The organism is Kribbella sp. NPDC051718 (genome assembly GCF_040681515.1).
GTDB lineage: Bacteria > Actinomycetota > Actinomycetes > Propionibacteriales > Kribbellaceae > Kribbella.
Genome location: NZ_JBFAYZ010000001.1, coordinates 1,241,918 through 1,298,248, shown reverse-complemented (window position 1 = coordinate 1,298,248; position 56,331 = coordinate 1,241,918). Strand labels below are relative to the sequence as shown.

The 56,331-nt window shown below is 67.6% G+C and carries 52 protein-coding genes (2 of these 52 only partly in view); 27 read left to right on the top strand and 25 right to left on the bottom strand.

Annotation, left to right across the window (positions count from 1 at the left end; genetic code table 11):
- A protein-coding gene (locus AB0M15_RS06375) for a glycosyltransferase 87 family protein (RefSeq protein ID WP_363814487.1) crosses the window boundary here: on the bottom strand, window positions 1-634 show its 5' portion. It extends 335 nt beyond the left edge of the window; 634 of the gene's 969 nt are visible here — the first part of the coding sequence; it begins with the start codon at window positions 632-634; its stop codon lies beyond the left edge, outside the window.
- A complete protein-coding gene (locus AB0M15_RS06370) occupies window positions 631-1,821 on the bottom strand; it encodes a glycosyltransferase 87 family protein (protein WP_363814485.1) in 1,191 nt (396 codons plus the stop codon). Before AB0M15_RS06370 ends, AB0M15_RS06375 begins: the two co-directional genes overlap by 4 nt.
- Before the next feature lie 143 nt (window positions 1,822-1,964).
- Here AB0M15_RS06370 and AB0M15_RS06365 point away from each other — a divergent pair, with 143 nt between their 5' ends.
- The 8 genes from AB0M15_RS06365 (at window position 1,965) to AB0M15_RS06330 (ending at window position 11,972) form a co-directional block, all read left to right on the top strand.
- Window positions 1,965-3,239 (top strand): sensor histidine kinase, encoded by a 1,275-nt coding sequence (locus AB0M15_RS06365; RefSeq protein ID WP_363814483.1) that lies wholly within the window; start codon window positions 1,965-1,967, stop codon window positions 3,237-3,239.
- Window positions 3,236-5,173, top strand: a complete 1,938-nt coding sequence (locus AB0M15_RS06360) for an ATP-binding protein (protein ID WP_363814481.1) — start codon at window positions 3,236-3,238, stop codon at window positions 5,171-5,173. Before AB0M15_RS06365 ends, AB0M15_RS06360 begins: the two co-directional genes overlap by 4 nt.
- On the top strand, window positions 5,170-5,871 hold the full coding sequence (locus AB0M15_RS06355; protein WP_363814479.1) for a response regulator transcription factor: 702 nt from the start codon (window positions 5,170-5,172) through the stop codon (window positions 5,869-5,871). The genes AB0M15_RS06360 and AB0M15_RS06355 overlap by 4 nt, the downstream gene beginning before the upstream one ends.
- Window positions 5,872-5,958: 87 nt before the next feature.
- The gene (locus tag AB0M15_RS06350; protein ID WP_363814477.1) at window positions 5,959-7,224 is read left to right on the top strand and encodes a hypothetical protein; all 1,266 of its coding nucleotides are present in this window, start codon (window positions 5,959-5,961) and stop codon (window positions 7,222-7,224) included.
- Between the two features lie 172 nt (window positions 7,225-7,396).
- On the top strand, window positions 7,397-9,976 hold the full coding sequence (clpB, locus tag AB0M15_RS06345; protein ID WP_363814475.1) for an ATP-dependent chaperone ClpB: 2,580 nt from the start codon (window positions 7,397-7,399) through the stop codon (window positions 9,974-9,976).
- Between the two features lie 256 nt (window positions 9,977-10,232).
- Window positions 10,233-10,781 (top strand): hypothetical protein, encoded by a 549-nt coding sequence (locus tag AB0M15_RS06340; protein ID WP_363814473.1) that lies wholly within the window; start codon window positions 10,233-10,235, stop codon window positions 10,779-10,781.
- Entirely contained in the window at window positions 10,781-11,134 is a 354-nt protein-coding gene (locus tag AB0M15_RS06335) for an ArsC/Spx/MgsR family protein (protein WP_363814471.1), read from the top strand. The genes AB0M15_RS06340 and AB0M15_RS06335 overlap by 1 nt, the downstream gene beginning before the upstream one ends.
- A 241-nt stretch (window positions 11,135-11,375) precedes the next feature.
- Entirely contained in the window at window positions 11,376-11,972 is a 597-nt protein-coding gene (locus AB0M15_RS06330) for a hypothetical protein (protein WP_363814469.1), read from the top strand.
- A 136-nt stretch (window positions 11,973-12,108) separates the two neighbouring features.
- On the opposite strand, the gene AB0M15_RS06325 is transcribed toward AB0M15_RS06330, so the two are convergent.
- Together AB0M15_RS06325 and AB0M15_RS06320 are read right to left on the bottom strand one after the other, a co-directional pair.
- Window positions 12,109-13,260 (bottom strand): pyridoxal phosphate-dependent aminotransferase, encoded by a 1,152-nt coding sequence (locus AB0M15_RS06325; protein WP_363814467.1) that lies wholly within the window; start codon window positions 13,258-13,260, stop codon window positions 12,109-12,111.
- Window positions 13,261-13,380: 120 nt separating this feature from the next.
- Window positions 13,381-13,824: a MarR family transcriptional regulator gene (locus tag AB0M15_RS06320; RefSeq protein WP_363814465.1), complete on the bottom strand. Its 444-nt coding sequence runs from the start codon at window positions 13,822-13,824 to the stop codon at window positions 13,381-13,383.
- Between the two features lie 172 nt (window positions 13,825-13,996).
- Here AB0M15_RS06320 and AB0M15_RS06315 point away from each other — a divergent pair, with 172 nt between their 5' ends.
- Complete coding sequence (locus AB0M15_RS06315) at window positions 13,997-15,535, top strand: DHA2 family efflux MFS transporter permease subunit (RefSeq protein ID WP_363814463.1); 1,539 nt, start codon at window positions 13,997-13,999, stop codon at window positions 15,533-15,535.
- Window positions 15,536-15,619: 84 nt separating this feature from the next.
- On the opposite strand, the gene AB0M15_RS06310 is transcribed toward AB0M15_RS06315, so the two are convergent.
- Window positions 15,620-17,632 (bottom strand): glycosyl hydrolase family 28-related protein, encoded by a 2,013-nt coding sequence (locus AB0M15_RS06310; RefSeq protein ID WP_363814589.1) that lies wholly within the window; start codon window positions 17,630-17,632, stop codon window positions 15,620-15,622.
- A gap of 155 nt (window positions 17,633-17,787) precedes the next feature.
- On the opposite strand from AB0M15_RS06310, the gene AB0M15_RS06305 reads away from it, so the two are divergent.
- Window positions 17,788-18,654 carry an EamA family transporter gene (locus AB0M15_RS06305; protein ID WP_363814461.1) on the top strand — a complete coding sequence of 289 codons (867 nt, stop codon included), beginning with the start codon at window positions 17,788-17,790 and terminating at the stop codon, window positions 18,652-18,654.
- Window positions 18,655-18,659: 5 nt separating this feature from the next.
- Here AB0M15_RS06305 and AB0M15_RS06300 read toward each other — a convergent pair whose 3' ends face one another.
- From AB0M15_RS06300 to AB0M15_RS06280, 5 genes are all read right to left on the bottom strand, one after another.
- Complete coding sequence (locus AB0M15_RS06300) at window positions 18,660-19,634, bottom strand: hypothetical protein (protein ID WP_363814459.1); 975 nt, start codon at window positions 19,632-19,634, stop codon at window positions 18,660-18,662.
- On the bottom strand, window positions 19,631-22,639 hold the full coding sequence (locus AB0M15_RS06295) for a caspase family protein (protein ID WP_363814457.1): 3,009 nt from the start codon (window positions 22,637-22,639) through the stop codon (window positions 19,631-19,633). The genes AB0M15_RS06300 and AB0M15_RS06295 overlap by 4 nt, the downstream gene beginning before the upstream one ends.
- Window positions 22,639-23,022 carry a hypothetical protein gene (locus tag AB0M15_RS06290; RefSeq protein WP_363814455.1) on the bottom strand — a complete coding sequence of 128 codons (384 nt, stop codon included), beginning with the start codon at window positions 23,020-23,022 and terminating at the stop codon, window positions 22,639-22,641. Before AB0M15_RS06290 ends, AB0M15_RS06295 begins: the two co-directional genes overlap by 1 nt.
- 156 nt (window positions 23,023-23,178) lie before the next feature.
- The gene (locus AB0M15_RS06285; RefSeq protein WP_363814453.1) at window positions 23,179-23,616 is read right to left on the bottom strand and encodes a VOC family protein; all 438 of its coding nucleotides are present in this window, start codon (window positions 23,614-23,616) and stop codon (window positions 23,179-23,181) included.
- A 97-nt stretch (window positions 23,617-23,713) separates the two neighbouring features.
- On the bottom strand, window positions 23,714-24,418 hold the full coding sequence (locus AB0M15_RS06280; RefSeq protein WP_363814451.1) for an FCD domain-containing protein: 705 nt from the start codon (window positions 24,416-24,418) through the stop codon (window positions 23,714-23,716).
- Window positions 24,419-24,600: 182 nt separating this feature from the next.
- Between AB0M15_RS06280 and AB0M15_RS06275 the strand changes: the two genes are divergently transcribed.
- Genes AB0M15_RS06275 through AB0M15_RS06265 form a run of 3 tightly spaced genes read left to right on the top strand, consistent with a single transcriptional unit; the run spans window position 24,601 to window position 27,705 of the window.
- The gene (locus AB0M15_RS06275; protein ID WP_363814449.1) at window positions 24,601-25,911 is read left to right on the top strand and encodes a sugar ABC transporter substrate-binding protein; all 1,311 of its coding nucleotides are present in this window, start codon (window positions 24,601-24,603) and stop codon (window positions 25,909-25,911) included.
- A 4-nt stretch (window positions 25,912-25,915) separates the two neighbouring features.
- The gene (locus AB0M15_RS06270) at window positions 25,916-26,872 is read left to right on the top strand and encodes a sugar ABC transporter permease (protein ID WP_363814447.1); all 957 of its coding nucleotides are present in this window, start codon (window positions 25,916-25,918) and stop codon (window positions 26,870-26,872) included.
- Window positions 26,869-27,705, top strand: coding sequence for a carbohydrate ABC transporter permease (locus tag AB0M15_RS06265; RefSeq protein ID WP_363814445.1), 837 nt, complete (start codon window positions 26,869-26,871; stop codon window positions 27,703-27,705). Before AB0M15_RS06270 ends, AB0M15_RS06265 begins: the two co-directional genes overlap by 4 nt.
- Here AB0M15_RS06265 and AB0M15_RS06260 read toward each other — a convergent pair.
- Entirely contained in the window at window positions 27,663-28,343 is a 681-nt protein-coding gene (locus AB0M15_RS06260) for a pyrimidine 5'-nucleotidase (protein WP_363814443.1), read from the bottom strand. The genes AB0M15_RS06265 and AB0M15_RS06260 overlap by 43 nt on opposite strands.
- 56 nt (window positions 28,344-28,399) lie before the next feature.
- Between AB0M15_RS06260 and AB0M15_RS06255 the strand changes: the two genes are divergently transcribed.
- Window positions 28,400-29,167 (top strand): SDR family oxidoreductase, encoded by a 768-nt coding sequence (locus AB0M15_RS06255; protein ID WP_363814441.1) that lies wholly within the window; start codon window positions 28,400-28,402, stop codon window positions 29,165-29,167.
- Between the two features lie 52 nt (window positions 29,168-29,219).
- Here the strand turns inward: AB0M15_RS06255 and AB0M15_RS06250 are convergent, their stop codons facing one another.
- The gene (locus tag AB0M15_RS06250; RefSeq protein WP_363814439.1) at window positions 29,220-30,080 is read right to left on the bottom strand and encodes an SDR family oxidoreductase; all 861 of its coding nucleotides are present in this window, start codon (window positions 30,078-30,080) and stop codon (window positions 29,220-29,222) included.
- An 85-nt stretch (window positions 30,081-30,165) separates the two neighbouring features.
- On the opposite strand from AB0M15_RS06250, the gene AB0M15_RS06245 reads away from it, so the two are divergent.
- Window positions 30,166-30,537 carry a helix-turn-helix domain-containing protein gene (locus tag AB0M15_RS06245; protein ID WP_363814437.1) on the top strand — a complete coding sequence of 124 codons (372 nt, stop codon included), beginning with the start codon at window positions 30,166-30,168 and terminating at the stop codon, window positions 30,535-30,537.
- Between the two features lie 59 nt (window positions 30,538-30,596).
- Complete coding sequence (locus tag AB0M15_RS06240) at window positions 30,597-32,981, top strand: helix-turn-helix domain-containing protein (protein WP_363814435.1); 2,385 nt, start codon at window positions 30,597-30,599, stop codon at window positions 32,979-32,981.
- On the opposite strand, the gene AB0M15_RS06235 is transcribed toward AB0M15_RS06240, so the two are convergent.
- A complete protein-coding gene (locus tag AB0M15_RS06235) occupies window positions 32,943-33,860 on the bottom strand; it encodes a LysR family transcriptional regulator (RefSeq protein ID WP_363814433.1) in 918 nt (305 codons plus the stop codon). The two genes, AB0M15_RS06240 and AB0M15_RS06235, sit on opposite strands and share 39 nt — an antisense overlap.
- 213 nt (window positions 33,861-34,073) lie before the next feature.
- On the opposite strand from AB0M15_RS06235, the gene AB0M15_RS06230 reads away from it, so the two are divergent.
- A complete protein-coding gene (locus AB0M15_RS06230; protein ID WP_363814431.1) occupies window positions 34,074-34,943 on the top strand; it encodes a LysR family transcriptional regulator in 870 nt (289 codons plus the stop codon).
- Here AB0M15_RS06230 and AB0M15_RS06225 read toward each other — a convergent pair.
- The 4 genes from AB0M15_RS06225 to tdh form a co-directional block, all read right to left on the bottom strand.
- On the bottom strand, window positions 34,940-35,764 hold the full coding sequence (locus AB0M15_RS06225; protein ID WP_363814429.1) for an aldo/keto reductase: 825 nt from the start codon (window positions 35,762-35,764) through the stop codon (window positions 34,940-34,942). The genes AB0M15_RS06230 and AB0M15_RS06225 overlap by 4 nt on opposite strands.
- 62 nt (window positions 35,765-35,826) lie before the next feature.
- Window positions 35,827-36,912, bottom strand: coding sequence for a winged helix DNA-binding domain-containing protein (locus AB0M15_RS06220; RefSeq protein WP_363814427.1), 1,086 nt, complete (start codon window positions 36,910-36,912; stop codon window positions 35,827-35,829).
- A gap of 4 nt (window positions 36,913-36,916) precedes the next feature.
- Window positions 36,917-38,098: a glycine C-acetyltransferase gene (locus AB0M15_RS06215; protein WP_363814425.1), complete on the bottom strand. Its 1,182-nt coding sequence runs from the start codon at window positions 38,096-38,098 to the stop codon at window positions 36,917-36,919.
- The gene (gene tdh, locus AB0M15_RS06210; protein ID WP_363814423.1) at window positions 38,098-39,141 is read right to left on the bottom strand and encodes an L-threonine 3-dehydrogenase; all 1,044 of its coding nucleotides are present in this window, start codon (window positions 39,139-39,141) and stop codon (window positions 38,098-38,100) included. The genes AB0M15_RS06215 and tdh overlap by 1 nt, the downstream gene beginning before the upstream one ends.
- Window positions 39,142-39,250: 109 nt before the next feature.
- On the opposite strand from tdh, the gene AB0M15_RS06205 reads away from it, so the two are divergent.
- The 6 genes from AB0M15_RS06205 (at window position 39,251) to AB0M15_RS06180 (ending at window position 45,791) form a co-directional block, all read left to right on the top strand.
- Window positions 39,251-39,883 (top strand): class E sortase, encoded by a 633-nt coding sequence (locus tag AB0M15_RS06205; protein WP_363814421.1) that lies wholly within the window; start codon window positions 39,251-39,253, stop codon window positions 39,881-39,883.
- Window positions 39,884-39,912: 29 nt separating this feature from the next.
- Window positions 39,913-40,461, top strand: a complete 549-nt coding sequence (gene pyrE, locus AB0M15_RS06200; protein ID WP_343974584.1) for an orotate phosphoribosyltransferase — start codon at window positions 39,913-39,915, stop codon at window positions 40,459-40,461.
- Window positions 40,462-40,466: 5 nt separating this feature from the next.
- Window positions 40,467-41,150: a hypothetical protein gene (locus tag AB0M15_RS06195; RefSeq protein ID WP_363814419.1), complete on the top strand. Its 684-nt coding sequence runs from the start codon at window positions 40,467-40,469 to the stop codon at window positions 41,148-41,150.
- A 65-nt stretch (window positions 41,151-41,215) separates the two neighbouring features.
- Complete coding sequence (locus AB0M15_RS06190) at window positions 41,216-41,998, top strand: LemA family protein (RefSeq protein ID WP_363814417.1); 783 nt, start codon at window positions 41,216-41,218, stop codon at window positions 41,996-41,998.
- Window positions 41,999-42,278: 280 nt separating this feature from the next.
- Window positions 42,279-45,260, top strand: coding sequence for a BTAD domain-containing putative transcriptional regulator (locus AB0M15_RS06185; protein WP_363814414.1), 2,982 nt, complete (start codon window positions 42,279-42,281; stop codon window positions 45,258-45,260).
- Between the two features lie 126 nt (window positions 45,261-45,386).
- Window positions 45,387-45,791 (top strand): hypothetical protein, encoded by a 405-nt coding sequence (locus AB0M15_RS06180; protein ID WP_363814412.1) that lies wholly within the window; start codon window positions 45,387-45,389, stop codon window positions 45,789-45,791.
- 4 nt (window positions 45,792-45,795) lie between these two features.
- Here AB0M15_RS06180 and AB0M15_RS06175 read toward each other — a convergent pair whose 3' ends face one another.
- Complete coding sequence (locus AB0M15_RS06175; protein WP_363814587.1) at window positions 45,796-46,485, bottom strand: DedA family protein; 690 nt, start codon at window positions 46,483-46,485, stop codon at window positions 45,796-45,798.
- A 33-nt stretch (window positions 46,486-46,518) separates the two neighbouring features.
- On the opposite strand from AB0M15_RS06175, the gene AB0M15_RS06170 reads away from it, so the two are divergent.
- The 3 genes from AB0M15_RS06170 (at window position 46,519) to AB0M15_RS06160 (ending at window position 48,949) form a co-directional block, all read left to right on the top strand.
- Window positions 46,519-47,199, top strand: a complete 681-nt coding sequence (locus tag AB0M15_RS06170) for a TrmH family RNA methyltransferase (protein WP_363814410.1) — start codon at window positions 46,519-46,521, stop codon at window positions 47,197-47,199.
- A gap of 154 nt (window positions 47,200-47,353) precedes the next feature.
- Entirely contained in the window at window positions 47,354-47,635 is a 282-nt protein-coding gene (locus AB0M15_RS06165; RefSeq protein ID WP_363814408.1) for a hypothetical protein, read from the top strand.
- Window positions 47,636-47,683: 48 nt separating this feature from the next.
- On the top strand, window positions 47,684-48,949 hold the full coding sequence (locus AB0M15_RS06160) for an alpha-amylase family glycosyl hydrolase (protein WP_363814406.1): 1,266 nt from the start codon (window positions 47,684-47,686) through the stop codon (window positions 48,947-48,949).
- Here the strand turns inward: AB0M15_RS06160 and AB0M15_RS06155 are convergent.
- From AB0M15_RS06155 to AB0M15_RS06130, 6 genes are read right to left on the bottom strand one after another with little or no spacing between them, the layout of a single operon-like run.
- Window positions 48,939-50,666, bottom strand: coding sequence for an FAD-dependent monooxygenase (locus AB0M15_RS06155; protein ID WP_363814404.1), 1,728 nt, complete (start codon window positions 50,664-50,666; stop codon window positions 48,939-48,941). The genes AB0M15_RS06160 and AB0M15_RS06155 overlap by 11 nt on opposite strands.
- Window positions 50,666-51,538, bottom strand: coding sequence for an intradiol ring-cleavage dioxygenase (locus AB0M15_RS06150; protein ID WP_363814402.1), 873 nt, complete (start codon window positions 51,536-51,538; stop codon window positions 50,666-50,668). Before AB0M15_RS06150 ends, AB0M15_RS06155 begins: the two co-directional genes overlap by 1 nt.
- A gap of 8 nt (window positions 51,539-51,546) precedes the next feature.
- On the bottom strand, window positions 51,547-52,752 hold the full coding sequence (locus tag AB0M15_RS06145; RefSeq protein WP_363814400.1) for a thiolase family protein: 1,206 nt from the start codon (window positions 52,750-52,752) through the stop codon (window positions 51,547-51,549).
- Entirely contained in the window at window positions 52,749-53,780 is a 1,032-nt protein-coding gene (locus AB0M15_RS06140) for a maleylacetate reductase (RefSeq protein ID WP_363814398.1), read from the bottom strand. The genes AB0M15_RS06145 and AB0M15_RS06140 overlap by 4 nt, the downstream gene beginning before the upstream one ends.
- Window positions 53,773-54,525: a CoA-transferase gene (locus AB0M15_RS06135; protein ID WP_363814396.1), complete on the bottom strand. Its 753-nt coding sequence runs from the start codon at window positions 54,523-54,525 to the stop codon at window positions 53,773-53,775. The genes AB0M15_RS06140 and AB0M15_RS06135 overlap by 8 nt, the downstream gene beginning before the upstream one ends.
- Window positions 54,518-55,336: a CoA-transferase gene (locus tag AB0M15_RS06130; RefSeq protein ID WP_363814394.1), complete on the bottom strand. Its 819-nt coding sequence runs from the start codon at window positions 55,334-55,336 to the stop codon at window positions 54,518-54,520. Before AB0M15_RS06130 ends, AB0M15_RS06135 begins: the two co-directional genes overlap by 8 nt.
- A gap of 77 nt (window positions 55,337-55,413) precedes the next feature.
- On the opposite strand from AB0M15_RS06130, the gene AB0M15_RS06125 reads away from it, so the two are divergent.
- Window positions 55,414-56,205 carry an IclR family transcriptional regulator C-terminal domain-containing protein gene (locus AB0M15_RS06125; protein ID WP_363814392.1) on the top strand — a complete coding sequence of 264 codons (792 nt, stop codon included), beginning with the start codon at window positions 55,414-55,416 and terminating at the stop codon, window positions 56,203-56,205.
- A gap of 10 nt (window positions 56,206-56,215) precedes the next feature.
- Here the strand turns inward: AB0M15_RS06125 and AB0M15_RS06120 are convergent, their stop codons facing one another.
- On the bottom strand, window positions 56,216-56,331 hold the 3' end of the coding sequence (locus AB0M15_RS06120) for a nuclear transport factor 2 family protein (RefSeq protein ID WP_363814391.1). 463 nt of this gene lie beyond the right edge of the window; only the last 116 of its 579 coding nucleotides appear in the window; its start codon lies beyond the right edge, outside the window; the stop codon is at window positions 56,216-56,218.

Here is a 56,331-nt window from a genome sequence, read left to right as displayed (position 1 = left end):
TCGGTGCGAGTGCGAACCCGAGCACCCCCACCCCGACGAAGGTCGCCATCGCGACGGCCGCCTCGCGGTACTGACGGCGTACCAGGAAATAGACCACGAACACGGCGGGCGTGAGCTTGATCGCCGCCGCGAGCCCGACCAGCGCGCCGCGCGGCCAGCGGGTCTGCGGCAGTAGGCAGTCCAGTGCCACCAGCGCCATCAGCATCAGGTTGATCTGGCCGAAGCCGATCGTCGACCGGATCGGTTCGAAGGCGAACGCCGCGACGGTAGCCGCAAGACCGAGCATGATGGCCGGCTTGTCCCACCCGCGGAGCCGGTAGGCGATCACCAGCGTGGTCGCGGTCAGGGCCGCCGCGCTGCCCACACACATGGCGAGGTCGGCCAGCGGCATCGGAAGCAGGTGGAGCGGGACGAAGAGCACCGCGGCGATCGGCGGGTAGGTGAAGGGGAGTGCGATCCAGGGGACGTGTTGCCCGAATTCTTCCGAGTAGAGGCTGATGTTGTGGAGGTAGGCATAGCCGCCGGTTTGGTAGACGTTCAGATCAACGTTGCCGGACCAGCTGAAGTACAGCAGCGGGGTGAGAAGAACTGCCAGTCCCAGGAGTAGCACCAGGCGGTGGTAGGTCGCTTTCATCCGATCACTTTCCGGTCGGGCGCAGTGAGCAGACCTGTTACCAGCAAGGCGATTGCGGAGAGCGCGTAGGAGTTGCCGACCAGCGCCTGGGGGAACGTGTGGTGGAACTCCTGGTCGTGTGCCCACGGCGCCAGCCACGGCAGTCCGATCAGGAAGACGACCGTCCACGCACCGGCGAACACCTTCATCGCCGTACTCCGAGCAGCCCACGACCACACCATCGCGACAGCCGGGAGGGCCCAGACCCAGTGGTTCGACCAGGAGATCGGCGAGACGAGCAGCCCGGTGAACCCGGTCGCCACCAAGGCGTCCAGCGGTCGGCCGGCGCCGTACAGGCGACGGGCGATCAGCAATCCGGCGGTACCGATGATCATTGCTCCGAGCAACCAAAATGGTGCGGTCATGGTGGAGCCGTGAGTGATCCGGGCGATCGCGCCGCGAATCGACTGGTTGCTGATGTAGTGCGCCGGACCCGGGCGACCCGGGTCGAAGATGTAGCGGGTCCAGAAGTCGACTGTCGGGCCGGGCATCACGAGGTAGCCGAGCAGCAGGGTGCCGGCGGTCGCCGCTGTGGCGACGGCTGCCTCGCGGAAGCGCTTGGTGACCAGCAGGAAGACGATGAAGATGCCCGGCGTCAGTTTGATGCCGGTGGCAACACCGACCAGCACGCCACGGAACCGGCGAGGGGTGTAGCCGAGCAGATCGACCAGCAGCAGGGCCAGCAGGACCAGGTTGATCTGCCCCATCCCGAAGGTCGACCGCACCGGCTCGAGCAGCAGGCCCAGCGCCGCGAAGCTCAGCCCCGCGACGAGTGCGCGGTCCCGGGACCAGCGCGGCCGGACCGTACGTACGGTGACCAAGGCGATCGTCAGGAGCGAGATGGCCGACAGCATGGTCATCAGCAGCCTGGCGAAGTGCTCGCCGATCGCCAGCGGGGCCATGATCATCGCCGCGAACGGTGGATAGGTGAAGCCGAGGCCCATCCCCGGGTACTTGTGGTGGATCGTGTAGATGTCCTCGCCGTCGACGAAGCCCTTGGCTGCCGCGTAGTACACGCGCAGGTCGGACATCGACGACGACGGCGGCCAGAGCGCCACACAGAGGGCGACGATCGCGACCGCCCGCAGGGCGAAGTAGGGCAGCAGATTCCGGGTCTTCACCGGCTCGAGAACGGGACTTGTGGTCATGTTTTCGAGCCTCGTCGCCGGACCCCACCCGCCACATCGCCGTCAAGAGCCTTCCTTGCTCACTGCAACGGATGACCGATCGCAACAGACCATCACTCCAAAGAGTGACGGCGCAGCCCCCTGTCAAGTCGCAGAATGAACAGGTGAGTGGACCCTCTCTGCCCTCGATCCGGCGATTCCTGACCGACCCGGCCAACCGGCTCTGGCTGGACGGGCTGCTGGCCGGCGCCCTGGTCGCGGCGATGGTCTACGACATCACCGCGAACAGGAGCCAGGAAACGCAGTGGGCCTGGGCCGGAGCCCGGCACGAGCTCTTGCTGGTCGCCTGCGCTGCCCCCGCCTCGCTGACCTTGCGTCGAGTCGCTCCCGAGATCCCCAGCGTGATCCTCGGGCTCACCGGCCTGCTCACCTATCCGGTGACCCAGGCCCATTGGGTGCTGACCCCTGCCCTCGCCGTCGCGCTCTACTCGCTCGGTGTCTGGCGCCCGTGGCCACAGTCACTGTCGGTGGCGGCGAGCGGTCTCGTCGCGCTTCCGGTGCTGAGCCGGCTGGTCGCGGGCAAACCGATCGCCCGGCTGGTCACCGACGTCGGCGACCTCGATGGAGACAAGGAGTGGATGCTCCGGACCTGGCCGTCCTGGCCGGTCTGGTTGTCGGCGTTGATGCTCGCCGCCTGGGCTGTCGGTCTGCTGGTGCGGATGGGTCGGGAGAACCGGCTGGCCGCGGTTCGGGAGTCCGAGCTGGTCAAGCAGAACCAGGAACGCGAACAGGTCCAGGTACTCCTGGAAGGCCGGTCGCAGATCGCGCGTGATCTGCATGACGTGGTCGCCCATCACGTGAACCTGATCGTGATCCAGGCCGAGACCGGGCCCGACCTGGTCCAGCGCGAACAAGGTGATGTGCTGCAAGGGTTCCAGCGCATCGGCGACGCCGGCCGCAAGGCGTTGGGTGAGCTGGACCGGATGCTTTCGGCGCTGCGCGACGCGCACGGCGTACCGGATCCAGCGCTGACCCCTCAGCCGGGGCTGAAGGACCTGCGGGCGTTGACCGACGGCCTGTCCGAGCAGGGTCTGCCGGTCAGCTTGGAGTTGCGCGGCGAGCCCGATGGAATCCCGGACGGCGTGCAGCTCACGGCGTACCGGCTGGTGCAGGAGGCCCTGACCAATGTGGTCAAGCACGCACGAGCGAGCGCAGTACGGGTGCTGGTCGAGGTGAGCGCCGCCGGGCTCGCCGTGTGGATCACCGATGACGGGCAGGGCTTCGACCCGACCAGCCCGGCCGACGGCCGGCACGGTCTGACCGGTATGCGCGAACGGGTCCGCGTCCACGACGGCACCCTCACGATCAGCTCCGACCCAGATACCGGTACGACGATCAGCGCCCTGCTCCCGTACTCCGAAGAACAGGCCAACGCATGATCCCCCGACTCAAAGCCTTCCTGGCAAGCAAGAACTCCGACATCGCACTGGCGGTCATCGGGCTGGCGATCACTCAGGTGCAGCTGATCAAGGTGCATGGGGGCTGGACGCACGCGTCGCTGGCGGTTCAGTTGTTCATGGCGGTTGCGCCTGCGTTGATCGCTGTCCGGCGGGTGGATCCGGTGCTGGCGTCGGCGGGGCTGTTGCTGGGGACTTTCTGCTCGGTGGTGGTGGGCGGGGTCGACTTCGTGCTGCTGGGCGGGACGGCGCTCGCGCTGTGGTCGTTGGCTTCGCGGTGCCGGGTCGTCACGGCGTTGGTGGCCGGTGCGGTGATCACCGGGCTGCCGATCGCGGTCAAGGTCAGCTGGGGATTCGTGGCAGACAGGCTCTTTCCGGCCATCTACGACGGGGCTGTCGAGTACCCGAGTCTGTCGGATTCCGCATCGGATTTCTCTCCGAGCTACAGCCGGATCCTGTCGATGGAGTGGCCGATCTGGCTGTCGATCGCGCTCTTCGCGGTGTGCGTGCTGGGCGTGGTCGATCGGCTCGTCCGTCGGCGCGCGGTGGTCGAGCGTGGTGCGCGGGGACGCCTGGAGGATCTTCGTACTTTCGTACCGGCGACGGTCGCGCTCGATGCGGTGCTGGCGATGGCGGCCACCTCGCTGATCCTGCTGGACCTCGGCCTGGATCTCGGCAAAGGGCTTTGGTGGAGCGCTCCCGGCTGGATGACCTACGGCATCGCGTTCTCGGCTCTGACGCTGGTACTTCGGCGTAAGTGGCCGGTCGTGCCCGTGGTGGTGCTCGCGATCGGGGCGTTGCTCGCGTACTGGCAGACGTCGTTCAGCTGGAGTGTGGTCGGGGCGTTGGCGGTCGCTCTGTACTCGCTGGCCTCCACTCAGCGGATCCGGCTGTCGTTGCCGGTAGCAACGGCTGTACTGGGGGCCTTGCCGGTCGTCGCCGAGCTGATCCGGTACTCGCAGATGAAGCTCATCTTCCCCAAGCTGAAGGGGTATCTGGACTGGGACGGCTTCACCGGGCGGGAGCGGAACTTCCCGTACGAGATCATGGTCGATCACCAGTGGCCGGCCTTGCTGTCGGCGGCGTTGGCGCTGGCGGTCGCTGCCGGCGTACTGGCCCGGCTCTATCGCCGGAACCGGGCTGCCGCGGCGCGTGAGGCCGAGTTGGAGCGGCGGAGTGAGGAGCAGGATGCGGCGCAGGTCGTGCTCACCGAGCGGTCGAACATCGCGCGGGATCTGCACGACGTGGTGGCACACGCGGTCAATCTGATGGTGATCCAGGCGGAGACCGGGCCGGATCTGTTGCGGCGTGGGGATCGGGACGTGCTGGAGGGGTTCCAGCGGATCGGCGACACCGGGCGGCGGGCGCTCGGCGAGTTGGACCGGTTGTTGTCGGCGTTGCGGGATGCTGACGGGGTGCCGGATCCACAGTTGGCGCCGCAGCCTGGGCTGGCCGAGCTCAGGCAGTTGGTGCGGGATGTGTCGCACGACCGGCTCGCGGTCGAGTTGGAGTTGGACGGTGATCCCGATGTACCACCGGTGGGGCACCAGCTCACGGCGTACCGGCTGGTGCAGGAGGCGTTGACCAACGTGGCCAAACATGCCGAGGCGACGGGAGCGAAGGTGGCGGTGAAGATCAGCACCGAGGGCATCGCTGTCACGGTGACGGATGACGGGAACGGCTTCGACCTCGCGGCGGCCCGCAAGGGCAGTCGTCACGGGCTCGCCGGAATGCGCGAGCGGGTGCGCATCCACCACGGGAGCCTCGACATCCGCACGGCGCCAGGCGCCGGCACTGCCGTAGAGGCCTGGCTGCCAGTCGCCGGCGCCACGGCGCCGCCTGCTCCGCCGGCAGAGGACACCAGCGCGCCGAGCGCGGAGGGTGCTGGAGCGGCTAGTGCGGAGGCGGCTCGGTGAGTGACGGGTCTGTGGCGATCGTTGGGGACGTGCGGCCGCCGATCAAGGTGATGGTGGTGGACGACCAGGATCTGGTGCGGGACGGGATCGCGATGATTCTGGACGGGCAGCCGGATATCGAGGTCGTCGCGCAGGCCGTCGACGGAGCGGATGCGATCCGGAAGGCGGCCGCGGTGCTCGACCTCGGGGTCGTGCTGATGGACGTCCGGATGCCTGTGATGGACGGGATCGAGGCGACCCGCCGCCTCGCCGCAACGGTGAACGCGCCCCGAGTTCTGATCCTGACCACCTTCGACCTCGACGAGTACGTGTACGACGCCCTGCGGGCCGGTGCCAGCGGCTTCCTGCTCAAGCGCTCGTCCCGCGACGAACTGATCAACGCGGTCCGCGTGATCGCGGCCGGCGACGCACTCCTGGCGCCACCGGTGACCCGCCGCCTGATCGACCGCTTCGCCGACAACAGCCTCGACCCGTCGGTCGCGGCGCAGCTCGACGTACTGACTGCCCGCGAACGCGAGGTGCTCATCTTGGTTGCCAAGGGCAACTCCAATGCGGAGATCGCGGCCGGGCTGCACCTGACCGAACATACGGTCAAGACCCACGTCAGCCGGATGCTCGCGAAGACCGGCCTGCGCGACCGGGTCCAGGCCGTCATCCTCGCCTACGACGCGGGCCTGGTGACCGCCGGCCAACGGTGAATGTCAGGCGTTGACGGCTAGGGCAGAACTCCGGAAAGATAACTGCGACGCTGCTGCAGCCAGCATCCCGTGACGAACGAGGATCGCATGCGAAAGCTAGCCGCAGTACCTGTACTTGCCCTGTCCGCCGCCCTCCTGACAGCACCGGCAACCGCGCACGCCGCCGTCAACGCCTACTTCGTCGACTCCTCCGCCGGCAGCGACTCCGCCGCCGGCACCAGCACTACGACAGCCTGGCGCAGTCTGGCCAAGGTCAACGGCTTCGCCTTCCAGCCCGGCGACACGATCAGCTTCAAGCGGGGCGGGTCCTGGACCGGCACCCTCACCCTCTCGCGATCGGGCACCGCCGCGGCCCCGATCGTGGTCGGCGCCTACGGCAGCGGGAACCTGCCCGTCATCGGCGGCCCGGTCACCGACTGCGTGAAGATCACCGGTTCGTACTGGTTCGTCGGCGACCTGCGCGCGAGCAACTGCGAGTGGGCCGGCTTCGAGCTGTTCGGCGACCACATCGTGATGGACACCGTCCAGGCCGACGGCAACGCGGCCGGGGTCTCGATCGTCGACGGCTCGGACGGCAACATCGTCCGGTGGAGCACGATCAAGGACAACACCAAGATGAGCGTGCTGACGCCGAAGAACGTGGACCCCGACGACGACGCCGGGGCGTTCGGCTTCCTGGTGCACGGCAACGACAACCTGATCAGCCGGAACGTGATCACCGGCCAGTACGCGTTCAGCTATGACTACGGCTTCGACGGGGCGGCGGTCGAGATCTTCAACGGCAACCGCAACCGGATCGAGTACAACACCACCGCCGACAACGAGACCTTCACCGAGCTCGGCCGCAACGGCACCGGCAAGACCGCCGACGGCAACGTGTTCGGCTACAACAGCGTCACCTCGACCAAGGCCCAGGGTGGCTTCCTGGTCACCCGCGGCGCGGGCAGCGACATCGGCCCGGTGCGCGGCACCGTAGCCCGGAACAACTCCGTCTACCTGCCCAACGGCGACGGCTTCAGCTGCGACGAAGGTTGCGGCGCGGGAATCCTCAAGCTGAGCGGCAACATCATCAAGGTCGGCAAGAAGGTCGGCTACGAGGACGCCTTCGACACCGGCAACCCGGCCGACAGTGCGGACGAGGACCGCGGTGTGTACTCCGGCAGCCAGTACCAGTTCACGCTCGGCCCGAACTCGGTGAAAGCCGACCCGCTCTTCACCAGCGCCACCAATCTGCGCCCCAAGGCCGGCAGCCCGGCCATCGGACGCGGTGAGAGCTCCGACTTCCAGTACGACCTCGCGGGTAGGCCCCTGGCCGGAATCGAGCACTTGGACGCGGGCGCCTATCAGTCCTGACCCGAAGCTGAGGGGGTGGACCCGGCCGGGCTCCACCCCCTTTTGTCGTCTCCGGGGCCGGGTTGTCCCTGAGTTATCCCCAGATTTTGGCAGAGTTGAGTGGAATGGACTCAAGTTTGGATAGGTTGTCTCCAGTAGGACCTGTAACTGAGCTTTGAAAGGCTGGAACCAGATGGATGTTCAGCGGTTGACGACGCTGGCCCGGGAAACCCTGTCGGTCGCGATCCGTCAGACGTCTGCGGCAGGCAACCCGACCGTGGAACCGATTCACCTGCTGTCGGCGCTGCTCGCGCAGCCGGAGGGGACCACTGTCGGTCTCCTCGAGGCCGCGGGCGGTGACCTCGACGCAGTACGCCGCCGCACAGCGGAGGCGATGAGCCGCCTGCCCAAGGCGAGCGGTGGCAGCGTGCAGGCGCCCAGCCTGTCGCCGAAGACGAGCGACGTGCTCAACCAGGCGGAGCAGCGGGCGCTGGGGCTGGGGGACGAGTTCGTCTCCACCGAGCACCTGCTGATCTCGCTGGCCACGGTCGAAGGGGTCGCGCAGACCGCGCTGGGCGTGACGCCCGACGCGCTGCTGCAGGCGTTCGACAAGATGCGCGGCAATCGGCGGATCACCTCGCCCGAGGCTGAGGGGACCACGAAGACGCTGGAGAAGTACGGCGTCGACCTGACCGAGCGGGCCCGCGACGGCAAGCTCGACCCGGTGATCGGGCGCGACTCGGAGATCCGGCGCGTGGTTCAGGTGCTGTCCCGGCGGACCAAGAACAACCCGGTACTGATCGGTGAGCCCGGCGTCGGCAAGACGGCCGTGGTCGAGGGGCTGGCCCAGCGGATCGTCGCGGGCGACGTGCCCGAGTCGCTGCGTGGGCGGCGGTTGATCAGCCTGGATCTGGGGGCGATGGTCGCCGGAGCAAAGTACCGGGGTGAGTTCGAGGAGCGGTTGAAGGCCGTGCTGACCGAGATCAAGGAGTCGGACGGCCAGGTCATCACTTTCATCGACGAGCTGCACACGGTCGTCGGCGCGGGCGCGTCCGGCGAGGGCGCGATGGACGCGGGCAACATGCTGAAGCCGATGCTGGCGCGTGGTGAGCTGCGGATGATCGGCGCCACCACGCTGGACGAGTACCGGACCCGGATCGAGAAGGACCCGGCGCTGGAACGGCGGTTCCAGCAGGTGTTCGTCGGCGAGCCGTCGGTCGAGGACTCGATCGCGATCCTGCGCGGGCTGAAGGAGCGGTACGAGGCGCACCACAAGGTCGCCATCTCCGACTCCGCGCTGGTCGCGGCCGCGACGCTGTCCAACCGATACATCACCGGCCGGCAGCTGCCCGACAAGGCGATCGACCTGGTCGACGAGGCTGCTTCCCGGCTGCGGATGGAGATCGACTCGTCGCCGGTCGAGATCGACTCGCTGCGGCGTACCGTCGACCGGTTGAAGATGGAGGAGCTCGCGCTGTCGCGCGAGGAGGACGCCTCGTCGCAGGACCGGCTGGCCCGGCTGCGTGCCGACCTCGCGGATCGCGAGGAGGAGCTGCGCTCGCTGGAGGCCCGCTGGGAGAAGGAGAAGTCCGGCCTGAACCGGGTCGGCGAGATCAAGGAACAGATCGACGAGCTGCGCGGGCAGGCCGAGCGGGCCCAGCGCGACGGCGACTTCGAGACCGCCTCCAGGATCCTGTACGGCGAGCTGCCCCAGCTGGCCAAGGAGCTGGAGGAGGCCTCCGACCAGCCCGTCGTCGACGGACCGGACGCGATGGTCAACGAGGAGGTCGGGCCGACCGAGATCGCCGAGGTGATCGCGATGTGGACCGGCATCCCGACCGGCCGGCTGCTCGAGGGCGAGACCGGCAAGCTGCTCCGGATGGAGGACGAGCTCGGCCGGCGGCTGATCGGTCAGCGCGAGGCGGTCAAGGCCGTCAGCGACGCGGTCCGGCGGGCACGGGCGGGGATCTCCGACCCGGACCGGCCGACGGGGTCGTTCCTGTTCCTGGGGCCCACGGGTGTGGGCAAGACGGAGCTGGCGAAGGCGCTGGCGGACTTCCTCTTCGACGACGAGCGCGCGATGGTGCGGATCGACATGTCGGAGTACGGGGAGAAGCACAGCGTGTCGCGGCTGGTCGGTGCGCCTCCGGGCTACGTCGGCTACGAGGAGGGCGGCCAGCTGACCGAGGCGGTCCGGCGTCGTCCGTACTCGGTGATCCTGCTCGACGAGGTGGAGAAGGCCCATCCCGAGGTCTTCGACATCCTGCTGCAGGTGCTCGACGACGGCCGGCTGACCGACGGCCAGGGCCGGACGGTCGACTTCCGCAACGTCATCCTGGTGCTGACCAGCAACCTCGGTTCGGCGTACCTGGCGGACATGTCGGTCGAGGACTCGGTCAAGCGCGACCAGGTGATGAACGTGGTCCGTACCGCCTTCAAGCCGGAGTTCATCAACCGGCTCGACGAGATCGTGCTGTTCGACGCGCTCGGCTCGGAGGAGCTGACCAAGATCGTCGGCCTGCAGATCGTCGCCCTGCAGAAGCGGCTGGCCGACCGTCGAATCACCCTCGACGTCGGCGAGGACGCGATGGAATGGCTGGCCATGACCGGTTACGACCCGGTCTACGGCGCCAGGCCGTTGCGTCGCCTGGTCCAGTCGGCGATCGGGGACGAACTGGCCCGCGGCCTGTTGTCCGGCAGCATCCGGGACGGCGACACGGTCCACGTCCGCCTCAGCGAGGCGAAGGACACCCTGGAAGTGACGTCGGCCTGATCCCGGCACCCGCCACGCGCCCTGGATCCCGATCCGGGGCCGCGTGGCGGGTCGTGCTGTCGGCTGCCCGATGGCCTGGCTTGGCCGGTCGGATGGGGGTCGGCGCCCGGGTCGGGGAGATCATTAGCCCCGATCCGGGCGCTTTGCCTCCCCGGTCGGCGGGGAAACCCTCCCCAAGTCCCGGTCTGGTCGTGCTTTTGCATGGGTCTGGGAGGATCAGGGGGAGGGGTCTCTGGTGGAAGGAACTGTGTAGGAGATGAGCGACCAGTACGGCAGGCCCGATCCCGCCGACGAGCGGCCGGGGCCGTATCAAGGCGCCTTCGGCTCGTCTGGCCAGCAACCGCCTTTCGGTGGACAGCCTGGGCCTGGACCTGGTCCGTATGGCGGTGCCTTCGGGCAGAATCCGTACTCGTCGGTGCCCGGGCCGGGGGTGGTGCCGCCGAAGCAGGTGAAGGTCGCAGCGGCGATCTCCCTCGCCCTCGGCGTGCTGTGCGTCCTCCTCGGCCTCTTCATGCTCACCTCGGCCGGCTCGGAGATCGCCAAAACCCTCACCGGCGACCCCTCGGCCAAGGGCGTCGTCGTGGCGGCCGTCCTGATCAGCAGTTCCCTCTACCTGCTCCCGGCCTTCTTCCTCCGCCAACGCCGCCGCTGGGCCCGCACCTTACTGATCGTCGTAGCCGTCCTGGGCATAGCCGGCGGCATCACCGCCCTACCGGCATCGCTCTTAGGCGTAGCCCTACACGCCACCCTGCTCTACCTAATGTTCCAAGAACCCACCAAGCGCTGGTTCCAAGGCCCGCGCTGATGGAGATCTGGATCAACCCCGCTTGCTCCAAATGCCAAGCCGCCACCACTGCCCTGGGCGAGGCCGGCATCCCCTACACAGTCCGCCGCTACCTGGACGACCCGCCCACCGCTGAAGAACTGGACGCAGTCCTAACCCGCCTGAACCTGGCCCCCTGGCACATAACCCGCATGAACGAGCCAGCCGCCGAAGTTGTAGCGGGTCTCCCCATGGACGAAGCTCACCGCTCCGACTGGATCGCCGCTCTAATCGCAAATCCGGTCCTCATCCAACGCCCCATCCTCACCACCGACGACGGCACCACAGTCGTCGCCCGAGACCCAGAAACCCTCGCCCGCCTCGTAGGCAATTAACGCGAAAGCTGGGTCCACTCCTCCGAGCGGTGGACCCAGCCTTCGCTCCGCGAGCACCAGGCCCCACCGTCCGGAGGGAGTTCTGGCTTCACTTCCACGAGGAGCCCCCGGGAGCTGGATAAAGCCTTACATACAAGGCGAAAGGGCCGCCATCCACCCAGGCGATCTGCCCCAAGGCTGCCCCACCCTGCCCACCGAGTGGCTCCCCACGACGCGGCCTCAGTCGCTGCATCATCTCCAGATGCTCAACAAGCCTTCCCCTGATCCTGCCCTTACCGCCTGGATCGACGAGTCGATCATCGTCCGCAAGGACCATCCAGGCGCCTACGCTCTCGCATCGGTAATCACCGATGCATCCGCAGTGGACGACCTTCGCGACATCCTCCGGGCTTTGAGAGAAAAGAAGGTCGTCCGCCTCCACTGGGTTGCGGAATCGAAGAAGCGACGCGATCTGATCGCCCACACGATCGCGGAGCTGGACCTGGTGTCGGTCGTTGCCCTCGGCAAACCCGTCCATCGGCAGAAGCAAGAGCGTGCCCGGCGGTGCTGCCTTGAGTGCGTGCTCTACGAGCTCGACGGGCTCGGTGTCACCCGAGCCTGGCTTGAGTCGCGTGTCCCGGTGCAGGACCGGCGCGACCTGAGGCTGGTCGACAGCGCGAGAGAGAAGGGCTTGATCTCGCGCGATCTGCTGGTCAACTTCGCCCGGCCGACCCAAGAGCCGATGCTCTGGCTACCTGACGCGGTAGCAGGTGCGGTGACGGCCGCGGAATTGGGGGAGCCGCGATGGTTGCTCACGCTGTCCGAGACGGTAGACGTCCGATTCGTCCCGGTCCGGTAAAGCGCGAAAGCTGGGCCCCTTCATCCGGAGGGAATCCCAGCTTCACTTCTCCACAAGGAGCCCTAGGGAGCTGATGTAAGTCTTGCATAGGGGTGAGTGGGGTGTCACGTTGATTCGTGGGGCAGCTTGGGGCAGATCAGAGTTTGGTTAGGCGGGACAGGGCTTCTTCCAGGACTTCTGGTTTTTTGCAGAAGGCCCAGCGGACTAGAGGGCGGCCGGCCTCGGTGTTGTCGTAGAAGACTTGGGTGGGGATGGCTACTACGCCGACGCGCTCGGGGAGCATGCGGCAGAACTCGATGCCGTCGGTGTGGCCGAGGGGGCGGATGTCGGTGGTGACGAAGTACGTGCCTTGCGGGCGATGGACGCCGAAGCCCAGGGATTGCAGGCCGTCGCAGAGTAGGTCGCGTTTGGCCTGCATGGTCGAGCGGAGGGTGTCGAAGTAGTCGTTGCCTAGGGCAAGTGCTCCGGCGACGGCCGGCTGGAACGGGGCGCCCGAGACGTAGGTGAGGAACTGCTTCGCGGTGTTGACGGCGGTGACGACGGCCGGCGCACCGGTGACCCAGCCGATCTTCCAGCCGGTGACCGAGAAGGTCTTGCCTGCACTGCCGATCGAGATGGTGCGGTCTGCCATTCCGTCGTACGCCGTGAGCGGCCGGTGCTGCAGTCCGTCGAAGATCAGGTGCTCGTAGACCTCGTCGGTGATGACGACCAGGTCGTGCTCGACAGCGATCGACGCGATGCCGCGCAGTTCGGTGTCGTCGAGGACGGTACCGGTCGGGTTGTGCGGCGAGTTGATCAGCAACACCTTGGTACGCGGGGTGACGGCCGCCCGGAGCTCGTCGAGATCGAGCCGGAAGTCGGGCGCCCGCAAGGTGACCGGCACGCGACGCCCGCCGGCCATCGCGATACAGGCGGCGTACGAGTCGTAGTACGGCTCGAGTGCGATCACCTCATCGCCCGGCTCGACGTACGCCAGCAACGCCGCCGCAATCGCCTCGGTCGCCCCGGTGGTCACAAGCACCTGGGTATCCGGGTCATACGTCAGCCCGTAAAACCGCTCCTGATGCTCCACAATCGCCTGCCGCAACGCCGGAATCCCACGCCCCGGCGGGTACTGGTTCGCCCCACCCCGGATCGCCGCGACCGCATCCTCCAGCAACGAATCCGGCCCGTCAGTATCCGGAAACCCCTGGCCAAGATTCACCGACCCAGTCCGCACCGCCAACGCCGACATCTCCGCAAAGATCGTCGTCCCCAGCCCCTGCAACCGCACAGCCTCTCCACGCATACCCCGACCCTAACCCGACCCCCACCAGGCTCGTCGCCTTCGGCGACCTCGCGATGGGATGACGGGCGGAGCCGCAGCGGCCGCCCTGCTGGGCTCGTCTGCTTCGCCGACGTCGGCTGATCAGGGCTCGTCGATGGGGACTTCGGGGTTGACCATTCGGGCTAGCCAGGCTCGGGCGGTGGCTCGGTCTGTGGGGGAGAAGGTGGACTCCAGGTCTTCTTCTACGGCTCGGACCTTGGGGGTGGCTTCGGCTAGGCGGGAGTGGCCGGTGGGGGTTAGGTAGATCTGGTGGGTGCGGCGGTCGGAGGGGTTGGGGCGGCGTTCCAGGAGGCCGGAGCGTTCCATGCCGGTGATCAGTTCGTTGGCTGATTGGCGGGCAGTGCCTACCTTGCGGCCTACCTCGGCGATCGTCTGGCCAGGGAGTTCGCGGAGGACCAGCAGGGTGCCGTACTGCTGGACGGACAGGTCGTGCTCGGCCAGGGCGACGGCTACGGCTGAGCGCATGCTGAGCCAGGCGTGGCGGACCAGGAAGGTGACGCACATGCCTTCATCCACAGACTCCATGTCGCCATTCTGCCGTGCGGCGGACGGCAACCAAGAGTGGGTGAGAAATAGATTGACAGGTTCCTGTCGAATAGAGCAGACTCGAAGATGCGTCAGGAACCTGTCAATCATAGGAGTCGTCGTGCATCCTGTCGATCCTCGCCGGCAACGGCGGATTCTTTCGATTCTTGTTGTGTCCGCGATCCTGATCTGGATCGATTCGACCGTGCTCGGCATCGCGCTGGAGCGGCTCGCCGATCCGGTCGACGGGCTTGGTGCCACCCCGGGGCAGCTGCAGTGGGCGCTCGGGATCTACTCGTTGTTCTTCGCCACCGCGCTCTTCGCGGCCGGCGCGCTCGGCGACCGCTTCGGTCACCGGACCGTACTGATGTCTGGTATGGCCGTCTTCGGCGCCTCGTCGGCCTGGGCAGCATGGGCGGACGGCCCGGTCTCCCTGATCCTCGCCCGCGCGCTGATGGGCATCGGCGGCGCGATGATCATGCCGACCTCGATGGCCATCATCGGCTGGGTCTTCCCGCCCGAACGCCGGGCCGGCGCGATCGCCGCCTGGTCCGCGTCGGCCGGTATCGGGGTCGCCGTGGGACCGGTGCTCGGCGGTCTGCTGATCGATCATTTCTGGTGGGGTTCGGTCTTCCTGATCAACCTGCCGATCGTCGCCGCCGGCCTGGTCGGCGCCGCACTGGTCGTACCGAATCCGCGGAGCCCGCAACGCCGCCGGTTCGACCCGCTCGGCCTGGGGTTGTCGACGTTCGGGTTGCTCGGGGTCACGTACGGGCTGATCGAAGGCGGTCAGAGCGGCGGCTGGGGTCGCTGGCAGGTCTGGGGCAGCATCGTGGCCGGCGTACTGCTGATCACGGCCTTCCTGTACTCCGAACTGAAGGAAGCCCACCCCAGCTTCGATCCCCGCCTGTTCCGCAACCGCCAATTCGCCGCCGGCAACGTAGGGATGGCGACCCTCTTCCTCACGATCACCGGGCAGAGCTTCTACCTCACCTTCTACCTGCAAGGCGCTCGCGGATTGTCGGCCCTCCACGCCGGCCTGCTGTCCTTGCCGGGCGCGACAGGCGTCGTCATCGGCTCCGCCCTCGGCGCCCGGCTGGCCCGCCGCTTCAGCGTCGCCGCGGTCTCCGGTACTGCGCTAGCCGTCTTCGCCGGCTGCCACGCCCTCAACCTCACCTACTCGGTCGACACTTCGCTGATCTGGTTCTGCGTGGTCGGCGGTGTCGCGGGGATCGCGATCGGTACTGCGGTAGCGCCGACCAGCGCCGCCATCCTGTCGACCCTCCCGATGGAGCGGATCGGCGCCGGATCAGCCGTCAACAACGCGATCCGCCAGGTCGGCAGCGTGCTCGGCATCGCAGTACTCGGCACGATCGTGTCGAACGTCTACCAGCATTCGATCGCCTCGTCGCTCAGCGGACTGCCGGACGCCGCCCGTGACGCCGCATCGGGGTCGGCGGAGGCAACCCGGCGTACGGCGGCAGCTATCGGCCGGCCGGAGCTGGTCGGTCAGGCGAACGACTCGTTCGTCCACTCGATGCACATCGCGGCCCTCAGCGCTGCCGGGTTCGCGCTCTTCGGCGCACTTGCGGTGATCCTCGCCTTCCGCACAAAAACAACGCCGACCCAGGCGCCTGCGGCGCCTGAGTCGGCGGAAGTGGAAGGAGCCGCCGTTGCTGTGGTGGGGGTGGCGGCAGAGCAAGCCAGTTAGCCGGCCCGGTTGGGGTGGGGCCGCAGAGCGGCCCGGGTGGTTGTGGGTGGGGCCGTGGGGCGGCCCCACCCGGGCCGCTGTGGGTTAGTTCCAGGGGCTTGGGGCCGGTGGGGGAACTACCGGTGGGCGGTCTTCGCAATGGCCGGGGGCGCCGGCGTCGGTGGTCCAGTTGCCGTCGTTGCCGGTGCCCAGGCGGACGTCGAACTCCGGTATGCCGGTGAAGTGGAAGGTGCCGCAGTTGTTGATGAACGGGGCGCCCACGTTGCGGGCGTCGACGTTCTCGAAGGTGGCCCAGCCGCCGACCCGGGCGTTGACCACGTTGGTCCCGGTGCCGTCGACCTTGATGTTGCGGAAGGCAACGTTCGTCAGCGAGTAGTCGTCCTTGACCGGCCAGTCGACGACGAACATGAAGGCGTTGTACGTCGAGTCGAGGAACGAACTGTCCGTAACCTCGATCTTGCCGGACATGTTCGACTGCAGGGCGTAGAGCCAGATCGCGCCCAGCCCGAGATCCCAGTTGAGATCCCGCGGCCCACCACGCACCGTCGTGTTGCGAGCGAACGACAACGTCCCTTCGAACGGCGTCGACCCGAAGCGCGAACCCGCATGCAGGGTGCTGCCCTCGCGGATCGGGTCGGCGACGAGGTTGTCGGTCACCGCGTTGTCGCGGCCGCCGTAGATGGCGATGTCGTTGGCCAGTACCGGCGTCTGCACCGTGTTGTGGTCGTACACGTTGTCGTGGTTGACCAGCCCGGCCGCGTTGGCCTCCGACCACATCGCCAGTCCGTCGTCACCGCTGTTCCGGACGAAGTTGTTGGTCGCCCGCACGTTGGAGACACCCAGGTGCAGGTTCATCCCGTCCGCGACGGCGTCGGTGATGACGTTGTTGCGAATCAGCAGCCCGCTCATCGGCCCGTCGAGCCAGATCCCCACCTTGGTGTGGTGCAGGTAGAGGTTCTGGATCGTCGACCCGCCGCCGATCGCACCGCCGATACCATTTACCTGGTCGGTGTCGATCCGTTCGCGCACATCGCTCTCGATCGCGAAGTCGGACAGGTGCACCTTCGTACTACCGCCGGCGTCGGCATACTTGCCGTAGAAGCCCGGCGCACTGTGCACCGATTTGTCGGGCGCGGGCTCCGCGAGTGGCAGCACCTTGCCCTTGATGATCGTCCACCAGTTGCCGGCGCCTTGCACGGTGACCTTGTCGACGACGATGTGCCGGTTGACCTGGTACGTGCCGGGCGGAATGAAGACCGTCCAGCCGAGCTTCTTCGCCACCGCGATGGTCTTGTCGATGGCCGGCGCCGCGTCGCGCTGCCCGGTCGGATCAGCCCCGAAAAGCCTTACGTCCAAGGACTTCCGAGGTTGCCGCAAAGGCGAAGCGACCAGCTCGAAGTCGGCGACGTCCAGTACGGTCCACGCTGCCGGCGCACCGGCCGGCAGCTGGAAGCGGACCTTGTCGCCGGCCTTGTACGTCTTGCCGAGCAACAGCCGCTGCTCGTCGTAGAAGTGGTTCGGCCGGAACGGCTTGGCGACCGGGTCCGGCTCCGGCTTCCACCAGCCGGGGATCGGGTCGACGTTCGGGTCGTTGGAGAACGGATACATGCCGTACAGCCAGGCGTACTCCGACGTCAGCGTCATCGTCTTGGTCCGCTTGCCGTTCACCAGCACGTCAAGCGGGGATCGCAGCCCACCACCGGACGCGGTGTCCGGGATGCTGTAGCGCAGGGTCAGCCCATTGGCCGGCTTCGACAGCGTGAACTCGACATACTGACCGGCCTGATTCAGCCGTACGGCGGTACGCCCCGACGCCTCGGCGGGCAAGGTGTACGCCTCCCGGCCGGGGCCGAGCTTCTCGCCGGTGGTGACGGCGTTCTCCGCCTCCTGCTCGACGAACGGGACGTCGGCGCCCCGGCCCTGGACCAGCGCCGGGTCCAGCCCCGCGCGGGTCACCACCGGAGCGGGAGCGGGTTGCGGTGGATGATGACTGGAAGTGGCGGCCGCGGACAGACCTGGTACTGCGAGTAGTGCGCCGACGACGGTGCCGATCACGACCGGCCGACGGCGGAAGAGAAGCTGGGACACGGGCGACATCCCCCTCGAACTCACGGCCGCCCCACAGGCGGTGCCGTACTGAGCCCGGACACTACGCATGCCGACCTTTCTCTGCAAGATCTCGACAGATGGAAGAAAGTTCCGCACAAGACCATGGCGTCGGTAGAGTGCCAGGCGATGCCTGAAGAGTCTCCGTGAACACTCAAGCGCTGTCCCTGGTACTGGTCGCAGCACTCCTGCACGCGGCGTGGAACTTCGCCGCCAAGCGGGTCCGCCACGGCGGGGCGACCTTCGTCTGGGCCTACTACACAGCCGCCGCCGTCTTCCTGCTTCCGGCGCTCGTCATCACCTTGCTCACCACGGATGCCCGGCCGCACTGGAACTGGTTGCTGGCCGCTGCCGTCACCGCAGTACTGCACGTGGGCTACGGGATCGTCCTGCAACGCGGGTACGACGTAGGCGACCTGTCCGTCGTCTACCCGGTGGCGCGGGGGACCGGGCCTCTACTGTCGGTGCTGTTCGCAGTACTGCTGCTCCATGAGCGCCCGGGGCCGATCGGCCTGGCAGGTGCCGCGCTGATCGTCACCGGAGTACTCACCATCAGCAGTGGTGGCCCCCGGCGCGCCAAGGGGTCTGCTGTGCGGGCAGGAGTCACGTACGGCGTCGCGACCGGCGCCCTGATTGCGGCGTACACCCTGTGGGACGCGTACTCCGTGACGACGCTCGCGGTGCCACCGGTCATCTACTTCGCCGGCGGCTCTCTCCTGCAGAGCGCGATGCTCACCCCGAAGGTGCTGCGCGGCAAGGACCAGCTTCGCCTGCTGTGGAAGGAGAACTGGCGTGAGGTGCTGATCGTCGGTGCGCTGTCGCCGGTCGCCTACCTGATGGTCCTGTTCGCGATGCGCCTGGCACCCGTGAGCCTGGTGGCCCCGGCGCGCGAGGTCAGCATCGTCCTGAGCGGTCTGGCCGCCTGGCTGGTGCTCGGCGAGGCCGGCGCCCAACGACGGCTGGTCGGCAGCGCCGTAGTGCTGGCCGGCATCGTCGCGATCGCTCTCGCCTGAGCCCGCTATCTGCAGGTCAACCGGTACTTGTGGTCGACGTCGGTGTTGTCGTTGGCGCTGTCGATCACGAAGCTCTGGATCAGTCCGGTGGGGTTGGCTTCCTCGGAGAGGTCGACGGTTGTATCGATGATCGTGTCGCCCTTGGGGATCTTCAGCTCGACCACCGGGTTGCCCTCTTCGGCTGACAGATCGGGGTCCGATTCCCAGTGGTACCGGATGGTGGTCGCCTTGTCGGCGGTGACCTTGGCCTGGATCTTGACCGGATCGTCGCAGGAGACCCTGTTCGTCTTGGGCGCGACGAAGTCGACTTTGCTGATCTTGCCGTCGTCGCCGCCGAGGACGGTGATTCCGGCGATCAGGGCGATGACGGCGACGGCGGCGATGGCCAGGATCGGGATGTAGGGCGGCCTTCGCCGTAGTGGCGGCTGGTCGATGAGCTCAGGATGATCCAGCAGGCCGAGCGGCGGTTGTTGCGGTGGGACCGGGACCGGGACCGGGGCCGCCTGCCGGGCCGGCATCGGGGCGGTGATCGAGTGGAGTGCGAACGGCTGGCCGGAAGCGAGAACGAAGCCGGATTCGTCGGCCAGGAAGCGCTGGTACGTCTGCAGGGCCGCTGCCTGGGCTGTGGCGAGGTCGGTGTCGTCGAGGCCGACGATGTCGAGGCCGCGGGAGACGACGCCGTACAGGAGTTCCAACGGGCGGCCGAACTCGTCGGTCACCGGGCCGGCAGCCGGCGTACCGGCCAGGTCGGCCGGGGTGAGTCGGTGAGTGACGTAGGCGACGGCGAGGTCGCCGGCGGCGAGGCCGTCGATGCGGGAGATCCTCGGCGCCGAGCCGGGCTGATCGCCGCTCGACAGTTGGCCCAATGCGCCGTACTCATTGCTCTGGACCAGGAAATCCGGCATCAGCAGGGACTGGTAGCCCTTGCGCCGGCCGCGCGCGACCAGGAAGGCCCATCCAGGTGACGGCTGCTCAGTCACTCGCCCTGCCTTCCGCTGAGCCGTGAGGCCGGTAGTCGCTGTTCCAGCCGATCGAGTTCCGTCCCGAACTCGGCCAGGACTCCTGCCCTGGCGGCTTCGACGGAGTGGGCCTGTGCTCGGTAATGCTGCCGGGTGCGACCGGCGGCACGGACCTGCTCGGCGGTCGCTCCACCCATCCAGTCGAGGAACATGCCCATTACCTCCCTGCCGGACGATCCGCCGACGACGTCTTGGAGTCGTTGCCGGAGCGCTGCTCCCGCTGGTACCGACAGGAGGCCGTCCAGCGAGGCATCCCCTGCCTGGGCGCGTCGGGCGCGGGCTTCTTCGGTGAGGCGCCGACGGGTCGGTGCGTCCAGGGACGACTCCACCTGGCGGAAGAGGTCCGGGAGGATCGCGGTCAGCGGTACTTCGACGTTGGCGGGCTCGACCTCACCGCCGGGCAGCTTCAGTACATGGCCCTGCTGGTCCATCTGGGCGAAGTGCGGGCCGACGGCGCTGACCGGGATCAGCCGGATGACCCGGTTCTCGAACGTGTGCGTCTCGATCAGGGCGCGGAGATGGGCGGTCTCGAGCAAGGCGTTGCGGACCAGATCGAGACGGGTGTTCTCGTCGGCGTCGGCCGGTTCGCCGAAGCCGCGGACCAGGTCCCACTTGGTGAGGACGAAATGGATCGGGCAGGAGGCGCCGGCCATGATGCCGGTCATCGGCTGGATCTGGCTGCGGAAGTACCGGCGGCCGGCCGGTTCGTTGCGGAGGTACTGCAGGACGCGGTAGCCGTCCAGCATGCAGAGCAGGCCGTGCGCGCCGCGGATCCTGGTCTCCAGGTCGCTGAGGGCGGTGGAGCCCGCTTCCTGCTCGGATTCCAGCAGTTCGCCGGCGTAGTCGAGATAGCTGATCCTGAAGACCGTGTGCCTGGTGCCGGCGTCGAAGGAGACGCAGTCGAAGTCGAGCTCTCTCGTCTCGCCGGTTCTGGTGCCGCGGGGCCAGGGCTCGGAGGTGTCGCTCACTTCGTCGAAGACCTTGCTCAGGTAGACCCGGTGGGCGGCGTTGGTCTCCAGGAAGTAGGACCGCCCGGGCTTCGGCACGTTGACCGTGTGGAACATGCTCGACAGATAGACGGTCTTTCCCGACCCGGCCACGCCTAGCGCGACCACGCGGAAATGCGGGACGGCTGGTGGTGACGACGCCTCGGCGGTACGGCGAGCTGTCGGCGTACCGGCTAGCAGGGTGACTGGATTCCCTTGTGCGCTTGGGGTTGCGGGCCGGCGTACCGGCGGGGGTGGTTGTTGGGCCGGGCGGGATGGTGCTGGGGCGAAGACGCGGGGGCGGAGGACGAACGCGTGGATGGTCGCGCCGATCGCGAGCAGGAACACCAGCGCGGTCAGCTGGATGCCCGAACCGATGCCGATCAGAAGGCCAAGCCACACCACTGAGTAGATGACCGCCGCAGCCTTCGACCCACCGTCCTTGAGCTTGCTCGCCGCGTGGATGAACGGCACCGGCGTCAGCAACCCCAGCGACAGAACCGGAATCAACGCCCAGAACGCCGACCCAACCCCCGGCTGCGGCGGCCCGGCAGGCGTGCTCACCGGAGGTGTCGGCCGCGCGGCGGGCGGGCTCGCTGCAGGCGTTGTCCTTGGTGGCGCAGCCGGTTCGACCACTGCCGGCGGCTTTGGTGTTGTGACTGCTGGTGCCGTTGGAATATCTGGGGTCTTTGTCGGCGGGGGCTCGGTAGGTGCTGGCCGGGCCGGGGCGGGTGGGGTGATGGTGGCGGTTACGGGGATTACTTGTTGGCCGTTGGGGCCCTTCAGGGTGATGGTGCCGGTGCGGGGGCCGGGGGTGGTGGTTTCGATGGTGACTACGAAGGATTCGGTGGACTCCTGGAGGTGGATCCAGGGGTCGTCGGCGTGCGGGATGGCTGCCCGGGCGACCGGTGGGCCCTGGAGACGGATCTCCTGCTTGGGGGAGTCTGCGCCCACCTCGACCGAGGGGAAGGCGATCGAGGTTTGGGTGGGGTCCAGCGCGGCTTCGGCCAGCGCGGCCTTGGCCGGGTCCGCGACGTACTGGATGTCGGTGCGGGCTATCTCAGCCAGCGCCTCGTAGGCACCGACCGCCGACGGGAGGTTCTCGCTCAGCAGCCGGGTGCGGAGTTCGCTGACCGCCCCCAGCCGGGAGAACATGTTGGGATCCGTCATCGCGGCTTGCAGGTCGGCCGGGATCGGCATCGGCTTGATCCGTTTGCGGCGGCTTCTGGCCAGGTACAGCTCACCCTGCATCTCGACGTCGCGGCTCGGCGTCTGGTGCGGAGTCTGCGCCCGGACCCGTTCGAAGACGTAGTCGTACAACTCGTTCAGCGAGACCCAGCCGTCCTCGTCGCGGTCGGCGTCGCCGGTCGCCAGGCCCTCGACCAGGGCGGTGGTGAAGACCGACGGCCGCTGGGTGTTGTCGTCGGCCAGCTGGTCACCCTCGAAGGCGTACTCGATCGAGCTCGACGCCGTGATCACCGCCCGGCCGCGGCCGCCGCCGACGCGGTTCTCCGGGAAGCTGTCGGACACGTTCACGTCGCCGCTCGAGCGGACCGTCACGCCCTTCCCGAACGCGCCGCCGTAGCAGCAGTCCAGCAGCAACACGATGCTGCGCGACCGGCTCGCCCGCATACAGCGCTGGACGAAGTCGGCCGAGATCGCCGTCGAACTGAGCCGGTTCGGCCGGGTGTTCCGGGCCGCGAAGAACAGCTCACCGGCCTCGCTCTTCAAGCCGTGGCAGGAGAAATGCAGCAGCAGTACGTCCTCCGCGCTGCTGTCGGCGAGCAGGTCCTCGATGTGCGTCTGGATGACGTGGGTCGGCTGGTTCCGGACGGTCTGTACCTCGAACGCGCCGATCTGCCGGTCGCCGAGCACCCGCGCGAGCGCCTCGGCGTCGGCGGCGGGTGACAGCAGGTGCCGCAGTCCCTCGTGGTCGTACTCGTCGTTCGCGACGATGAGGGCCTTGCGCCGGCCGTCCATCAGCCGTCGGATCCCGTGTGCCGGCTGACGAACAGTTCGATCAGCCGGGTCTGTTCCTTCTCGGTGACCTCGGACAGTTCGAGTACATCGCCTTCGAGCTCGAGCCGTACGGTCCGTTTGGTGGTACCGCCTTGCGACAACCAGCCACGGATCGCGGCCACCACCTTGCGGACGCCTTGGGCCGACTCGGACAACGTGACCAGCAGACTGCCGATCGCTAGTGCCTCGAACGCCCGGGCGCCAGGTGGCGGTGGTCCGGCGGGTTGCGCCGTGACGTCACCTACGCCGAGGTCGACCAGTTCCTGGCGCAGGTACCTCGTCAGTGTGTCCAGACGTTCGGCATCCGCGCCCGACTCGGACAGCTGCAGCCGCAGCTCTGTCATCCGAGCCCACCCCCTCCCACTCGGTGGAACCCCGCCGAGGCCCCCCACGGCGGATGAGATCCACATCACCAGGCTAGTGCGCCTGGAACCTTCCCGCTACGCATCGTGAGCCAACCAAGTGGTCCTCAGCTCTGCCCGATCGGGCAGAGCTGGTGCCTAAAGGAATTCGCTGAGTCCGACGAAGATGCCGTCGGGACCGCGGAGGTAGCAGATCCGGACGATGTCCTGGTAGTTGGCGATCTCGCCGACGACCTCGGCGCCGTGGTTGCGCAGCCGGGCGACGGTGTCGTCGAGCTCGTCGACGGCGAACATGACGCGATGCATGCCCACGGTGTTGTGCGGAGTGTTGCGCGGTCCTTCGCCGATCGGTGCAGGGCTCTGGTACTTCGCCAGCTCGAGCCGGCTGTGGCCGTCTGGGGTCTTCATCATCGCGATGTCGCAGCGGACGCCCTCGAGTCCGACGCACTGGTCGGCCCAGGGGCCCTCGACCTGCGCTTCGCCTTCCAGCTCCATCCCGAGCTCGGTGAAGAACGCGACGGCAGCCGCGAGGTCGTCGACGACGATGCCGGTGTTGTCCATTCGCTGAAGCGTCACGGTGGTGCTCCTTCTGGGTCGAGCGGCCCGTCCTGGCCGCTGCTGTACCCAAGGACGAAGCCGATCAAGTGCTCTCTACATCCGGGTCAGAGTTTTTTCAGCTCTCGCCGAGGGCGACCTGCGGATCCGGACGGAGGGCGCGGAGCCAGAGCTCGGTCTGGGCGATGTGGGCCGAGGCGGCGGTCGCGGCGGCGGCCGGGTCGCGGTGGGCGATGGCGGCGAGGATCGCGCGGTGGCCGCGGTCGCTGGTCTGCTTGATTGCGTCGAAGTCGGCGCCCGGTTCGAAGATCCGGTAGTGCCCACCACGGCCGCGGATCACGCCGGTCAGCGCGGTCACGGTCGGGTTGCCACCCGCAGTACAGATGGCGTCGTGGAACTCCGCGTCCAGCGCCTGGATCTCGGCGGCGTCGGTGGTCGCCTCCAGCCGGTCGAGGATGTCGTCCAGCTGCTTCTCCAGCAGGGGATCCTGCCGGGCGGCGGCCGCCGCGGTGGCGTGCGCTTCGAGCACCCGTCGTACTTCGAGCAGCTCCAGCACCCCTTCGAGCGGGATCAGCTCGACCGACAGCGAGAACCGGCTGATGATCTCGGCCGGATCCAGCGCCGAGACGTACGTCCCCGAACCGTGCCGCGACTCGATCACCCCCAGCGCCGCGAGCGAGCGGGCCGCCTCCCGCAACGAGCTGCGCGAGACCCCGAGGTGGTCGCAGAGCTCCGGCTCCGGCGGGAACTTCTCGCCCGGCCCGAGCTCCCCGGACGCGATCATCTGCCGCAGGCCGGCCAGCGCCTTGTCCGTGGCTGCCATCAGCACCTCCCCTGTGAGAACACCATCATGAGGGTAAGTCCTCAGACCACTTGCGGTCACGTCGTCGCTAAGTCCTTGTCGTCACGGCGTGAATCTGCGTAGTGTGCTGGGATCGTTCCACAACTCATCTGATGTCAGAGCAAAGTCGTCCCCTGGCCCACATCCCCTGAGGAGAAGTGCCAATGCGTTACCGACAGATGTTCGCACCACTGGCCGCCGCCGTTGCCCTGGTCGCGGCCGCCACCGCCTGCGGCCCCGGCCCGGCCGAGAAGGCGCAGAGCGGCGGCGAGGTCAAGCTGCAGATGGTCGAGAGTCTGACCAACCCGACCAGGACCGCGCTGCTGAAGAAGCTGATCGCCGACTTCGAGGCGAAGAACTCCGGCATCAAGGTCCAGCTGATCTCACCGCCGACCAACACCGCGGACCAGAAGATCCAGCAGATGCTCCAGTCCGGCAAGGGCGTCGACGTGCTCGAGGTCCGCGACACCACGGTCGGCCCGTTCTCCACCAACAAGTGGATCTACGACATGGCCCCCGACCTCAAGGGCTGGGACGGTCTGGGCGCGCTGACCGAGAATGCACGCAAGGTCACCGAGCAGGGCGGCAAGTCGTACATGGTGCCGTACGGCTTCTACGGCCTGTCGCTGTTCTACCGCAAGGATCTCGTCCAGCAGGCCGGCTTCAGCGGCCCGCCGAAGAGCTGGTCGGAGCTGGTCGAGCAGGCCAGGAAGATCAACGACCCGTCGAAGAACCGGTACGGCTACTCGTTCCGTGGCGGGCTCGGCGCGGCCGGCAACGCGATCGCGGTGATCTCCGGCTACGTGATCGACGACCTCAACAAGGACAACGCGTTCAAACTGACCAGCGGCAAGACGATCTTCTCGTCACCGAAGGCGGTCGACGCGCTCAACCTGTACGTCGACCTGTTCAAGAGCGCCTCGCCGCCGTCGTCGGTGAGTTGGGGCTACCCCGAGATGGTGCAGGGCTTCACCTCCGGTACGACCGGCTTCCTGCTCCAGGACCCCGAGGTGATCGCGACGGTCAAGGAGTCGAAGACGATCAAGGAGGACCAGTGGGGTACGGCGCCGTTGCCGGTCGGTCCGACCGGCAAGGCCGCCCAGCCGCTGGCCAACGCGGGCTGGGGTGTCGCCGAGGGGAGTACGCACAAGAAGGAAGCCGTGGAACTGGTGAAGTTCCTGACCTCGGGTGACGCGGCGATGACGTTCTCCAAGGAGAACAGCCTGGTCCCGATCCTGAAGAGCGCGGCCGACGACCCGTACTTCAAGGACGGCCCCTGGGCCTCGTACGTCGCGATGAACTCCTCGCCGGACACCTACGTCGTGGTGACCCAGCCGCGGGGCGTGCCGTGGTCGACCGAGTGGGGCAACAAGGCCGACGCGGACGTCCAGAAGCTCATCACCGGCAAGGCCCAGCCGGCCGAGATCCTGAAGAGCTGGGACGAGTACTGGACCAAGAAGTGGGCGGGGAACTGAGCCGATGGCTCTGACCGACACGCAACGCCGCGGCGCCGCGATGGCGCCGGTGCCGCGGCGGCCGGTCACCCGGCGACGCCAGTTCACCGGGCGAACGGCGCTCACCTTGTTCCTGTTCATGCTGCCGGCGATCGCTTTCGTCGGCATGTTCACCTACTACCCGTTGGCCAACGGCATCTCGATGGCCTTCCGTAACTACAACCTGAACGACCTGACCGACACCTCGTGGGTCGGGCTGAAGAACTTCAGCACCCTGCTGCACGACGAGATGTTCCGCGGCACGGTGAAGAACTCGGTCGTCTGGGTGGTCGGGTCGCTGGTCCCGCAGTTCCTGATCGGCTTCACGATGGCGTTGTGGTTGCGGCGCAGGTTCCGGTTCCGCGGGATGTACCAGGCGCTGGTGTTCTTCCCGTGGGCGGTGTCGGGCTTCCTGATCGGCATCCTGTTCCGCTGGATGTTCAACGGCGAGTTCGGGGTGGTCAACGACCTGCTGATGAAGACGCATCTGATCAGTACGCCGGTGCCGTGGCTGGCCGATGCGAAGTACGCGATGGTCGCGGTCATCGTTGCGAACGTCTGGTACGGCGTGACGTTCTTCGCGATCATGATCCTGGCCGCGCTGCAGTCGGTGCCCGAGGAGCTCTACGAGGCCTCGGCGATCGACGGCGCGGGCAAGGTCCGGACGCTGTTCAGCATCACCATCCCGTCGATCCGGACGACGCTCGCGCTGACCGTGCTGCTGCGGGTGATCTGGATCTTCAATTCACCCGAGCTGATCTTCGGGATGACCGGTGGCGGCCCGGCCAACGAGACGCACATCGTCACGTCGTACATGATCCAGGTGACCCAGGAGGGTGACTACGGGCGGGCGTCGGCGATGGGCGTGATGGTCGTCTTCGTGCTGATGCTGTTCGCGATCTTCTACCTGCTGTCCATCCGGCCGAAGAAGGCGATGCGATGATCCGCGACTACAGCACCGGCGGCAAGATCGCGCGGTTCGTCGGCCTCGGTCTCTGCCTGCTGATCACGGTCTTCCCGCTGTACTGGATCCTGGTGACATCCTTCAAGGATCCGGGCGCGATCTTCGCCTATCCGTTGAGGTACTGGCCGTCGCAGTTCTCGCTGGACAACTATCGCGGCCTGTTCGGCCAGTCGAACTTCGCCGTCTACCTGGTCAACAGCCTGATCGTGTCGACCGTCGCGGCCGCGTTCGCGACGGTGATCTCGCTGCTCGCGGCGTACGTGCTCGCGCGCTTCGAGTTCGTCTCGAAGGGCGCGGTGATGGGTGCCTTCCTGGTCACCCAGATGATCCCCGGCTTCATCGCGCTCGGTTCGCTCTACATCCTGATGACGAGGCTGTACCTGGTCGACAACCGGTGGGGCCTGGTGCTGGTGTACGTCGCTGTCTCGATTCCGCTCTGCACGGTGATGCTGCGCGGCTTCTTCGAGAACGTGCCGGCCTCGCTGGAGGAGGCCGCGATGGTGGACGGCTGCTCGCGACTCTCTGCTCTCTTCCGGGTCCTGGTGCCGGTGATGACGCCGGGGATCGCGGCGTCGTACATCTTCAACTTCGTGAACTGCTGGAACGAGCTGTTCTTGTCGGTCACGCTGATGAACAGCGACAGTCACCGGACCATCCCGGCGGCGCTGAACGGCTTCATCAGCAGCTACAACATCGACTGGGGCTCGATGTCGGCCGCGGCCGTGCTCTCGATCATCCCCACCATGGTCCTGTTCGCCTTCGCCAGCCGCTACATCGTCGAAGGACTGACGGCCGGCGCCGTCAAGGAGTGAAGGAAGGCCGATAGATCCCACACCCGCCACCGCCGCGGTGCCAGCACCTGGTACTGCGCGGTGCCGGGTTCGGGCTCGCCTCCGACCCACACGGTCGCCATCCCCAGCTCCTCCGGCACCGTCAGGTTGACCGCCAGGTCGTCGAAGAACGCGGCCCGCTCCGGATCGATCGAGAACTGCTCGACGAACCGCCGATAGCTCTCCGGGTACGGCTTCGGGATCAGCTGCCCGGCCAGGATGTCGAAGACGCCGTCGAAATGCTCAGCCAGCCCGAGCCGGGGCAGCGCCTGCTCCGCGTGGTACGCCGATCCGTTGGTGAACACGAATTTGCGCCCGGGCAGCGCCGCGATCGCGTCGACGAGTCGCGCGTCAGGGCGGAGTACGGAGTAGTCGATGCGGTGCTCGAACTGCAGGATGTCGGCGGCCTCGAGCCCGTCGGTGATCATCAGGCCGCGCAGGGTGGTGCCGTGCGCGGCGATCAGTTCGGCCTGGATCCGGCGGGCACCGGCGTCGTCGGTGCCGAAATGGTCGCTGAGCCGGCGGCGGATCAGCGCCTTCATCTGTTCGGCCAGGCCGTTGCGCGGCGGGTAGAGGGTGTCGTCGAGATCCAGCACCCAGGTGTCGACGTCGGCGAGCATCGTTCCAGAGTAGTGACAGACTGGGGCTCTGCGTCATCGACGGGAGGATCGAAGCTGTGGCTGTCGCGCTCATCACTGGACCCACCGCCGGGATCGGGCGGGCCTTCGCGGACAAGCTCGCGCTCGAGGGCTACGACCTGGTGCTGGTGGCCCGCGACGAGGCCCGGCTGAAGGAGACCGCCGCCGAGATCACCGCGCTGCACGGCGTCGCCTGCGAGGTCATCGCGGCGGACCTGACCGAGCCCGATCAGCTCGCCGTGGTGGAGGATCGGTTCCGCACCGGGACGATCGAAGTACTCGTGAACAACGCCGGCTTCGGCCAGAAGAAACCGTTCTGGGCCAACCCGATCGAGGTCGAGGAGAAACAGTTCGACCTGCTCACCCGGGTCGTACTCCGGCTGACCCACGCCGCCGTCCTGCCGATGATCGAGCGCGGCTCCGGCGCCGTCGTCAACGTGTCCTCGGTGGCGGGCTTCATGCAGCGCGGCAGCTACAGCGCCCACAAATCCTGGGTCACCAACTTCTCCGCCGGCCTGGCGATCGAGCTGCACTCCAAGGGCGTAGCAGTGATGGCGCTGTGCCCCGGCTTCGTCCACACCGAGTTCCACGAACGCATGGAGATGGACAAAACCATCATCCCGTCGTTCCTGTGGCTGGACGCGACCGACCTCGTAGACGCCGCCTGGACCGACCTGATGCAAGGCAAGTCGATCTCCATCCCCTCCCGCCGCTACAAACTCATCGTCGCCGCCGTCCGCTACACCCCCCGAACCCTGATAGCCCGCCTCTCCACCATCGGCCTCGACGGCCGCCGCCGCGCCTAGCGGATGCAGCCCGGCCAGCCTGGCCGCATGCCGCCGAGGTTCTGGGCGCTCTCTAGCTGAGCAGCTTCGTGATGGTGGTGGCGATCGGGGTGGTGGGACGGCCGATCAGTTTGGTGAGGGTGCCGGGGGTGGGGGCGAGGGCGCCGGCGGTGGTTTGGATGTCGATGTCGGCCAGGACTTTGGCGAAGTCGGCGGGGATGCCGGCTTGCAGCAGGCCGGCCAGGGCGTCTTCGGTGGGGATGGACTGGTGGACCACGGGCTTGCCGGTTTGGCGGGTGAGTTCTTCGGCGAATTCGGTGAAGGTCCAGGCGGTGTCGCCGCCGAGTTCGTAGGCCTGGTTGAGGTGGCCGTCGGTGGTCAGTACCGCGGCAGCCGCGGCGGCGTAGTCCTCGCGGGTGGCCGTGGCCAGGCGGGCTTCGGGGCCGGCGCTGTTGACGATGACGCCGCTCTCGATGGCGGCGGGGACGTCGCGGACTGCCATTTCGGAGTACCAGTTGTTGCGGAGGAACGTGTACGGGAGGCCTGACTCGCGGATGAGTTGTTCGGTGGCGTGGTGGTCCGCGCCGAGCAGCATCGGGTTGCCCGGGCCGCCGAAGATGCCGGTATAGGCGAGCTGGGCGACGCCGGCCGCCTTGGCCGCGTCGATCACCGCGGCGTGCTGGGGAATGCGGCGGCCGGGCTCGCTGCCGGAGATCAGCAGGACGCGGTCTCCGGCGGAGAAGACGTCGGCGAAGCTCGCGGGCTGGTCGTAGTCGGCGACGGCGATCTTGATGCCCTGGGCCGCGAGATCGGCGGCCTTCTCCTGGCTGCGGACGACCGCGGTGATGCCGTCGGCGGGAACGCCCGCGGCCAGCAGATCAGCGATGACAAGACGACCGAGCTGGCCGGTGGCTCCAGTGATGACTGTATTCATGTCACTAACTGTAGGATCGATACTAACTTCACGAAAGTACCCACTTCAAAGTAAGGTACTGATCCAGAGGTAAGGAGGCCCCGCCATGACCGAAATTCTCGCCCCGGACGTCAACCGCGCGAACTGCCCGTCCCGCACCATCCTCGAACACGTCACCAGCCGCTGGGGCGTCCTGGTCCTCGCCGCCCTCCTGGACCGCCCGTACCGCTTCAGCGAGCTGCGCCGCCACGTCGGCGGGGTGAGCGAGAAGATGCTCGCCCAAACCCTGCAGGCCCTGGAACGCGACGGCTTCGTCCACCGAGACGCCAAGCCCGTCATCCCACCCCGCGTCGACTACTCCCTGACCCCACTAGGCCAAGACGTCGCCACCCAGGTCCACGCCCTGGCCCACTGGGTGGAGTCAAAGGTCCCAGAGGTCCAAAAGGCCAACACCGGCTACGACAACGCCCACTCCTAGCCCACAGAACTCGCTCGTATGGTTGGACCCCCGCCCCCAACCCCCGGAGCCAAGCCACCATGCCCGCCGCCCCAGCCTCCGACGTAGCCCACCTCCTACGCCGTTTCCGCACGCGCTCCGGTTTCACCCGGGAAGCTCTGGCCGAGGCCGCCGGTCTGAGCGTGGAAGGTATTGCAGCCTTGGAGGGCGGACGGAGACGCCACCCGCGACCGGCCACCATCGAGCTGCTCGTCGAAGCTCTGAAACTGACCCCGGCAGAGGTGCGCCTCTTCGAGCAGGTGGCAAGCCGGTCGCCCGCGGGCGAGTTGCAGCTGCCCGCTCCGATGGCCGACTTCACGGGCAGGGACAGCCAGTTGGAGGAGCTCGTCGGACTGCTACGTACGCCGTACGCCGTAGCTCCGGCGGTCGTCGTATCGGCGATCGGTGGGATGGGCGGGATCGGCAAGACGAGCCTCGCGGTCCAAGCCGCGCAGCACGTGGTGGACGAGTTCCCCGATGGCCAGTTCCTGCTGAACCTGCGCGGAGGCAGCGAGAATCCGCTAAGCGCGATGGATGCGCTTGAAGTGCTGCTGCGGACGTTGGGGGTTCGACCGGCTGCAGGAGAGAACCACCTCGAGCAAATGGCCGCACGCTACCGAACTGCACTCGCGGGTCGGCAGATGCTGTTGCTGCTGGACGATGCGATCAGCGTGGACCAGGTCCGGCATCTGATGCCAGGTACGCCGGGCTCGGCTGTCTTGATCACCAGCAGGCAGGAGTTGTCCGGGTTGCCGGGTATTCGGCGGATCGACCTGGATGTGTTGACCGAGCCCGAAGCGTTGGAGCTGCTGGGCGGGGTGCTCGGTCACCATCGGGTCACCGACGAGCCTGAAACAGCGCGGAGGGTCGTTCGGCTTTGCGGGTATCTGCCGCTGGCGATCCGGATTGCGGGTCAGTCCGGCCGAGCCGCAGCTGGACTGCGTGGCCTGGAAGCCCAACTCGCGGAGGATGCCGGTCGACAGGAACTGCTGACTGGTCCGGGCGCTCGAGTAGGTCGCAGCATTCTGGTCTCGCTTGTCCAGTTGGAACGCGAGGGGCAGGCCGGCGACGCCGAAGCCGCCCGGGTCTATCCGACCCTCGCGCTCTTCGACGGCGACCACTTTCCCCTCCGCGCAGCGGCCAAGGTCTTGGGGAAATCACTGACTGAGGCGGAGACTTTGCTGGAGCGCCTGGTCGATGTCCACCTGCTGGAGAGTTCAGCTCCCCAGCTCTACCGGATGCACGACCTGGTTCGCGACGTTGGCCGCGTGCTGGCGCGTACCGAGCTCAGCGACTCCGCAGTGGCCGAGATCCGTTCCCGCGAGCTCACCTGCTACCTCGGCGTGCTGTGGCGGCTGAAGGACATGCTCGGCGACCCGGATGTTTACGGCTCCCGGGCCGAGCGCCCTTGGTCAGCCGGGGCCGACGACCTGACTGAGCGCCAGGACGTGGTCGATTGGCTCCGGAACGAGCTGACCAACTTGGTCCGGCTGATCAGGGTGGCAGCCACCGGTGACGCCGACGAGCGGCTCGTAGCCGTACAGCTGGCACTCGGCATGCCGTCGCTCGGGTCGGCGTTGGCGCGGTTCGGTGAGGCTCATGCGGCATTGGTGGCGGTTTCAGGGATTCCTGTCGACCTGGACCCGCGACTCGAGATTGGACGGCTCCATCAGAGGGGCGCCATGGAGCAGGCTCTCGGCCTGTACGAGATCGCCGTGCCCTGGAATCAGGAGGCGGTGACACTGGCGCGCGAGCTGGGGGAACCGATCCAGCTGGTCGCGTGTCTGGTCGATCTCGGATACACCCTCGGCCGCGCCGGACGGGCGGCCGAGGGCTTGCCCCTCGCGGAGGAGGCGCTCCACGAGATCGAAAGCCGGCAGATTCATCGGCACGAGATCGGCGCCAACGTGGCAGTCGGCGCCTTGGCAGGCCGGCTCGGTGATCTGGAACGGCAGCAGGCAGCTTTCGACCGCGCGATCTCCTTGATGGAGCCTGGTCGGTCCGTAGTTCATCGATACCTGATCGGGCATTCACTGCGGGAGGCGGGACGGTACGAGGCGTCGTTGGAGGTGTTGAACGGCGCCCTTGTCGATGCCCAGGCCGCGAAGCTCGGGGTGCACGAGGCGGACATCCTCCGGGAACTCGGCTCGACCTACCTGGAGCTCGGCGAGTGGGTCAAGGCCCAGGAAGCCCTCGCCCGCGGGCTGGAGATTGCCCTGCGATTTCCAGCCGACCATCGCGAGCCGCCGTTGCGGCACTACCTGGGACGGACCTATGCGGAACTCGGCAGGCCGGCGGAAGCCCGGGCGGAATGGGAGCAGGCCCTGACCCGCTACCGGCGAGCCGCGGATTCCAGAGCGGATGAGGTCGTCGAACTGCTGGCGGGGCTAGAAGGTGACGGGGAGGGTGGTGGCGGTTTTTTGTAGGGCGGTGATGGTGGCGGTGATCAGTGGGTGGTCGGCTCGGGCTTTGCGGGTGGCGGCGAAGACTCGGCGGACTGGGGTGGGGGCTATCAGGGGGAGTAGGACAGCGTCAGTGGGGTTGTAGTCGGCGATGGCCAGGCGGGGGACCAGGGAGACGCCGGCGTTGGCGGCTACCAATGCCGCTACCGAGCGGAAGTCGTCGGAGGTGTGGGCCACCCGGGGCTGGAAGCCGGCTTGTTCGCAGGCCAGGAGGACTACGTCTCGGATGGGGTTGCCGGTCGAGGTCATCACCCAGTCGTCTGTGGAGAGGGCGGTCAGGTCGACGGCTTCGGTGGTTGCGAGGGAGTGCGAGCGGTGGACTACGGCGACGAAAGGCTCGGCGTACAAGGGGATTCGGGCTAGGCGTTCGTCGTCGGGGCGGGGGGAGCCTCGGTGTTCTACGGCGATCGCGAGGTCGATTTCGTTGTCCAGGAGGCGGGCGATCGCTTGGTGGCCTTCGGCGTCGCTGACCGAGAGGCGGAGGCCGGGGACGGACTCGCGGAGTATCGGGAGGGTGGGGGCGACCAAGAGGCTGATGGCGGTGGCGAAGGCTGCGATGCGGACCTCGCCGGTGGTGCCGTTGGCGTGCAGGTGCATGGCGTCTTCGGCGCGTTCCACCTCGGTGAGGATTCGGTCCGCGTGGGTCAGGAGGAGGCGGCCGGCGGAGGTGATGGCTACCCGGCGGCCTCGGCGTTCGAGGAGTTCTTGGCCTACTTCGGATTCCAGGGCTGCCAGTTGCTGGGAGACGGCCGACGGGGTCAGGTGCAGGACCTCGGCGGCCGCGGTGACGGTGCCGTGGTCAGCAAGCGCTCGCAGGACTCGCAACCGGCGTACTTCGATCACGGGGCTCAGCTTCGCACAAGGGCGGCGAAGGGCGAGAGCGGCGGCGGCGCCGGGGTTTGTCCGGTACTACGGGGGCGTCGGCCATGCCGGAGCGGGAGGTCCTGGCGACGGTGCGGACGATGCTGAGGGTGAAGGGATCCATGGCTACGACGCTAGGTAGCCGAAGATGATGCGTCCAATGAAAGTTATCGACCGAGTTGATACGTTTGGTGCATGGACTTGCGGTTGGTAGAGGCGTTCGTGGTGGTCGCCGAGGAGCTGAACGTCGGGCGGGCGGCAGTGAAGCTGCATCTGACGCAGCCGTCGCTGAGCCGGCAGGTCGCGGCACTGGAGCGGGAGCTCGAGGTGGAGTTGTTCGCCCGGGTGAAGAAGCGGTTCGTGCTGACGGCCGCGGGGCAGACGTTCCTGCGAGGGGCGCGTGAGTTGCTCCAGCAGGCCGAGCTGACCAAGCGGGACGCGCAGCGGGTGCATCGGGGTGAGCTCGGCACGCTCAGGCTCAGGTTCGTCCAGTCCGCGACCTTCGAGGCGTTGCCGCGACTGCTCGGCGCGTTCCGCGAGGCGCAGCCGGACGTAGTACTCGATCTGGAGACGATGACCACGATCCGCCAGACCAGAGCCCTGCGAGAGGGCCGCATCGACGTAGGTCTCTACCGCCCGCTACCAGGGAGCAGCGATGGCCTGAGCCAACGCGTGATCTCCCAAGACCCACTGGTCGCAGCGCTGCCGGCCAAACACCCGCTGGCCACGCGCAAGCGCATCAGGCTCCAAGAGCTGGCCGGCGACGACTTCGTGCTCTACACCAGAGCGACCGGCCCGTCCGTCCACGACGCGATCGTCGGCTACTGCCAGGACGCCGGGTTCACACCACGGATCGCCCAGGAGGCGGGCGACGTCCAGACGATCGTGTCGCTGGTCGCCGCCGGCCTCGGGGTATCGCTGCTGATCGCGCCGACCCCGCAGATCGACCCGGACGCGGTCGTCTACCGCGAGTTGTCCGACCACCTGCCGCCCTGGGACCTCTGCGTGGCCTGGTCGCCGGACAACCCCTCGCCGGTACTACGACGCTTCCTGCAACTCATCTAGTCGACGAGGTCAGGGTCTCCACCCGTACGCACGCCCGTCTCCAGATCGGCGATCGAAGCCATGTCCTCGTTGTCCAGCGCGAAGTCGAACACGTCGATGTTCTCGACGATCCGGCTCGGCGTCTTCGACTTCGGCAGCACCACGTTGCCCAGCTGCAGATGCCACCGGATCGCCACCTGTGAAGGCGTCTTGCCGTACTTCGCGCCGATCGCCGTCAACGTCGTGTCGTCCACCAGCCCACCCTGGGCGAGCGGGCTCCATGCCTGCGTGACGATGTCGTTCTCGGCGTTGAAGGCGCGCAGCTCGTCCTGCGGCAACTGCGGGTGCAACTCGATCTGGTTGACCGCCGGCCGCAGGTCGGTCTCCGCGAACAACCGTTGCAGGGCAGGGATGTGGAAGTTCGAGACGCCGATCGCGCGCACCCGCTTGTCGGCGTACAGCTGCTCGAACGCCTTCCAGGTCTCGACGTACTTGTCCTTCTTCAGCGACTGCCAGTGGATCAGGTACAGATCGACGTGGTCGAGGCCGAGCCGGTCCATGCTGGCGTCGAACGCCGTCAGGGTCGAGTCGTAGCCCTGGTCTTCGTTCCGCAGCTTGGTGGTGACGAAGAGTTCGTCGCGCGGCAGCCCGGAGGCGACGACCGCGCGCCCGACGCCGGCCTCGTTGCCGTACGCCGCGGCCGAGTCGACGTGCCGGTAGCCGGCCGCGAAGGCCGCCTCGAGGACGCCTTCGACGATGGCGTCCTCGACCTGCCAGACCCCCAGACCCAGCTGCGGGATCTCGACGCCGTTGTCCAGGGTGATCATGGGGACTGTGCTCATCTGTCCATTCCACTGGCACAGAGCTCTCCAGCACAGTCATCCGACGTGTGACAACAACCTCATCAACCGGCCGTAACCAGCTCGTAGGTCTTCGCATCCGGTTCCAGGAACCGCAACAGGCCGTCGCCTTCACGCTCGAGCTCGGTGGCCGTCTTCTTCAGCGTCTTGCCGAACGGGGTGAGCGTGAGAGTGGCCACACCACGTTTCTTCTCCGCCGTCCACAGCCCCGCGACGAATCCGTCGACCAGGTACGTCGACTTGATCCGCAGGTTCTTGGTGAACACGGCCGGACGGTGCTCATCGGCAATGATTCGTTGGCGTTTCGCGTGTGCCAGCAGCAGATTGTCGAACTCCGGCAGGAATCGAACCGGTACTTCGAAGTCCTCCGACGGCCGCGGCGCGTCCGGTACGTCGTACAGCGCCTTGCCGTTGGAGTCGGTGAAGACCTCGAGCTCCATCGAGTCGAACAACTGCTTGCCCCGCTGCAGCCCCGACCAGGTCTGGAAGTCGGCCGAGGTGGCCGGCCCGAAGGCCTCCAGATAGCGGATCACCAATTCCTGCGGCACAGCCTTCCGCCCCAGCTTCCGGCCGATCCACTGCTCGGCCGGCGTGAACCGCGCGTTCGCGGTCCATCCCCAGCGGGTCTCGGACGGTGCGATGACCAACGGCACCAGCATCCGCGTGCAGAACCCGAGAGCCCGGTCGTTCACGTCCGGGAACTTCGCCTGCAGGGCATCCCGCACCTCGGTGAACGTCAACGGTTCGACCGCCAGGAGCTGGCGCGCAGCGGCGGCCACCTTGTCGGGTTCGAGACCCTTGGCCCGGTCCCCGAGCAGCTTCAGCCCCGCCTCGAGCACCGGGCTGAGCGTCGTACGGAAATGCAGGTAGTCGTCGGAGGTGACCAGATGCAGCGTGCCTCGGTAGAGCGTCGCCCGGACCACGTCCCGGGCCTCGACGGCAGCCGTCAGATCCTCGCCGGCGAAACCGTCGAGCCGGGACCACAACCCGACGTACGGATGCTTCGGCTCCTGCCCCTGCATCCCCGCGAGCCGCTCGACCGCCTGCACGACAGACATCTCACTGCGCTCCAGCAGGAGCTGTCGGGCGAGCGTCGCACGGTTGATGGCCCGCGGGCTGAGGGTGTTCACTGCGTCAGGCTAGAGCAGCCCGGGCCTCGATGAAGGCGGCCACCACGCGCTCGACGTCCTCGGTCGAGTGGGCGGAGGAGAGCTGGGTGCGGATCCGCGCCTTGCCCTTCGGGACGACGGGGTACGAGAAGGCGATCACGTACACGCCGAGCTCGAGCAGCTTCTCGGCCAGCCGGCCGGCCTCGGCGGCGTCGCCGATCATCACCGGCGAGATCGGGTGGTCGCCGGGGAGGACGTCGAAGCCCGCCTCGGTCATCTTGGTCCGGAACAGCTTCGTGTTGGCGGTGAGCTGGTCGCGCAGCTCGGTCGAGCCGCCGATCAGCTGCAGGGCCTTCAGCGAGGCTGCGGTCACGGACGGCGCGAGCGAGTTGGAGAACAGGTACGGCCGGGACCGCTGACGCAGCAGCTCGACGATCTCGCGCCGCGCCGACACATAACCACCCGACGCACCACCGAGCGCCTTACCGAGCGTGCCGGTCAGTACGTCGATCCGGTCCTGTACTCCGAACAGCGACGGCGTCCCAGCCCCGTCCGGCCCGACGAAGCCGACCGCATGCGAGTCGTCGACCATCACCAGCGCGTCGTACCGCTCGGCCAGGTCGCAAATCTCGTCCAGCGGCGCGACGTACCCGTCCATCGAGAACACACCGTCGGTCGCGATCAACCGGTACCGGGCGTCCGCCGCGTCCTTCAGCTGCGCCTCGAGGTCGGCCATGTCGCGGTTCTTGTACCGGAACCTGCGAGCCTTGGAGAGCCGGATCCCGTCGATGATGCTGGCGTGGTTCAGCTCGTCGGAGATGACCGCGTCCTCGGCGCCGAGCAGCGTCTCGAACAGACCGCCGTTGGCGTCGAAGCAGGAGCTGTAGAGGATAGTGTCCTCCTGGCCGAGGAACGCGCTGAGTGCATCCTCAAGGTCCTTGTGGATCTGCTGGGTGCCGCAGATGAAGCGCACCGAGGCCATCCCGAAACCCCAACGGTCCAAGGCGTCCCGGGCCGCCGCGATCACCTCGGGGTGGTCGGCCAGGCCGAGGTAGTTGTTGGCGCAGAAGTTCAGCACCTCGTTGCCTGAGGCAACTGAGATCGACGCGTTCTGCGGTGAGCTGATCACCCGCTCGGACTTGTACAGCCCGGCGTCGCGGATCTCGCCGATCGTGGTGGTCAGGTCGTCGCGCATCCGGCCGAACATCAGTGCTTCTCCTCCAGGTTGGTCCAGTCCAGGATCACTTTGCCGCAGTCGCCATCCCGGGCGACGTCGAAGGCCTGCTCGAAGTCGGTGTAGTCGAACCGGTGGGTGATCACCGGGCCGAGGTCGAGGCCGCGCTCCAGCATCACCGACATCGAGTACCAGGTCTCGAACATCTCCCGGCCGTAGATGCCCTTGATGGTCAGCATGTTGAGCACCACCGTGCCCCAGTCGATCGCGATCTCGTCGGCGGGCAGGCCGAGCATGGCGATCTTGCCGCCGTGGTTCATGTTCGCCAGCATGTCGCGCAGCGCGGCCGGCTGGCCGGACATCTCCATCCCGACGTCGAAGCCCTCGCGCATGCCGAGCTCGCGCTGGGCGTCGGCGATACTCCGTTCACGAACGTTCACCGCCTGGGTGACGCCGATCTTGCGGGCCAGGTCGAGCCGGTAGTCGGACAGGTCGGTGATCACCACGTTGCGCGCGCCGGCGTGCAGCGCGACGGCCGCGGCCATGATGCCGATCGGGCCCGCGCCGGTGATCAGTACGTCCTCGCCGACGACCGGGAACGACAGCGCCGTATGCACCGCGTTGCCGAACGGGTCGAAGATCGCGGCGACGTCGAGGTCGACCGGGTCGCGGTGCACCCAGACGTTGCTGGCCGGCAGCTTCACGTACTCCGCGAACGCACCCGCCACGTGGACGCCGAGCCCGCGCGTCTTGATGCACAGGTGCCGGCGACCGGCCCGGCAGTTGCGGCACCGCCCGCAGACGAGGTGACCCTCGCCGCTGACCAGGTCACCGACGGCCACGTCGCGAACGCCCGCGCCGATCTCCACCACTTCGCCGCAGAACTCGTGACCGGTCACCATCGGTACCGGCACGTTCTTCTGCGCCCAGGCGTCCCAGCTCTGGATGTGCAGATCGGTCCCGCACAGACCAGTCCGCTTGACCTTGATCAGTACCTCGTCCGCCTCGATCTGCGGCTCGGGTACCTCCTGCAGCCAGAGCCCCGGCTTGCTCTCGGCCTTGACCAGCGCCTTCACGGCGTACCTCCTGAAAGTGGTTACTGAGCACATCGTCGTCCCGGGCAACCACCCGCGTCCATCGACACGACGTACACAGCCTTTACAGCTCCTCTGCATACTTGTCCCCATGGCACGGGGCGTCGTACGAGGGTTGGGAGTCGTCCTGCTGGTGGCTGGGCTGGGGTTGCTCGGGTGGGTCGGGTGGCAGTACCTCGGGACCGGGATCACCTCGAACCACGCGATGGACGATCTGAAGCGCGACCTGCACGACGACTGGCAGCCGTCCGCGCAGAAACCACCGGCCGCAAAAGCCGAGGCCGGTACGCCGATCGTGCTGCTGCGGATCCCCAAGCTGGGCAAGGACTGGGAGAAGCCTGTCGTGGAAGGAGTCGCGAAGAGCGACCTGACCAAGGGGATCGGGCACTACCCACAGACTCAGCTGCCGGGGGAGCCGGGCAATTTCGCCGTCGCCGGGCACCGGGTCACCCATGGGTCGCCGTTCCGCAAGCTGCTGGAGCTGAAGAAGGGCGACCAGGTGATCGTGGAGACCGCCGACACGGTCTACACCTACGAACTGGACGGCTCACCCCGTGACCTGACCGTCGAACCGACCGACAACTGGGTGCTCGAACCCGTCCCGGGCAAGCCCCGCGAGACACCGACCAGCTCGATCATCACCCTCACCACCTGCCAGGACCTCTTCCACTCCCCGGACCGCTCGGTCGCCTTCGGCCACTTGGTCAAAGCGGACAAGAAGTAAGAAAGCAGCAAGAAGTAAGCTGCGGCCTCATGACTTCTGATCGCGCTGCGCTGCTGGACCAGGTCAAGACCAAGGCGATCGTGCACGGGAAGGTCACGCTGGCCTCGGGCAAGGAGGCCGACTACTACGTCGACCTGCGCCGGATCACGCTGGACGCCGAGGCGGCGCCGCTGATCGGCCCGGCCTTGCTGGAGCTGACCGCGGATCTCGAGTACGACGCCGTCGGCGGGCTCACGCTCGGTGCGGACCCGGTCGCGATGTCGATGCTGCACGCGGCCGCCCAGCAGGGGCGCAAGCTGGACGCGTTCGTAGTACGGAAGGCTGAGAAGACCCACGGGCTGCAGCGCCGGATCGAGGGCCCGGACGTGAAGGGCCGCCGGGTGCTCGCGGTCGAGGACACCTCCACCACCGGCGGCTCGGTCCTCACCGCCGTCGAGGCACTGCGGGAGGCAGGCGCCGAGGTGGTCGCCGTCGCGGTGATCGTCGACCGCGCGACCGGCGCCCAGGAGAAGGTCGAGTCCGAAGGCCTGGAGTACCGCACGGTCTTCGGTCTCGAGGAGCTGGGTCTCGACTCTTGACGGTCGTGGCGGTAATCGCCGTCGCTCTGCTGATCGGCGGCGGCGTCGCCTACGTCAACTACCTGAACGCGAAGAAGCGCCGGGAGGCGTTCGCCGCCTTCGCTGCTCAACAAGGCTTCAGCTACCAGCCGGAGAACAACGCCCTGGCAGGGCAATGGGCCGGTACGCCGTTCCAGGCCGGTGACCACCGGCGGGTGCGCAACGTCCTCACCGGCGCCCACCAGGGCCGCCAGGTCGTTGCCTTCGACTACAGCTATCAGACCCACACGACGAACAAGGGCCGGCGGACGACGACCACCCACAAGTTCGGTGTCGTGGTGATGCGGCTGCCGGGCGCGCTGCCGAGGCTGGAGGTCACCCAGGAGGGCCTGTTCGGTGGAGCCGTCGCCAACGCGCTGGGCTTCGGTGACCTGCGGTTCGAGAGCGAGCAGTTCAATCGCTCCTTTCACGTCCTGGCCGACGACGAACGCTTCGGGCACGCCGTGATCCACCCGCAGATGATGGAGTTGCTGCTCGCCCGCGGTGAGATCGGCTGGCGGATCGAGGGTGACTCGCTGATCGGCTGGGACGCCGGCCCGCACTCACCCACCGAGGTGATGAACCGGCTGAGCCTGCTCGACCTGGTCAGCGACAACATTCCGGCGTACGTCTGGCGGGACTACGCGGGGATCGATCCTCGCGTCAACTGACTCCACCGGCCCCCGATCCGGTTAGAGTCGGCAGCGAGTCGTAGCCAACACTCGGGAGCAGGGAAATGACCCTCGTCATCGTCATCATCATCGCGGTCGTCGTGATCGCCGCCATCGCGCTGATGGTCTCGTACAACCGGTTCGTCAAGCAGCGGAACCTGATCCAGGAGTCCTGGCGGCAGATCGACGTCGAGCTGCACCGGCGCTACGACCTGATCCCGAACCTGGTGGAGACCGTCCGGGCGTTCGCCGCGCACGAGCGGCACGTGTTCGAGGAGGTCGCCCGGCTGCGCACCCAGGCGGTGAACGTGCAGGGCGCGAGCCCGGAGCAGCGTGCGGCCGCGGAGGGTGAGCTGTCCGGCGCGCTGCGGCAGATGATGATCTCGGTCGAGGCGTACCCGCAGATCCAGTCGAACCAGAACTTCCTCAACCTGCAGCGCGAGCTGACCGACACCGAGGACCGGATCGCGGCCGGCCGGCGGTTCTACAACGCCAACGTCGGCGACTACAACACCCGGGTCGAGTCGTTCCCGTCGAACGTGATCGCGGGCCGGTTCAAGTTCGAGAAGGCCGGCTACTTCGAGGTCAAGGACGAGCAGGTCCGCGCGGTCCCGCAGGTCTCGTTCGGCACCATCGGCTCGGTCGAGGGTGAGCAGACGCAGCCGCAGATGCAGCCGGGCGCGCAGTCGTCGGGCCAGATCCAGCCGCAGATGCCGGGTCAGCCCCAGTACCAGCCGCAGTTCCCGCCGGCGGGCCAGCCCCCCGTCGGCCAGCCCCCGGTCGGCGGGCCGCCTGCGGGATCCCCCGGTCCGCAGGACGGCCAGCCGCCCTTCACCGGCGGTCAGTAACCGACCACCAGCGGTCAGATAGGGCGCTGAGCCTCCCTCCGGCCAGTGCCCCCACAGGCCAGTACTCAGCGTCCTACACAAGATCCCGAATTCAGGCCCGGGGACGACGACGGTCAGTTCGTCACCCCCGGGCCTGCCCTCCCCCCGGTACCGCACACCACGATGCCCGGCCCGGATACATCGCGCGTACATCGCGACGTACATCGCACCCGCCGAACCTTCCCGGCGGGCGGGGCGGGATGACACCATGGGGCGGGCCAACAGTTGAGAGGGCGAGCAAGTGGACAGTCTGAGGTACGAGATCCTCGGACCTCTACGCCTCGCTCACGTCCAGGGCCAGCCGCTACGCGCCAGTAAGCCGCGCCAGCTGCTCGCGACGCTCCTGCTGCACCCCAACCGGTTCGTCTCCACCGACCTGATCGCCGACGCGCTCTGGGAGGGCAACCCGCCCCGCTCGGCGACGGCCAACATCCGCACCTACGTCCGGGCCCTGCGCGGAGTGCTGCAGGATGCCGGGCTGGTCGCCCCGATCGACACCTCTGCGGCCGGCTACAGCATCGGGGTCGGCGTCGACGAGCTCGATGCGAGCCTGTTCGAGTCCTTGCTCGCAGAGGGTGGTCACCTGCGCGATGCGGGTGACAAGCGCGAGGCCATGCTCGTCCTGTCGCGCGCCTACTCCCTGTGGCGTGGGCACCCGCTCGAGGACCTGAGCATCCCGTCCGCGTGGGAGGGCTCGATCGCCCGCCTCGACGCGCAGTACCGGGGACTGGTCGACACTCTGCTCGACCTGCGCCTTGAGCACGGGGACGCCAGCGGAGCCGCCGTACTGCTCAGCGGCCGCCTCACCGAAGACCCGTACGACGAACAGCTCTGGCGGCGACTGGTTGACGCCCTACTGGCCGCCGGGCGGACCGGCGAGGCCAGGGCGGCATACGCGAAAGCAGTGCAGACCCTGGCCGACGAGCTGGACGTCAAGCCCGGCCCGGAGCTCCAAGCAGCCGGTGCCCGCGCAGAGAACGGCCGCTCGGCCAACTGGCCCGACCCCGGCATCCCAGCAGCAACCCGTACTACCCAACCCGCCGAGCCCGAGCCCGCCGGCCCCATGGCGTCGCCGGTGCTCACCGAGCCGCACCGCCCGCCCAGCCAGCTCCCTCTGGACCTGGCCGACTTCAGCGGCCGGCTGCAGCACCTGGAGCAGTTGCGTGACCTCGTCTGCGGCCGCGACCCGATCCGGCCGCCGATCGCAGTGATCTCGGGTGCTCCTGGCACTGGCAAGACCTCACTCGCTGTCCGGCTCGGCCACCTGGTCCGGGACTCCTTCCCGGATGGGCAGATCTACCTGGACATGCGGGGCGCAACCGAGCCGCGCGATCCGGCGGCCGCGCTGACCGATCTGCTGCTGAGTCTCAACATGCCGGACTCCGCAGTACCGGCCGACCCTGAGCGTCGGTCGGCCACGTTGCGGTCGGAGCTCGCCAGCCGCCGGGTGCTGATCGTCCTCGACGACGTGGCCGCAGCGAGCCAGATCGCGCCGCTCATGCCCGGCACCGGAGCCTCGGCCGTCGTCATCACCAGCCGGAACCGCTTGATGGACCTGGCCGGTGCGGACAGCACACCGCTCGACACCTTCGACGACGGCGAGGCGGCCGAGCTGCTCCGCCGGGTCGCCGGAGTGGGCCGAGTCGACACGAACTCCGCAGCGGTCAACGAGATCCTCGAGGCCTGTGGCAACCTGCCGCTCGCGATCAGGATCGTCGCCAGCCGCCTCGCCCAGCGCCCCGACCTCAGCCCGGCCGAGCTGGCCCGGCGCCTTCGCGACGAGACGCACCGGCTGGATGAGTTGAGCATCGGCGAGCTGGCGGTCCGTACCAGCGCCGATCTGAGCTACGACGCGCTGAGCGCCGAGGAGGCCCGGCTCTACCGGCTGATCGGTCACTTCGCGGTTGGTGAGTTCTCCGCCCGCATCCTGGAGACGATCGCCACGCCTGCGTCGGTACGCCGCAGCATGGACCGGCTGATCGAGGTCAACCTGGTCCAGATCAGCACAGTCGACGCGAACGGTACTGCGCGCTACCGCGTGCACGACCTGCTCCGGTTGCACGCCATCGGGGTCGGCGACGACGAGCAGAAGGCGCAGGCGATCAAGGACCTGCGAACCGTCTTCGAATCGCTGCTGCACAAGGTCCGCCGAGCCAGTGCCGCACTACCGTTCGGGTACTTCGGCACGCTCGAACACACCGGTCCACTGCTCGCCCCGGACCCGCAGCCGTTCACCCCGTCGGACGCGATCGCCTGGTTCGACGCAGAGCGGTCCACCTTCGCCCCGGCGATCCGGGCGGCGGCGCAGAACGGCCTGCACGACTACGCCTGGCGGATCGCGGCCGCCTGGGGGCCGTACCTCGACATGCGCGCGTACTACGACGACTGGAACGAGTCGCACCAGCCCGGCCTGACCAGCGCGATCGCCTGCGGTGACCAGCGCGGCGAGGCGATCCTGCGTCGCAACCTGGGCCAGCTCGCGATCTACCGCGACGACTGGGACGCGGCCTGGGAGCACCTCACCGAGGGGGCCGCGATCTTCGACGAGATCGGGGATCGCCAAGGGGCCGGCATCGTCGCGGTCGGCCTCGGAACCTGGCTGCGTGAACGTGGCCGGCCGGACGAGAGCCTCGCGCAGTACGAGCGGGCCGTGGAGGCGCTGGTCGAGGTCGGCGACAAGAACGGCGAGGCGGTGGCCCGCAGCGCGGCCGCGTCGATCTGGCTGAGCCGCAACGACACGGTCGTCGCCGGCCGGTACCTGGCCGAGGCGTTCCTGCTCGGCGTACGGCTGGGGGACTCACACCGGGAGGCGAAGGTCCGTCGGCGGATCGCGACGCTGCGGATGCAGCAGGGCCGCAACGACCAGGCGGTTCGCCAGTTGCAGGCGTCGCTGGCGATCTTCAACAGCCTGGGTGACGACCACTGCGCGGCGTACGGGCGAGCGGAGCTGGGGCAGGCCTTCGTCGGCGTCGGTGACGAGGCGGCTGCCCGCCGGATGTTGCTGGACGCGATCGCGATCGGTCACCGGCTGGGCGATCGCAGCGTCGAGGGGCAGGCGGCGTACGACCTGGGCCGGCTGTACGCGAGCGCCGACAACGTCGACTTCGCCCGCCGGTATCTCGATCGCGCGGCCCGCGTGTGGCAGCTCGTTGCCAACGACACCAAGGCCGGTCAGGCGCGCGCTGCACTCGCGGAGCTGACCACGGATCTCGCGGCCGGCTGATTTCGCCTTCTACGCAACGGCTTCGTCGCCGTGCGTAGTTACATTTCGCAATGTACGGCGGCTGTATGCGCCCAGGACAAGCTTCTACTCACCACGGCAAAGGCCGGAGGATGGGGGAGCACGGCCATGGGGGAGATTGTTGTGGAAGGCCAGGCTGTGACGTGGGCGGCAAACCCACGGGACACAGAGGCCGCGCTGAGCTGGCAGCTGGAACGGGTGGGGTCAGGGGCCTGGCAGGACTGGTCGCTGAAGTTCCAGCGGATGGCGTTCGGCTATGCCCAGGACAGCGGTTGGCACGATCCGGAAGACGCGTTGCGATGGCTCGACCACCACGCCCTGCTGCACGAAGGGGCTGCGCCACGGGGGGCGCTGGTCTGGTACCAGGCGGCCGACCGGGTCCGGGTGGCATGTTCACTCGGCTCCGGTCAGGTGGTCGGGCCATTGCCTTGCGGCCAGGTCGGCACCACCGACCTGCTGGAACTCAGCACCGACTACGTTTGGTCAGACCCGCACTTCCCGTTCGGGCACTGATCGTTCAGTGCTTGCGGCGGTGCGAGGTGGGCTGCTCGAGCTGGGCCTCGACGCCGTCGGCGAGGTTGCCGCGGCCGCGGCGCTTGGCGAGGACGAACTCGACCAGCATCGGGACGAGTGAGATCAGCACCAGCAGGATCAGGGCCGACTCGAGGTGGTCGTGGATCAGCTTGACCTTGCCGAGGGCGTGGCCGAGCAGGGTGATGCCGCTGGCCCAGAGGACGGCGCCGACGCCGGTCCAGAGGAAGAACTTCTTCGGGTCCATTCGGCCGGCTCCGGCCACGATGGTGATGAAGGTACGCACGATCGGGACGAACCGGGCCAGCACCAGCGCGCGCGGACCGTACCGGTCGAAGAACTCGTGGGTCTGCTCGATGTACTTCGGCTTCAGGAACCGGGCGTTCGGGTTCTTGAACAGCGTCGTACCGAGCCCGCGGCCGATGTAGTAGCCGGAGACGTTGCCGAGGAACGCGGACACGGTGAGGATCACGCAGGCCAGCCAGAGCGGGACGTCGATGTTGCCGCGCGCGATGAACAGGCCGACCGCGAACAGCAGCGAGTCGCCCGGCAGGATCGGGAACAGCAGCCCGCACTCGATGAAGACGACCGCGGCCGTGCCCCAGAGTGACCAGTCACCCAGCCAGTTCAGCAGGTATTCCGGGTCCATCCAGTTCGGCATCAGCATCGCGACCATTGTCAGCACGCGGACAGGGTAGCGTCCCCACCCATGCAGGAAGCCAATCGTGACCGTGACACCGACAGGGCTGCTGACCTGGTCGGGGCCGACCTGGTCGGTACCGCGGAGGTCGGCGTCGGGCCCTGGCAGGGCGAGCTGCCGGACGATCCCCGGTACGACCCGGAGCTGCTCGCGGCCGGTGATCGGCGCAACGTGGTGGACAAGTACCGGTACTGGCGGCTGGAGGCGATCGTCGAGGATCTCGACACCCGGCGCAACCCGTTCCACGTGGCGATCGAGAACTGGCAGCACGATCTGAACATCGGCTCGGTCGTCCGGACTGCGAACGCGTTCCTGGCGCACGAGGTGCACATCGTCGGCAACCGCAAATGGAACCGCCGCGGCGCGATGGTCACGGACCGCTACCAGCACGTCCGCCACCATCCCCAGCTCGCCGACCTCGCCGCGTATGCCGAACAGCACCAGCTGGCCGTGATCGGCATCGACAACCTCCCCGGCTCGGTCCCGCTGGAGACGTACGAACTGCCCACCGACTGCATCCTGCTCTTCGGCCAGGAAGGCCCGGGGCTGACCGACGAGGCCCACAAGATCTGCACCGACGTCTTGTCGATCGCCCAGTTCGGCTCCACCCGCTCCATCAATGCCAGCGCGGCGGCGGCCATCGCGATGCACGCCTGGATCCGCCGCCACACCTTCCAGCAGAGGCCTTAGCCGGCGAGAAAGTTGCCGGGAAAGTTGTTTGCGCAGGGGCCGTAACCCCGGGGTGGCGAGTCGCGTTGGAGGTGTTGTCAGTCCCAACTCGGGCGGGGACGACGCCTGCTTCAGCATGCGTTGGTTCGGGGTCAGGTACGACCGTGGGGGAAGTATGAGTTCGAATTTGCATGTCCGCCGGGCCGTTGAGATCGGCGAGATCGCGCAGGTCGAGATCGCGCGACCGGCCAATCTCGCCCAGCTGGAAGAGATCTGGGGCGCGCTGGTGCACGAAGTCGCCACCGTGCAAGCGATCTCGACGGCTGCCGTGGAGGCACGCAGCGACGAGTCGCGGGTTGCGCTGCTCAAACTGCTCGAGGCGGAGACCGCCGAAGTGGTTGCCCTGGTCGAGGAAGTCGGCCGCGAATTCCCGGTGCCCGTGGGCCACGCCGGCTGAGAGGCGTTCTACTGTGTGTTCCTCCAGGGGTTTCGGGAGGAGTCGTCGATGGTGCCGTGGGCCGATCATGCGATCTGGTGGCACGTCTACCCGTTGGGGTTCGTCGGTGCTGAGCCGACGGCGTTGCCGACCGGCTTCCGGACAGCACGGCTGCGGCGGCTGGAGAACTGGCTCGATTATGTGATCGAGCTGGGCTGCTCCGGCCTGCTGCTGGGGCCGATCTTCGAGTCGGAGACGCACGGCTACGACACGATCGACCACTTCCGGATCGATCCGCGGCTGGGCGACTACGAGGACTTCGACGCGCTGGTTGCCGCGGCCAAGCAACGCGGGCTGCGGATCCTGCTCGACGGGGTCTTCAACCATGTTGCCCGCAGCTTCGCGGCGCCGCCGGAGTGGTTCAAACAGTTGCCGGACGGGTCGATCGCCAGCTTCGAGGGCCACGAGCACCTGATCGTGCTCAACCACGAGGAGCAGGCGGTTCGCGAGCACGTCATCGAGGTGATGTGCCATTGGCTCGAGCGTGGCATCGACGGGTGGCGGCTGGACGCGGCGTACGCAGTACCGGCTGAGTTCTGGCGCGGGGTGTTGTCGGAGGTGCGTGAACGGTTCCCGGAGTCGTGGTTCGTCGGCGAGCTGATCCATGGCGACTACGCCGGCTATGCGGCGACGAGCACGCTCGATTCGATCACGCAGTACGAGCTGTGGAAGGCGATCTGGAGTTCGCTGAACGACCGGAACTTCTTCGAGTTGGCGTATGCGCTGGAGCGGCACCAGCAACTCGTCGACCCGCTGGTGCCGCAGACCTTCGTCGGCAACCACGACGTGACCCGCATCGCGAGCAAGCTGGACGATCCACGGCACCTGGGCCATGCGCTGGCCGTCCTGTTCTCGGTGGCCGGCATACCCAGCATCTACGCCGGTGACGAGCAGGCCATGCAGGGCATCAAGGAGGACAGGGTCGGTGGCGACGACGCGATCCGGCCTGAGTTCCCGGATAAGCCGAGCGAACTGGCCGACCCTCAGTGGGAGACGTATCGGCTGCATCAGCGGCTGATCGGCGTACGGCGTCGCAATGCGTGGCTGACGCGGTCCCGGACCAAGGTCGCCCACCTGACCAACCAGGCGCTTGCGCTGCGCTCCGGTGACGCGCGCGGGCAGCTACTGCTGCTCCTGAACGTAGGAGACGAGGCCTACCGCTTCCCTGTGGAAGTAGCAGGCCTCGTCATCGCAGCGCAGTCGGATCCTGGTCACCTACCGGAAGACCCGTTGCTTGTACCAGCGCACGGCTGGCTAGTGCTGGCTACCGGCTGAGCAGAGCCCGGAACGCGTCACCCAGCGCAGCAGTGGGGTCGGTAGGCAGGTCATGCGACCGATAGGCGATGTGGGCGTCCGGCCGAACCAGTAGGCACCCGTTGTCGGTGATCTCGCGCAGTCGCGCCCAGTCGCCGTACAGGTCGTCCAGCTCGCGACCAGGGCCGACCACGAACGCCTCCACCTCGACACCGGTCTCCTCTGCGATCGCCCGGGCCGCCTTGACCCACGCCTCGCCACCGATGCCAGTGAGCAGGGTGAAGCGGCCCTTGCCGACCACATCCAGCGTGCTGACGGTCTCGGTGCCCCTGGTCAACCAGCAATGCGGAATCCGCGCACCCGGCCACGTAGTCGGGTGGTAGTAGAGCTCCGGGTCTCTGGTGTACTCCGGTTCGTCGGTACCGTCCGGAACGACCGCGCCCGACTTGTACCGCTGACCCAGCTCGACACCGTGCGCGTTGAACTCGTAGTCCTTGACCTCGATCGCCTTGCGCAGCTCCTCGCGCTGCGCGGCACCCTCCGGCGAGTCGTCCTTGCGCGAGTCGATCGTCCGGCCGGCCGGCGCGTCCGGTGTCATCCCGAGCGCGTGGAAGATCTGCCCGAACTGCGTGCGGCTCTTGTTCGCGCGATCCACGATCTGCCGGGCGATCGGGGTGCGCTCCTCGTCGTAGCTGTCGAGCAGCTTCGCCGACGCCTGGCCCTTGAGGACGAGCGCGAGCTTCCAGGCCAGGTTGTACGCGTCCTGGATCGAGGTGTTCGAACCGAGCCCGTTCGACGGCGGGTGCCGGTGGATCGCGTCACCCATACAGAACACCCGGCCGACCGATGCCTTCTCGGCGTACATGTGGTTGACGCTCCAGACCGAGGTGCCCTTCAGCTTCACGTCGATCGTGTCGTCACCGACCAGGTTGTGCACGATCTCGGTCGCCATCGCCTCGTCGACGACCGGCGCGGGCTGGTTGATGTCGTAGCCCCAGACGATCAGCCACTCGTTCCACGGCCGGACCATCCGGACCAGCCCGGCGCCGATGCCTCCGATCTGGGCGCCTGGCTGAAGTACCCAGTAGAGAACGCTCGGCCGGTGCGCGACGTACTTGGACAGGTCGGCCTCGAAGACGATGTTCATCGAGCCCTCGATGTCCATCGCGCCGGCCATCGGCAGCCCGATGTCCTGGGCGACCTTGCTGCGACCGCCGTCCGCGCCGATCAGGTACTTCGCCCGGATCTGGTACGTCTCGCCCGACAGCCGGTCCCGCACGGTCGCGGTCACGCCGTCGTCGTCCTGCTCCAGCGAGACGTACTCCGTGTCGAACCTCAGGCGGGCGCCGCGGCTGGCCGCAGTACTGACCAGGATCGGCTCGAACAGCGTCTGCGGGAGGTCGCAGGGGAGAGTCGGGCTGGCCTCGGTGTAGTCGGCCAGGCGCTGCGGATGCGTTCCCCAGGTGCGGATCCGGCCGATCTCCTCGCCGGCAAGGCTGGTGCAGAAGGCGGTCTGGCCCATCAGCGCATGCTCGGTGCCCTTGCCGATGATCTGGTCCTCGATGCCCATGTCGCGCATCAGCTCGATCGTGCGCTGGTTGGTGATGTGCGCCCGCGGAGTGTTGGCGGTCCAGCCGTAGCGAGTCAGTACGACGTTGTCGATCCCGTAGCTGGACAGGAAGAGCGAAGCGGCTCCGCCGGCCGGGCCGGTGCCGACGATCAGTACATCGGTTTCCATCACAATGATCGGGTCTCCTCGGTGGTGGCGAGCACCAAGTCGTACTGAACGGTCGAGTAGGGCTGGTCGAGTACGCGGCCGTCAGGCGCCGTACCGGCAGCGTGTTCGGTGAACTCGGCGATCAGCGAGTCCTTCACGCCGAAGACGGCGTCGTCGTGCAGGTGCTCGTCGCCGGCCGCGAAGACATGCGTGATGAGCCGGGAGAAACCGGGCGCGGTGACCATGAAGTGGATGTGCGCCGGGCGCATCGGGCCGCGACCACCGGCCCGCAGCAGCTCGCCGACCGGGCCGTCGTCCGGGATCGGGTAGGCGACCGGGCGGACCGCCCAGAACGAGTAGTTGCCATCGGCATCGGTTGTCAGGTGACCACGGTTCTGCGGTCCGTCAAGGTCCTTCTGAACGTCGTAGAAGCCGTCCTCGTCCGCCTGCCAGGTCTCCACCAGTGCCCCGGCAATCGGCTTGCCCTGCAGATCGAGGACCTGTCCCGACACCAGGCAGGGCTGCCCTGGCGCGCCGTTGGACAGGTCGTCGCCGAGCTTGACCTCCGGCGAACCCTCGACGAAGAACGGCCCGAACACGGTCGACTGAGTCGCCCCGGCCGGCTTCTTGTTGCCCAGCCCGACGGTCAGCATCGACAACCCGAGCACGTCGGACAGCAACACGAACTCCTGTCGCGTGCCGGTCGACAGGTGGCCGGTCCGGGTCAGGAAGTCGATCCCGGTGAACCACTCCTCCTCGGTGAGCTCGACCTCGCGGGCGAACTCGTGCAGATGCCGCACCAGCGCGCTCAGCACCGTCTTGGTGCGCTCGTCTTTACTGCCGTCGAAACTCGCCACGACCGCTTCGGTGAGCTCGTCCCCAGCCAGATCCATGTCGCTCCTCATGCCTCGATGACCATCGCTATGCCTTGGCCGACACCGATGCAAAGGGTCGCCAGGCCGTAACCGCCACCACGGCGACGCAGTTCGTGCGCCAGCGTGGTCAGAATGCGCGTACCGGAGCTGCCGAGCGGATGCCCGAGCGCGATTGCTCCGCCGTTCACGTTCACCTTCGTACGATCCAGCTCGGGCCATTCGCCCAAGCAGGCAAGGCTTTGCGCGGCGTACGCCTCGTTGAGTTCGACCAGGGTGAGGTCGTCCCAGCCGATGCCTGCCTTGGCGAGAGCCTTGCGGGATGCCTCGACGGGCGCGGTACCGAAGTACTGGGGCTCGACGCCGTGTACGGCCCGGCTGACGATCCGCGCCAGGGGAGTGATGCCCAGGCTCTGCGCTGTCGCCTCGTCGGCGATCAGTACTGCGGACGCGCCGTCGTTGAGGGTGGAGGCGTTGCCCGCCGTGACCGTACCGCCGTCGCGGAAGGCCGGCTTGAGCTTCGCCATGATGTCCGGGGTGCCGCCATCACGGATGGACTCGTCCCTGGAGAGCGGCGTCGTCTTCTTCGGGAGGATCGGCGCGAGGTGCTCCCAGGGGATGATCTCGGCGTCGAACTTGCCGGCTGCCCAGGCTTTGCCGGCTTTCTCGTGGCTCTCGAGGGCGAAGAGGTCCTGCGCCTCGCGACCGACGTTGTATCGGTCGGCGAGCTGCTCGGTGGCCTCGCCGAGGGAGACGGTCCACTCCTTCGGCATGCGCGGGTTGATGAGCCGCCAGCCGAGGGAGGTGGACTCGGCCATCACGCTGCCGTGCGGGTAGGCCTTGTCAGGCTTGGGGAGGACCCAGGGTGCCCGGCTCATCGACTCGACACCACCTGCCACGACCAGGGATGCATCGCCGGTCTCGATCGCCCGGGCTGCTTGGATCGCGGCCTCGAGTCCGGAGCCGCAGAGGCGGTTGACGGTGGTACCGGGGACGCTGGTCGGGTAGCCGGCCAGTAGCGCTGCCATTCTTGCGACATCGCGGTTCTCCTCACCGGCGCCGTTCGCGTTGCCGAGGAAGACGTCGTCGATCAGCGCCGGGTCGAGGCCGGGATGTCTGACCAGAAACTCCCGGAGGGTGACGGCGGCCAGATCGTCGGGGCGGCCGCCGGCCAGCGCGCCGCCGAGTTTTCCTACCGGGGTACGGACGGCGTCCAGTAGGTATGCGGAGCTCATCGTTCACCTGCCCAAGCTCGATGGAGTATTTCTTTGACGTCGATGGAGGTGCTGCCTTCGAAGCGCTCGGCCGCCTCCGCTGCCTGCTCCTCGGTCAGGCCGAGCTCTCGCAGACTCGTCGGGACTCCGGCGGCGCTGAACAGATCGAACAGGCCAGTCGCCAGATCTGTTGTCTGCAACGCTTCTTCGAGTCTTGCTTTGGCGCGGGGGACTTCCGGCGCCTTCACCCTGGTCACCTGCGGGAGAACGGCTGCGTGGGTTTCCGCGTGGGGCAGGTTGTACATGCCGCCCAGCAGATGACAGAGCTTGTGGTGCAATCCTGTCCCCGCGCTGGCCATCGCCGACCCGGCCAGTGAAGCGCCGTACAAGAGGTTGCTCCGAGCATCCAGATCGGTGCGATTCTCCAGCACCTGAAGGAGTCCTTCACGAAGTGCCCGCGCCGCTTCGACCGCGATGACGTCGTTGATCGGGTCGGCCTTCTCGGTCCAGGTCGCTTCCACACAATGCGCCAGCGCGTTGGCAACACTCGCCGCCGTAACCTTCAACGGCAACTGCTGACTGAGCACCGGATCGTAGACAACAGCCTTCGGCAGTACTTTGAGGTCGGTGCCGGTTGTCTTGCTTCCGCCTTCGGTCTGACCCCACACCGGAGTCATCTCCGATCCGGAATATGTGGTTGGTACAGCGATGATGGGCAGGTCCTCGGTGAGAGCGATGGCTTTCGCAAGGCCGATCGCCGAGCCGCCGCCGATGGCGACGATGCCTGTGGCGCCAACCTCGCGCGCCTTGGCTCGGGCGGCGCCGGCCTTTTCTTTCGGGACGTGTTGGCGGACCTCGTCGATGCGGCCGGCGAAGCGGTCGCCGAGGGAGCGCTCGACCAGGTCCGCCCACTCGCGGGCGGACCGCGTGGCAATCAGCAACACCCGGTCGATGCCGAGCAGGCCGACCTCGTCGGCTACCCGATCGAGCGAGCCGGCACCTAGGACGACCCGGCTGGCCAGTCCGACGTGGGTGAAGGACTCACTCATCGAACAGCTCCCGGTTGCGTAGCTTCCGGAGGGCGGTCAGCTCGACCTCGGTCGGCTCAGCCACAGCTTCGATGTTGCCGGCAACTTTCAACGCCCACCCGGTCGCCGCGACCGCCTGCTCAGCGGTGACGCCGGGGTGCAAGCGCGTCATCGTCAGCTCGTTGGTATCGGGGTCCGGCTGAAGTACCCCGTGATCCGTGATCACCAGCGTCGGACCAGCGCCCGGCGCCTGCCGTTCGCGCCCGGTCGGCCCGTAGCCGACCGACGAGATGAAGTCGACCCGCTCGACGAACGTCCGCGGCGACTGCTTCACGATCACGATCACCCGCCCGGCCGCCGCCGCGATCTCCGGCGCCCCGCCCGCACCAGGCAACCGGACCTGCGGATCCGAGTGCCCGCCGATCACCGTCGTGTTGATGTTGCCGAAGCGATCGATCTGCGCCGCCCCGAGGAATCCGACATCGATCCGCCCAGCACCGACCCAGAAGTTGAACATCTCCGGCACCGACACCACGGAGACGGCTGTCGCCGCCAGGTCGTCGTCACCGATCGACAGCGGCAACTTCTTCGGCTTCGCATCGATCGCCCCCGACTCGTAGACGAGCCGGCAGTTCGGCGCGTGCGTACGCCGGGCCAGGTTGGCCGCCAGATTCGGCGGCCCGACGCCGACCAGACACACATCCCCATCGAGCAGTTCGCGCGCCGCCGCGACGTTCATCATGTCCGCGCTCGTCCACTCAGACATCGCTCGTCTCCTTGAGGTCGTTCTCCGCAGCCCAGGCGAGGAAGGACTCGCGATCGCGCGATACCGCATCCCACTGCTGGTAGAAGTCGTTGTCCCGCACGGAATACCCCGCGGCGTACGACGGCCACGCGCCATTCGGTACGACGCTCACGGCCGACAGCACCCAGTTCGGCAGGATCACCGCGCCGGTGCGCTCGGGGAACTCATCCACCACTTCTTCCACGGTGACGATGGCCCGCTTGGCGGCGAGCACTGCCTCCCGCTGCACCCCAGTGATCCCCCAGAGCATCACGTTGCCCTCCCGATCAGCCAGCTGCGCGTGGATGACCGCCACATCCGGGTTCACCGCCTTCACCGCTGCCAACTCCTCGCCAGTGAAGGGGCAAGTGACCCGGCTGATGATGTCCCGCTGCTCCTCGAGGTCAGTACCGCGGTAACCCCGCAGTACTGCGAACGGCAGCCGCGCAGCCCCAGCCGAGTAAGCGTTGGCCAGCCCTGCATGGCTGTGCTCGTGTACTACGAGCCGGTGCGGCCAGTGGTTCTCCACTGCATCGCGCAGCCGGTGCAGCGACCCCACGCCCGGATTGCCGCCGTACGAGAACACGATCTCGTCAGCGCAGCCCAGACCGATCAGCTGGTCGTAGATGAGGTCGGGCGTCATCCGGACCAGCGTCAGGTGCCGCCGTCCCTGCCGGGCGATCTCATGGGCCGCAGCGAACGGGATCAGATGCGTGAATCCCTCCAGCGCGACCGTGTCCCCGTCGTGGACGTGCGCGGCGATCGCCTCGGCGAGGGGCACTGGACTTGTCATCAGCAACTCCGCTGGAGATATTTCGTGCTAGGATTTCGCTCAGCGAAAGATTCTTCTTTCAACGAAAAGGCTAGCTCATGGTTGGTGATGCGTCTACAAGCTCGGGCGGCACGTTCCTGCAGGGGCTGGAGCGTGGGCTGGCCGTGATCCGCGCGTTCGACGCCGAGCAGCCCTCGCTGACGTTGAGCGAGGTGGCCCGGGAGGTCGGCATCACGCCGGCGACCGCACGGCGGATCCTGCTGACGCTGGAGGAGCTCGGGTATGTCCGGAGCGACGGGCGGCGGTTCTCACTCACGCCGCGCGTGCTGGCTCTCGGCTGGGCCTACCTGTCCTCGCTGGACCTCGGCGACATCGCCGGGCCGTACATGGAGGAGCTGAGCCTCAAGACCCGGGAGTCCTGCTCGATAGCGACGCTTGACCTGCCGGACATCGTGTACGTCGCCCGCGTACCCACCAGGCGGATCATGACCGTCGCGCTGGGCGTGGGTGCGCGCCTACCGGCGTACGTGACCTCGATGGGGCGGGTGCTGCTGGCCGACGCGCCTGCAGGCGAGCTGTCGGCGTACCTGGTGGCCCTGGAGCCGGAGGCGATGACGGAGCACACCGTGACTTCGGTGGCTGAGCTGGGGGAGCTGATCAAGCAGGCGGCGGTTGACGGCTATGCGCTGGTCGACCAGGAGCTGGAGCTGGGGCTGCGGTCGATCGCAGTACCGATCAGGGATTCGCGTGGCCGAGCCGTTGCCGCTCTCAACGTCTCGGCGCACGCGTCCCGCTCCACCCGTGCGTCGTTGCAATGCGAAGTACTGGAGCCGCTGCTGGACTGCGCCGACCAGATCGGTACTGCGCTGCGCCGGCGCGGGCGGATCTAGCTTTGTCTAGCTAGCCGAGACCGATCTGGGTGAAGAAGGTCTGGTTGTCCCAGAACAGGTACTCCTCGTCCATCGTGTTGCGCTTGTTCCAGATGCCGACGGTGGCCATCGGGAGCGAGTAGGCCT

Coding starts and splice junctions, on each gene's coding strand:
- AB0M15_RS06140 (WP_363814398.1), bottom strand. CDS start 53,780: ATGAGTGAGTCCTTCACCCACGTCGGACTGGCCAGCCGGGTCGTCCTA.
- AB0M15_RS06290 (WP_363814455.1), bottom strand. CDS start 23,022: ATGACAGAGCTGCGGCTGCAGCTGTCCGAGTCGGGCGCGGATGCCGAA.
- AB0M15_RS06295 (WP_363814457.1), bottom strand. CDS start 22,639: ATGGACGGCCGGCGCAAGGCCCTCATCGTCGCGAACGACGAGTACGAC.
- AB0M15_RS06350 (WP_363814477.1), top strand. CDS start 5,959: ATGCGAAAGCTAGCCGCAGTACCTGTACTTGCCCTGTCCGCCGCCCTC.
- AB0M15_RS06155 (WP_363814404.1), bottom strand. CDS start 50,666: ATGGAAACCGATGTACTGATCGTCGGCACCGGCCCGGCCGGCGGAGCC.
- AB0M15_RS06230 (WP_363814431.1), top strand. CDS start 34,074: ATGGACTTGCGGTTGGTAGAGGCGTTCGTGGTGGTCGCCGAGGAGCTG.
- AB0M15_RS06310 (WP_363814589.1), bottom strand. CDS start 17,632: ATGTCGCCCGTGTCCCAGCTTCTCTTCCGCCGTCGGCCGGTCGTGATC.
- AB0M15_RS06320 (WP_363814465.1), bottom strand. CDS start 13,824: ATGGAGTCTGTGGATGAAGGCATGTGCGTCACCTTCCTGGTCCGCCAC.
- clpB (WP_363814475.1), top strand. CDS start 7,397: ATGGATGTTCAGCGGTTGACGACGCTGGCCCGGGAAACCCTGTCGGTC.
- AB0M15_RS06240 (WP_363814435.1), top strand. CDS start 30,597: ATGCCCGCCGCCCCAGCCTCCGACGTAGCCCACCTCCTACGCCGTTTC.
- AB0M15_RS06125 (WP_363814392.1), top strand. CDS start 55,414: ATGGTTGGTGATGCGTCTACAAGCTCGGGCGGCACGTTCCTGCAGGGG.
- AB0M15_RS06175 (WP_363814587.1), bottom strand. CDS start 46,485: ATGGTCGCGATGCTGATGCCGAACTGGATGGACCCGGAATACCTGCTG.
- AB0M15_RS06260 (WP_363814443.1), bottom strand. CDS start 28,343: ATGCTCGCCGACGTCGACACCTGGGTGCTGGATCTCGACGACACCCTC.
- AB0M15_RS06130 (WP_363814394.1), bottom strand. CDS start 55,336: ATGACAAGTCCAGTGCCCCTCGCCGAGGCGATCGCCGCGCACGTCCAC.
- AB0M15_RS06145 (WP_363814400.1), bottom strand. CDS start 52,752: ATGAGCTCCGCATACCTACTGGACGCCGTCCGTACCCCGGTAGGAAAA.
- AB0M15_RS06170 (WP_363814410.1), top strand. CDS start 46,519: ATGCAGGAAGCCAATCGTGACCGTGACACCGACAGGGCTGCTGACCTG.
- AB0M15_RS06360 (WP_363814481.1), top strand. CDS start 3,236: ATGATCCCCCGACTCAAAGCCTTCCTGGCAAGCAAGAACTCCGACATC.
- AB0M15_RS06370 (WP_363814485.1), bottom strand. CDS start 1,821: ATGACCACAAGTCCCGTTCTCGAGCCGGTGAAGACCCGGAATCTGCTG.
- AB0M15_RS06340 (WP_363814473.1), top strand. CDS start 10,233: ATGAGCGACCAGTACGGCAGGCCCGATCCCGCCGACGAGCGGCCGGGG.
- AB0M15_RS06165 (WP_363814408.1), top strand. CDS start 47,354: ATGAGTTCGAATTTGCATGTCCGCCGGGCCGTTGAGATCGGCGAGATC.
- AB0M15_RS06245 (WP_363814437.1), top strand. CDS start 30,166: ATGACCGAAATTCTCGCCCCGGACGTCAACCGCGCGAACTGCCCGTCC.
- AB0M15_RS06270 (WP_363814447.1), top strand. CDS start 25,916: ATGGCTCTGACCGACACGCAACGCCGCGGCGCCGCGATGGCGCCGGTG.
- AB0M15_RS06215 (WP_363814425.1), bottom strand. CDS start 38,098: ATGTTCGGCCGGATGCGCGACGACCTGACCACCACGATCGGCGAGATC.
- AB0M15_RS06325 (WP_363814467.1), bottom strand. CDS start 13,260: ATGCGTGGAGAGGCTGTGCGGTTGCAGGGGCTGGGGACGACGATCTTT.
- AB0M15_RS06280 (WP_363814451.1), bottom strand. CDS start 24,418: ATGGCAGCCACGGACAAGGCGCTGGCCGGCCTGCGGCAGATGATCGCG.
- pyrE (WP_343974584.1), top strand. CDS start 39,913: ATGACTTCTGATCGCGCTGCGCTGCTGGACCAGGTCAAGACCAAGGCG.
- AB0M15_RS06265 (WP_363814445.1), top strand. CDS start 26,869: ATGATCCGCGACTACAGCACCGGCGGCAAGATCGCGCGGTTCGTCGGC.
- AB0M15_RS06205 (WP_363814421.1), top strand. CDS start 39,251: ATGGCACGGGGCGTCGTACGAGGGTTGGGAGTCGTCCTGCTGGTGGCT.
- AB0M15_RS06150 (WP_363814402.1), bottom strand. CDS start 51,538: ATGGATCTGGCTGGGGACGAGCTCACCGAAGCGGTCGTGGCGAGTTTC.
- AB0M15_RS06225 (WP_363814429.1), bottom strand. CDS start 35,764: ATGAGCACAGTCCCCATGATCACCCTGGACAACGGCGTCGAGATCCCG.
- AB0M15_RS06250 (WP_363814439.1), bottom strand. CDS start 30,080: ATGAATACAGTCATCACTGGAGCCACCGGCCAGCTCGGTCGTCTTGTC.
- AB0M15_RS06135 (WP_363814396.1), bottom strand. CDS start 54,525: ATGTCTGAGTGGACGAGCGCGGACATGATGAACGTCGCGGCGGCGCGC.
- AB0M15_RS06275 (WP_363814449.1), top strand. CDS start 24,601: ATGCGTTACCGACAGATGTTCGCACCACTGGCCGCCGCCGTTGCCCTG.
- AB0M15_RS06330 (WP_363814469.1), top strand. CDS start 11,376: ATGCTCAACAAGCCTTCCCCTGATCCTGCCCTTACCGCCTGGATCGAC.
- AB0M15_RS06180 (WP_363814412.1), top strand. CDS start 45,387: ATGGGGGAGATTGTTGTGGAAGGCCAGGCTGTGACGTGGGCGGCAAAC.
- AB0M15_RS06335 (WP_363814471.1), top strand. CDS start 10,781: ATGGAGATCTGGATCAACCCCGCTTGCTCCAAATGCCAAGCCGCCACC.
- AB0M15_RS06190 (WP_363814417.1), top strand. CDS start 41,216: ATGACCCTCGTCATCGTCATCATCATCGCGGTCGTCGTGATCGCCGCC.
- AB0M15_RS06160 (WP_363814406.1), top strand. CDS start 47,684: ATGGTGCCGTGGGCCGATCATGCGATCTGGTGGCACGTCTACCCGTTG.